The 44,211-nt window shown below is 42.5% G+C and carries 44 protein-coding genes and 1 tRNA gene; 31 read left to right on the top strand and 14 right to left on the bottom strand.

The window, feature by feature from the left end:
- The 7 genes from Q0218_RS07465 to Q0218_RS07435 form a co-directional block, all read left to right on the top strand.
- Positions 1–2,435, top strand: a 2,435-nt coding sequence (locus Q0218_RS07465; RefSeq protein WP_297968207.1) for a valine--tRNA ligase, incomplete at its 5' end; no start/stop codon positions are given.
- A 117-nt stretch (positions 2,436–2,552) separates the two neighbouring features.
- Positions 2,553–3,539 carry a diaminopimelate dehydrogenase gene (locus Q0218_RS07460; RefSeq protein WP_297968205.1) on the top strand — a complete coding sequence of 329 codons (987 nt, stop codon included), beginning with the start codon at positions 2,553–2,555 and terminating at the stop codon, positions 3,537–3,539.
- 43 nt (positions 3,540–3,582) lie between these two features.
- Positions 3,583–4,539 carry a methionine ABC transporter ATP-binding protein gene (locus tag Q0218_RS07455; RefSeq protein ID WP_297968203.1) on the top strand — a complete coding sequence of 319 codons (957 nt, stop codon included), beginning with the start codon at positions 3,583–3,585 and terminating at the stop codon, positions 4,537–4,539.
- Positions 4,539–5,213, top strand: a complete 675-nt coding sequence (locus tag Q0218_RS07450; RefSeq protein WP_297968201.1) for a methionine ABC transporter permease — start codon at positions 4,539–4,541, stop codon at positions 5,211–5,213. Before Q0218_RS07455 ends, Q0218_RS07450 begins: the two co-directional genes overlap by 1 nt.
- Before the next feature lie 257 nt (positions 5,214–5,470).
- Complete coding sequence (locus tag Q0218_RS07445; protein WP_122873973.1) at positions 5,471–6,244, top strand: MetQ/NlpA family ABC transporter substrate-binding protein; 774 nt, start codon at positions 5,471–5,473, stop codon at positions 6,242–6,244.
- 152 nt (positions 6,245–6,396) lie between these two features.
- Positions 6,397–7,170, top strand: coding sequence for a MetQ/NlpA family ABC transporter substrate-binding protein (locus tag Q0218_RS07440; RefSeq protein WP_297968198.1), 774 nt, complete (start codon positions 6,397–6,399; stop codon positions 7,168–7,170).
- Positions 7,171–7,359: 189 nt separating this feature from the next.
- On the top strand, positions 7,360–8,139 hold the full coding sequence (locus tag Q0218_RS07435; RefSeq protein WP_297968196.1) for a MetQ/NlpA family ABC transporter substrate-binding protein: 780 nt from the start codon (positions 7,360–7,362) through the stop codon (positions 8,137–8,139).
- Between the two features lie 1,135 nt (positions 8,140–9,274).
- Here the strand turns inward: Q0218_RS07435 and Q0218_RS07430 are convergent.
- The 7 genes from Q0218_RS07430 to Q0218_RS07400 all read right to left on the bottom strand — a co-directional run bounded on the left by Q0218_RS07430 (position 9,275) and on the right by Q0218_RS07400 (position 14,438).
- Positions 9,275–10,360 carry a hypothetical protein gene (locus tag Q0218_RS07430; RefSeq protein WP_297968193.1) on the bottom strand — a complete coding sequence of 362 codons (1,086 nt, stop codon included), beginning with the start codon at positions 10,358–10,360 and terminating at the stop codon, positions 9,275–9,277.
- Between the two features lie 53 nt (positions 10,361–10,413).
- Positions 10,414–10,638 carry a hypothetical protein gene (locus Q0218_RS07425; protein WP_297968191.1) on the bottom strand — a complete coding sequence of 75 codons (225 nt, stop codon included), beginning with the start codon at positions 10,636–10,638 and terminating at the stop codon, positions 10,414–10,416.
- Positions 10,639–10,943: 305 nt separating this feature from the next.
- Entirely contained in the window at positions 10,944–11,219 is a 276-nt protein-coding gene (locus tag Q0218_RS07420; protein WP_297968188.1) for a hypothetical protein, read from the bottom strand.
- Between the two features lie 53 nt (positions 11,220–11,272).
- Positions 11,273–12,784, bottom strand: coding sequence for a hypothetical protein (locus Q0218_RS07415; protein WP_297968186.1), 1,512 nt, complete (start codon positions 12,782–12,784; stop codon positions 11,273–11,275).
- Between the two features lie 148 nt (positions 12,785–12,932).
- Positions 12,933–13,712: a tyrosine-type recombinase/integrase gene (locus tag Q0218_RS07410; protein WP_297968183.1), complete on the bottom strand. Its 780-nt coding sequence runs from the start codon at positions 13,710–13,712 to the stop codon at positions 12,933–12,935.
- Positions 13,601–14,158 carry a hypothetical protein gene (locus Q0218_RS07405; protein ID WP_297968180.1) on the bottom strand — a complete coding sequence of 186 codons (558 nt, stop codon included), beginning with the start codon at positions 14,156–14,158 and terminating at the stop codon, positions 13,601–13,603. The genes Q0218_RS07410 and Q0218_RS07405 overlap by 112 nt, the downstream gene beginning before the upstream one ends.
- A 203-nt stretch (positions 14,159–14,361) precedes the next feature.
- Positions 14,362–14,438 (bottom strand) — tRNA-Arg (locus Q0218_RS07400).
- 405 nt (positions 14,439–14,843) lie between these two features.
- Between Q0218_RS07400 and Q0218_RS07395 the strand changes: the two genes are divergently transcribed.
- The 5 genes from Q0218_RS07395 to Q0218_RS07375 are packed head-to-tail and all read left to right on the top strand — an operon-like array spanning position 14,844 to position 18,807.
- Entirely contained in the window at positions 14,844–16,310 is a 1,467-nt protein-coding gene (locus tag Q0218_RS07395; protein ID WP_122863010.1) for an acetyl-CoA carboxylase subunit A, read from the top strand.
- Positions 16,303–16,524 (top strand): hypothetical protein, encoded by a 222-nt coding sequence (locus Q0218_RS07390; protein ID WP_297968176.1) that lies wholly within the window; start codon positions 16,303–16,305, stop codon positions 16,522–16,524. The genes Q0218_RS07395 and Q0218_RS07390 overlap by 8 nt, the downstream gene beginning before the upstream one ends.
- Positions 16,518–17,240 carry an arginyltransferase gene (locus Q0218_RS07385; protein ID WP_297968173.1) on the top strand — a complete coding sequence of 241 codons (723 nt, stop codon included), beginning with the start codon at positions 16,518–16,520 and terminating at the stop codon, positions 17,238–17,240. Before Q0218_RS07390 ends, Q0218_RS07385 begins: the two co-directional genes overlap by 7 nt.
- A gap of 35 nt (positions 17,241–17,275) precedes the next feature.
- Entirely contained in the window at positions 17,276–18,091 is an 816-nt protein-coding gene (locus tag Q0218_RS07380; RefSeq protein WP_297968169.1) for an adenylosuccinate lyase, read from the top strand.
- A gap of 26 nt (positions 18,092–18,117) precedes the next feature.
- The gene (locus Q0218_RS07375; RefSeq protein WP_297968166.1) at positions 18,118–18,807 is read left to right on the top strand and encodes a hypothetical protein; all 690 of its coding nucleotides are present in this window, start codon (positions 18,118–18,120) and stop codon (positions 18,805–18,807) included.
- Positions 18,808–18,907: 100 nt separating this feature from the next.
- On the opposite strand, the gene Q0218_RS07370 is transcribed toward Q0218_RS07375, so the two are convergent.
- Genes Q0218_RS07370 through Q0218_RS07355 form a run of 4 tightly spaced genes read right to left on the bottom strand, consistent with a single transcriptional unit; the run spans position 18,908 to position 21,534 of the window.
- Entirely contained in the window at positions 18,908–20,170 is a 1,263-nt protein-coding gene (locus Q0218_RS07370) for an RNA polymerase factor sigma-54 (protein WP_297968163.1), read from the bottom strand.
- Entirely contained in the window at positions 20,170–20,898 is a 729-nt protein-coding gene (gene lptB / locus Q0218_RS07365) for an LPS export ABC transporter ATP-binding protein (protein WP_297968160.1), read from the bottom strand. The genes Q0218_RS07370 and lptB overlap by 1 nt, the downstream gene beginning before the upstream one ends.
- Positions 20,891–21,292, bottom strand: coding sequence for a tRNA (adenosine(37)-N6)-threonylcarbamoyltransferase complex ATPase subunit type 1 TsaE (gene tsaE, locus Q0218_RS07360; protein WP_297968157.1), 402 nt, complete (start codon positions 21,290–21,292; stop codon positions 20,891–20,893). The genes lptB and tsaE overlap by 8 nt, the downstream gene beginning before the upstream one ends.
- Positions 21,289–21,534: a S4 domain-containing protein gene (locus Q0218_RS07355; protein WP_124851202.1), complete on the bottom strand. Its 246-nt coding sequence runs from the start codon at positions 21,532–21,534 to the stop codon at positions 21,289–21,291. Before Q0218_RS07355 ends, tsaE begins: the two co-directional genes overlap by 4 nt.
- A gap of 166 nt (positions 21,535–21,700) precedes the next feature.
- Here Q0218_RS07355 and Q0218_RS07350 point away from each other — a divergent pair, with 166 nt between their 5' ends.
- The 15 genes from Q0218_RS07350 (at position 21,701) to Q0218_RS11965 (ending at position 36,948) form a co-directional block, all read left to right on the top strand.
- Positions 21,701–22,924: an argininosuccinate synthase gene (locus Q0218_RS07350; protein WP_297968149.1), complete on the top strand. Its 1,224-nt coding sequence runs from the start codon at positions 21,701–21,703 to the stop codon at positions 22,922–22,924.
- A 13-nt stretch (positions 22,925–22,937) separates the two neighbouring features.
- Positions 22,938–23,384, top strand: a complete 447-nt coding sequence (rplI, locus tag Q0218_RS07345; protein ID WP_297968146.1) for a 50S ribosomal protein L9 — start codon at positions 22,938–22,940, stop codon at positions 23,382–23,384.
- On the top strand, positions 23,385–23,918 hold the full coding sequence (gene hslV, locus Q0218_RS07340) for an ATP-dependent protease subunit HslV (RefSeq protein ID WP_002947707.1): 534 nt from the start codon (positions 23,385–23,387) through the stop codon (positions 23,916–23,918).
- Between the two features lie 7 nt (positions 23,919–23,925).
- Complete coding sequence (hslU, locus tag Q0218_RS07335) at positions 23,926–25,248, top strand: HslU--HslV peptidase ATPase subunit (protein ID WP_297968143.1); 1,323 nt, start codon at positions 23,926–23,928, stop codon at positions 25,246–25,248.
- Positions 25,245–26,114, top strand: coding sequence for a GTPase Era (gene era / locus Q0218_RS07330; protein WP_297968140.1), 870 nt, complete (start codon positions 25,245–25,247; stop codon positions 26,112–26,114). Before hslU ends, era begins: the two co-directional genes overlap by 4 nt.
- A 107-nt stretch (positions 26,115–26,221) precedes the next feature.
- A complete protein-coding gene (locus tag Q0218_RS07325) occupies positions 26,222–27,733 on the top strand; it encodes a hypothetical protein (protein ID WP_297968137.1) in 1,512 nt (503 codons plus the stop codon).
- Positions 27,733–28,395, top strand: a complete 663-nt coding sequence (pilO, locus tag Q0218_RS07320; protein WP_297968134.1) for a type 4a pilus biogenesis protein PilO — start codon at positions 27,733–27,735, stop codon at positions 28,393–28,395. The genes Q0218_RS07325 and pilO overlap by 1 nt, the downstream gene beginning before the upstream one ends.
- Positions 28,374–28,799, top strand: a complete 426-nt coding sequence (locus Q0218_RS07315) for a hypothetical protein (protein WP_297968131.1) — start codon at positions 28,374–28,376, stop codon at positions 28,797–28,799. Before pilO ends, Q0218_RS07315 begins: the two co-directional genes overlap by 22 nt.
- Positions 28,777–30,378, top strand: a complete 1,602-nt coding sequence (gene mshL / locus Q0218_RS07310; protein ID WP_297968128.1) for a pilus (MSHA type) biogenesis protein MshL — start codon at positions 28,777–28,779, stop codon at positions 30,376–30,378. Before Q0218_RS07315 ends, mshL begins: the two co-directional genes overlap by 23 nt.
- Positions 30,368–31,192: an ATP-binding protein gene (locus Q0218_RS07305; RefSeq protein ID WP_295140168.1), complete on the top strand. Its 825-nt coding sequence runs from the start codon at positions 30,368–30,370 to the stop codon at positions 31,190–31,192. Before mshL ends, Q0218_RS07305 begins: the two co-directional genes overlap by 11 nt.
- Positions 31,185–32,078 carry a transformation system protein gene (locus tag Q0218_RS07300; RefSeq protein WP_297968125.1) on the top strand — a complete coding sequence of 298 codons (894 nt, stop codon included), beginning with the start codon at positions 31,185–31,187 and terminating at the stop codon, positions 32,076–32,078. The genes Q0218_RS07305 and Q0218_RS07300 overlap by 8 nt, the downstream gene beginning before the upstream one ends.
- Positions 32,079–32,138: 60 nt before the next feature.
- Positions 32,139–33,896 carry a GspE/PulE family protein gene (locus Q0218_RS07295; RefSeq protein WP_297968122.1) on the top strand — a complete coding sequence of 586 codons (1,758 nt, stop codon included), beginning with the start codon at positions 32,139–32,141 and terminating at the stop codon, positions 33,894–33,896.
- Positions 33,893–35,143, top strand: coding sequence for a type II secretion system F family protein (locus tag Q0218_RS07290; protein ID WP_297968119.1), 1,251 nt, complete (start codon positions 33,893–33,895; stop codon positions 35,141–35,143). Before Q0218_RS07295 ends, Q0218_RS07290 begins: the two co-directional genes overlap by 4 nt.
- 25 nt (positions 35,144–35,168) lie before the next feature.
- Entirely contained in the window at positions 35,169–35,672 is a 504-nt protein-coding gene (locus Q0218_RS07285) for a PAS domain-containing protein (RefSeq protein ID WP_297968117.1), read from the top strand.
- Between the two features lie 13 nt (positions 35,673–35,685).
- Positions 35,686–36,948, top strand: a complete 1,263-nt coding sequence (locus tag Q0218_RS11965; protein WP_366517428.1) for a methyl-accepting chemotaxis protein — start codon at positions 35,686–35,688, stop codon at positions 36,946–36,948.
- Between the two features lie 1,295 nt (positions 36,949–38,243).
- On the opposite strand, the gene Q0218_RS07275 is transcribed toward Q0218_RS11965, so the two are convergent.
- Positions 38,244–38,681, bottom strand: a complete 438-nt coding sequence (locus Q0218_RS07275; protein WP_297968115.1) for a GatB/YqeY domain-containing protein — start codon at positions 38,679–38,681, stop codon at positions 38,244–38,246.
- A 133-nt stretch (positions 38,682–38,814) separates the two neighbouring features.
- On the opposite strand from Q0218_RS07275, the gene Q0218_RS07270 reads away from it, so the two are divergent.
- The 4 genes from Q0218_RS07270 (at position 38,815) to Q0218_RS07255 (ending at position 42,704) form a co-directional block, all read left to right on the top strand.
- Complete coding sequence (locus Q0218_RS07270) at positions 38,815–40,359, top strand: inorganic phosphate transporter (RefSeq protein WP_297968112.1); 1,545 nt, start codon at positions 38,815–38,817, stop codon at positions 40,357–40,359.
- Between the two features lie 191 nt (positions 40,360–40,550).
- The gene (locus Q0218_RS07265) at positions 40,551–41,165 is read left to right on the top strand and encodes a cytochrome-c oxidase (protein WP_297968109.1); all 615 of its coding nucleotides are present in this window, start codon (positions 40,551–40,553) and stop codon (positions 41,163–41,165) included.
- Positions 41,129–41,335: a hypothetical protein gene (locus Q0218_RS07260; RefSeq protein ID WP_297968106.1), complete on the top strand. Its 207-nt coding sequence runs from the start codon at positions 41,129–41,131 to the stop codon at positions 41,333–41,335. The genes Q0218_RS07265 and Q0218_RS07260 overlap by 37 nt, the downstream gene beginning before the upstream one ends.
- Before the next feature lie 550 nt (positions 41,336–41,885).
- Positions 41,886–42,704, top strand: coding sequence for a DUF2314 domain-containing protein (locus tag Q0218_RS07255; RefSeq protein WP_297968104.1), 819 nt, complete (start codon positions 41,886–41,888; stop codon positions 42,702–42,704).
- A gap of 162 nt (positions 42,705–42,866) precedes the next feature.
- Here Q0218_RS07255 and Q0218_RS07250 read toward each other — a convergent pair whose 3' ends face one another.
- Both Q0218_RS07250 and Q0218_RS07245 read right to left on the bottom strand, forming a co-directional pair.
- Entirely contained in the window at positions 42,867–42,995 is a 129-nt protein-coding gene (locus tag Q0218_RS07250) for a hypothetical protein (protein ID WP_297968101.1), read from the bottom strand.
- Entirely contained in the window at positions 42,979–44,145 is a 1,167-nt protein-coding gene (locus Q0218_RS07245) for an ankyrin repeat domain-containing protein (protein WP_297968098.1), read from the bottom strand. Before Q0218_RS07245 ends, Q0218_RS07250 begins: the two co-directional genes overlap by 17 nt.
- Between the last annotated feature and the right edge of the window lie 66 nt (positions 44,146–44,211).

Here is a 44,211-nt window from a genome sequence, read left to right as displayed (position 1 = left end):
GAGCTTCACGAGCTTTGTCAGCCATCGGCAATTTAACGCTGTGGCAGCCGGGCCTTGATCATGCGGGTATCGCCACGCAAAACGTCGTTGAAAAGCAGCTCCTAACCCAAGGCATCAAAAAAGAAGAGCTCGGACGCGAAAAATTCGTAGAAAAAGTCTGGGAATGGAAAGAAAAAAGCGGCGGCATGATCGTACATCAGATGCGAAAACTAGGCATCTCTCCAGCATGGTCGCGCCAAAGATTTACTATGGATGAGGGGCTAAGAAAAGCGGTCAAAAAAGCCTTCGTAAATCTCTACGAAAAAGGTCTCATCGTACGCGAAAACTACATGATAAACTGGTGTACGCACGACGGCGCGCTCAGCGACATCGAGGTCGAGCATAAGGAAAATAAAGGCAAGCTTTATCATTTGAGATACTACCTTGCGGGAGAACAAGATAAATTTATCGTCGTGGCGACGACAAGGCCGGAGACCTACTTCGGCGACACTGCCGTCATGGTAAACCCAAACGACGAACGCTATAAAAATTTGATCGGCAAAAAAGTCATCCTGCCGATAATCGGTCGCGAGATAAAGATTATCGCCGACGAGCACGTCGATATGGAGTTTGGAACGGGTCTTGTGAAAGTCACCCCGGCGCACGACACTAACGATTACGAGGTCGGCAAGAGGCATGATCTAAAATTTATCACCGTTTTTGACGAAAAAGGCATCCTAAACGAGCAGTGTGCGCAGTTTAAGGGGCTAGAAAGACTTGAGGCTAGAGACGTCATCGTAGCAGAGCTAGAAAAGCTCGGAAACGTCGAGAAGATCGAAGACTACGAAAATCAAGTCGGCTACTGCTACCGCTGCAAAAACGTCGTCGAGCCATACATCTCAAAGCAGTGGTTTGTCAAAAAACAGATCGCGGACGATGCGATCGCAAAGGTCGGCGAAGGCTTAGCCAAATTTTACCCGGCTCACTGGATAAACAGCTTTAACGCCTGGATGCGCGAGCTTCGCGACTGGTGTATCTCGCGCCAGCTATGGTGGGGACATCAGATCCCGGTATTTTACTGTAATGAGTGCGGACACGAGTGGGCGGACGAAGGCGAACCGACGCAGTGCCCAAAGTGCAAAAGCGCAAATTTCCATCAAGACCCGGACGTCCTTGATACCTGGTTTAGCTCGGGACTTTGGCCGTTTAGCACGCTTGGCTGGGGTAACGGCGAGGAGCTAAAAAACGAGAAGTGGTTTGAGGGCGATTTGGCGGAATTTTACCCAAACAACCTGCTAATCACCGGCTTTGATATTTTATTTTTCTGGGTAGCTAGGATGATGTTTCAGGGCGAAAACGCGCTGGGCAAGCTGCCGTTTGACGATATCTACCTGCACGCTTTGGTTAAAGACGAGCAAGGCAGAAAGATGAGCAAGAGCCTAGGCAACGTCATCGATCCGCTCGTTAGCATCGAGGAGTACAGCGCCGATATACTGCGCTTTACGCTTGCGCTGCTAGCCGTGCAGGGGCGCGACATAAAGCTAAGCGACGAAAAGATGAAGCTCGTGCGAAATTTTACGAACAAGCTTTACAACGCGAGCAAATACCTGCTGCTAAACGAGTCCAAATTTGCAAATTTAAGCGACGCGAAAATCGAAACAAAGCTTGGCAAATACATACTAAGCCGCTTTAACGAGTGCGTGCGCGAAGTGCGAGAGAACATCGACGCCTACCGCTTTAACGACGCGGCAAACGCGATTTATAAATTTTTATGGGACGAGTTTTGCGACTGGGGCATCGAGCTTAGCAAAGCCGATAAAGGCAGCGTAAGGGAGCTTGGAGCGATATTTAAAGAGGCGATGAGGCTACTTAGCCCGTTCATGCCGTTTATCTCCGAGTACCTTTTCCACGAGCTTAGCGGTTCAAATTTAGAAAACGCAAGCTCGATCATGATAGAGGCGTATCCGCAGGCTAACGAGCGCGACTTGCAAATAGAAAAGACCTTTGAGCTGGTGATCGAAGCCATCGTCGCAATCCGCCGCGCAAAGGCGACCATCGAGCAAGGCAACTCAAAAATCCCAAAAGCTTTCATCAAGCTAAACGGAAATGAAAATTTGACCGAGGCGACAAACTACATCTTGCTGCTAGCTAAGTGCGAACAGATCGAGTTTTGCGACGCTAAAATAGAAAACGCCGCGCGCGACGTGAGCGAAAATTTAGAAGTCTTCGTACCTCTTGAAGGCGTGGACATGAGCGCTGTTATCATGCGACTGCGGTCACAAAAAACCAAACTAGAAAAAGAGATAGCAAAGCTATCAAGCATGCTAAACAACGAGAAATTCGTAGCCTCCGCCCCGCAAGCCGTAGTCGAAGCCAACCGCGAAGGGCTAGCTAGCGCTACGCAAAAGCTAGAAAAGGTAGATAGCGAGCTAGCGAATTTGGGAGCGGTCGATTGATATTTTTTGGTTTTTGCGTTAGGACTTGGCAGATCCAAACGGTGCCTTGAGCTGTTAAATTTAAACTACGGCACGCCGTTTAATGCGTAAAAATTTAAAAAAATAAAAGGATAAAAAATGAACGAAAAAATAAAAATAGCGGTTTTAGGATATGGAAATTTAGGTCGCGGCGTAGAGCTTGCCGCGCGCAATAGCAAGGATTTAGAGCTTTCGGCCGTTTTTAGCCGTAGAAACCCAAACGAAGTAAAAACATACGGAGCTCCGGTATTTAGCGTGGACGAAATTTTATCGCACAAGGGCAAATTTGACGTTTTGGTGCTTTGCGGCGGTAGCGCAACGGATCTACCGACGCAGACGCCTGAGTTTGCGCTAAATTTTAATGTCGTCGATAGCTTTGATACGCACGCAAAAATCCCTGAGCACTTCGCCGCTGTGGACGCCGCAGCCAAAAAGGGCGGAAACGTAGGCATTATAGCCGTAGGCTGGGATCCGGGTCTGTTTTCGCTAAATAGACTATTTGGCGAGAGCGTGCTGGAAAACGGCAGCAGTTATACGTTTTGGGGTAAAGGCGTGAGCCAAGGCCACTCAGACGCTATCCGCAGAATCGAGGGCGTCGTGGATGCACGCCAATATACCGTGCCGATAGAAAGCACCTTAGAGCGAGTTCGTGCCGGCGAAAATCCAAATTTGACTACGCGCGAAAAACACCTGCGCGAGTGCTACGTCGTGGCCGAGGACGGCGCCGATAAAGCGCGCATAGAAAAAGAGATAAAAACGATGCCAAACTACTTTGCCGACTACGACACGAGCGTGCATTTCATAGATCTTGCGACGCTTAAAAAAGAGCACGGCGGCATCCCTCACGGAGGATTTGTTTTGCGAAGCGGAACGACGGGCGAGCACGGCGAAAATAAACATCTGATCGAGTTTTCGCTAAAGCTTGACTCAAATCCGGAATTTACCGCAAGCGTGCTAGTAGCCTATGCCCGCGCGGCGTATCGTTTGGCGCAAAAAGGCGAGTGCGGCGCGTTTAGCGTGTTTGACATCGCTCCGGCGCTTCTTTCGCCAAAGAGCACAGACGAGCTAAGGCGCGAAATTTTATAAATTTTAGTAGCGCTTCGGTGGAATTACGAACGAGGAAATTTGAGTGATAAAGATAGAAAATTTAAAGAAATTTTACGGAGCGACGCAGATCATAGACGGCGTCAGCCTAACCGTAGAAAAAGGCGAAATTTTTGCCATCGTAGGCCACAGCGGCGCAGGTAAATCCACCCTGCTTCGCTGCATAAACGGCCTAGAGGACTATCAAGGCGGCAGCCTAAAGGTATTTGACAAAGAAATCTCGGCGCTAAAAGATAAAGAGCTAAGAGAACTTAGGCGAGATGTGGGGATGATATTTCAGCACTTCGCGCTGATGGCGAGGAAAACGGCGTTTGAAAACATCGCTACTCCGCTTAAATTTTGGGGTTACTCAGACGGCGAAATCAAAAAAAGAGTGAGCGAACTACTAGAGCTAGTCGGCCTTGCAAACAAAGCCGCAAGCTACCCCGGCGAGCTAAGCGGCGGACAAAAACAGCGCGTCGCCATCGCTCGCGCCCTTGCGCTAAGTCCAAAAATTTTACTCTCCGACGAGGCAACCTCGGCGCTTGATCCAAATACGACAAATTCGATACTAGAGCTTTTAAAACAGATCAATCAAACGCTAAACATCAGCGTCGTTTTAGTCACGCACGAGATGGAGGTCGTAAAAAGCATCGCGCGCCGCGCAGTGCTGCTAGAAAGCGGCAAGATAATCGGCAGCGGCACGATCGAGGAGCTATTTTTAAAGCCAGATGAAAAGATGAAGGAATTCCTCGGCGAGGATGAAATTTTGCCGAGCGAAGGCGTAAATATCAGGCTCTTTTTCCCAAAAGAAGTCGCTCAAAACAGCGTCATCACGCATATGGCGCGCACGCTAAACATCGACTTTAACATCGTCTGGGGCAAGCTTGAAAAGCTAAACGAAAACGTACTTGGCTCGCTCGTCATCAACGTCGATCCAAAAGACGAGCCGCGCGTAACCGAGTACATCAAGCAAAGCGGCGTATTATGGGAGGTGGCGTGATGTTTGACATAGATTTTTCTAAATTTCCCGACGTTTTCGAGCGTATTTTGCTCCCGGCCATCGGCGAGACGCTTTATATGAGCGTGGTTTCGACGCTTCTAGCGTTTCTTATAGGTCTAGTGCCGGCTATCTTGCTCGTCCTTTCGGCACAGGATGGCCTAAAGCCGAACAAACCGCTATTTATCGCGCTTGATATCACGGTAAATACGCTAAGAAGCTTTCCATTTATCATCCTCATCATCGTGCTTTTCCCGCTCACGCGCCTGATCGTGGGCACCAGTATCGGCACTACCGCGGCTATCGTTCCGCTTACTATCGGCGCGGCGCCGTTTATCGCTAGGCTCATAGAAAGCGCGCTAAAAGAGGTCGATAAAGGCATCGTCGAGGCTGCCAGAAGCTTTGGTAGCTCAAATTTTCAGATCATTTTTAAGGTGATGTTCGTAGAGGCGTTGCCCGGCATCGTAGCTTCTATCACGCTTACGCTTATCGTTATTATCGGCTTTTCGGCGATGGCTGGCGCAGTCGGCGGCGGCGGACTGGGATCCGTGGCGATAAACTACGGATATCAGAGATTTCGCCCGGATATCATGCTCTATACCGTCGTGATTTTAATCATAATGGTTCAAATTTTCCAATCATTAGGAAATTTTATTTATAAGATCACAAAGAAATGATTTTTTACATCTGATTTTATTTTCTTTTAAACTTTTTTTGCATAAAATCCCGAAATTAATTTTACAAAGAAAGGATAGAAAATGAAATCAGATATGTGCGAAATGCGTCGCTTCACTGAACTTAAGTCGTCGAAAGACTAACGCTAAGCGCAAAATTTCTTTTTAAGCGCTTAGTTTCGCTAAGCATTTAAAAAGAAATTTAAGCCTCCGCTCATATCCTTTTTTAAATGCTAGCCAAATTTTAAAAAGGATATAAAATGAAAAATCTACTCAAATACTCTCTAGTCGCTCTAAGCCTAACAGTCGCAGCAAATGCCGCCGAGAAAATCGTCGTAGGCGCTACGCCGGTTCCGCATGCTGAAATTTTAGAAGTCGTAAAACCTATCCTTGCAAAAGACGGCTTTACTCTTGAGATCAAAGAATTCAACGACTACTCTACTCCAAATTTAGCCACCGAGGACGGCGATCTAGACGCTAACTACTTCCAGCACCTACCGTATCTTGAGGAATTTAACAAAAACAAAGGCACTCATCTAGTTAAAACAGTTGGCGTTCACCTCGAGCCTATGGGCGTTTACTCTAAAAAGATAAAAGATATCAAAGAGCTAAAAGACGGCAGCACCGTAGCGATACCAAACGACCCGACAAACGAGAGCCGCGCGCTTGACGTGCTAGCTAGCGCAGGTCTAATAAAGCTAAACGACAATCCTCTAAAAACTCCGCTTGATATCACGGAAAACCCGAAAAAGCTAAAATTTGAAGAGATCGAGACCGCTCAAGTTCCTCGTACGCTAGATGACGTCGCCATCGCCGTTATCAACACGAACTACGCTCTAAACGCCAACCTAAACCCGACCAAAGACGCGCTCGTACTTGAGAGCAAAGATAGCCCGTACACCAACTACGTCGTGGTCAAAGTCGGCAATGAAAATAGCCCGAAAATCAAAGCTCTAGACAAAGCCGTCACGAGCCCGGAGGTAAAGAAATTTATCGAGGAAAAATATAAAGGCGCGATAATCCCGACGTTTTAATCAAATTTAGCCCCGCCCGCTCAAATTTAGCGGCGCGGGTAAATTTAACGAAACGACGAATCCAAATTTAGTTTAGAGACCGCTCTTAAAACAAAACGGCGTAAAAGCTTTTACCTTTTTAGTGCCGTTTTTTATCAAAAAAAGGAATAATAATGCAATTTTCAAAAATACTTCTTGGCGCGCTTTTAGCTAGCGGCCTGTATGCTAACGACAAAACCATCACCGTAGGCGCATCTCCTGTACCTCACGCCGAGATTTTAGAAGAGGTCGTAAAGCCGATCTTAGAAAAAGAGGGCTACAAGCTCGACGTCAAAATCTTTAACGACTACGTGATACCAAACCTCGCCGTCGAAAACGGCGAACTCGACGCCAACTACTTCCAAGGCCTGCCGTATATGAAGTCGTTTAACAAAGACAAAGGCACTCACATAGTGCCGACCGTGGGCGTACACGTCGAGCCTATGGGCGCGTATTCTAAAAAGATAAAAAGCCTAGACGAGCTAAAAAACGGCGATATCATCGCTATCTCAAACAACGCCGCAGACTCGACGCGCTCGATAAATTTGCTCGAAAAAGCGGGTATAATCAAAGCCAAAGAGGGCGAATACAAATCCCCGCTAGATATCATAGAAAATCCGAAAAATCTCAAATTTAAAGAGATGGAATCCGCGCAGACGCCCCGCTCTCTCGACGACGTCGCGCTAGCATTTATCAACGTAAACTACGCCCTGGACGTAGGCCTCAAACCGACCAAAGACGCGCTAATCCTCGAGGATAAAGATAGCCCGTACACCAACTACGTAGCAACCAAGGCCGGCAACGAAAACAGTCCGAAAATCAAGGCTCTAGATAAAGCGATACTAACTCCCGAAGTTAAAGACTTTATCGTAAAGCGCTACCAAGGCGCGGTGATACCGAGCTTCTGATCGCGTCAAATTTGACTGATTTGCCTTCGTAAAATTTAGCTTTAAAAATCGCAAAAGGAATATTTTGCGTAAATTTTACGGCTCAAATTTGAAAAACCGAAAATAGTCGAGAAAAGTCTCCAAAAACAAAACGGCGTAAAAGCTTTTACCTTTTTAGCGCCGTTTTAAAAAATAAAAAAGGAAAATATAATGAAAATTTTTAAAATTTTAGCAAGTTTGGCGCTAGCTTTTAATCTCTATGCAGCAGACAAAGATCACACTATCGTAGTGGCCGTCTCGCCCGTACCTCACGCAGAGATCATGGAGTTTATCAAGCCTGCTCTAGCAAAAGAGGGCTACGATCTAGTCATCAAAGAGATAAACGACTACTCGATCCCAAATTTAGCGACGCAAGACGGCGATTTGGACGCAAATTTCTTTCAACACTGGCCGTATCTAAAAAACCACAATGAAACAAAAGGCACGACCCTGATAACCGCCGCGGCAATACATCTTGAACCGCTGGGCTTTTACTCAAAAAAGATAAAGAGCCTAAGCGAGCTAAAAGACGGCGCTAAAGTCGCGATCGCCTACGATCCTACTAACGGCAACAGAGCGCTGAATATCCTGCAAAAAGCGGGTCTAATAGAGCTAGATAAGAGCGCTGAGCTAGCCACGCCAAAAGACATCGTGAAAAATCCAAAACATCTAAATTTCGTCGAGCTTGAGGGCGCGCAGATACCTCGCACGCTAGATGAAGTCGATCTTGCCGCTATAAGCACGAATTTCGTCCTTGATATCGGCATGAATCCTAAAAAAGACGCGCTAGCTATCGAAGGCACCGAAAGCCCGTACGCCAACATCATCGCGGTCAAAGCAGGCAACGAAAATAGCCCGAAAATCAAAGCTCTCGTTAAAGCCGCAACCAGCCCAGAGACGAAAGAGTTTATCTTAAAAAGATACGACGGAGCGATCCTGCCCGTATTTTGATTTAGCCGGCTCAAGGCCGGCTTTTATAGGATTAATCATGCACGATATCCAGTAAGCCCTAAAAGCGAAAAATTTTTCTTATTCATAATCCATGCGTATAGCAGGCTTTTTAAAAACTTAAGCAAAATGTCTATGCTTTATTAGATATTAAAATACTATCCAAAACTGTAATAATTTTAGATTTTTCCATCGCACTTTCCTCTAATAGAATGTAAAATATGGTTGCGCGCAAAATTAGAATTATTTAAAGCTAAGTTAAATGTAAATACTTGCAATATAGAGAATTTATTGTTTTTAGAGATGTAGTGGTGCGCTCGAAGGGAAACGAGCACGATACTTAAAACCCCAAAACACAGGCGTTTTAAGATAACTAAGGAAGTTTTTTAAGTATCTTCCTAACTCTTTTAAGAAAAAGCCGAAAAGTAGGATAAAATAGTAGAAAACTTAAGCTTTTTAAGTCATTGTCGTAGATTTTAAGGCTAAGATAATTAACCCTTTTTAAACGGCTTAAGGTTTGAAAGCTTAAAGTTTGTTACTAATTCATTCCCCGCTTTTGGTAATGAGGATCATATCACAAAATTTTATTTTTTGCAAATCGTATCCCTACTTCGGTCAAGCGTAGCCGTATTTTTGAGATAGGCGAGAAATCGGCGGAGCGTAAAAAAATACAACTTTTGTTATACGGAAGCAATAAAAGACGGCACGGGCGGGCGCTTTGATACTCGCTGAGGCTCGTATCGAAAAAATAAGCTAATGCACGCCGCGAACAGCTAACGGCGCGCATAGAGCCTATTTTTTCTCGCTCTGCATTTTCGCTTTTATGCGGTAATTTTAGCGAGCCTGCGTCTAGGCGTCAAGGGTCAAGACTAGCTATTTTTGCGGGCTCCACACTCGCCTCGCAAAAATTAGCCCTTGACATCCTAGCCGACAGTTCGCAAAATACCGCAAGCTCGGAAAAACAAAAAACAGCCGCCACCGTGCCTTAATATGCATTGCTCTTTTGCTTTGAAGTTGTTTTTTGATTAACGCTTTGTAGATTTTTTGGTTTTGCCATATATCTTATTTTAATATATTAAGAAAACGGAAAAAACTCGCGCAAACGCCGTATTTCCAGACGCGCGCGAGGGGTTAGAGGCTAAAGGCTTAACCCGTTTTCAGGCTGACTTATTCGCGGAACATAGCTAAGAAGGCCGCTTTTTATGCCATCGAAGTTAGAAACGGCGATTTTGCCGTTTGATATGTCGTATAAGCTCTCGATAAGATACCTACCCTTCGGCTCGACATATAGCTTTCCAGAGCCCACAAGCTCGGAGAGCATAGAAGCTTGACCGAGAAAAAAGCTATCGTTAGCAGGTTTTAAACCCTCTTGATTCTTTTGCAGCTCGGCAATCTGAACGTCCTTTGCTTTAAGAGAGTGCTCGGTAGTTTTCAAAAGCCCTTGTAGTCGCTCGTTTTGCTTTTGCAACTTATCAAAATTTTGACGCATTTGCAAATTTTCAGCTTGCAAAGCCTCGACATCAACAGCAGGCTTTGAGCTAGTAGCCCCGAGGAATGAGCCCAGAATACGGTTTTCCTGTAAAGCCCGTAGCTGTGCGCGCACGTTTATTTCTTTCTTAGCAACGACCTCTTTTAAAGTCGCTTGAGCCTCTTTTATCGTGCTTTGCGCAGCGTATTTAATAGCCACAGAATCAGCAACATAAGCCATTATACCGTCTTTATCAAAACCACCCAAAATACCGCTTCTTAAATTGTTCGCATTAATAGCCTTTTCGACTTCGACGTCAATCTTAGGGTGATTACGTAGCTTTGCGATTTTCTCTTTAAAAGTTTTTTCAAAGTCCTCAAGGTTGCCAAGATCGGGTGCTTTTTTAAGTTCGGCGAGCTCGTCCTTGAGCTTACGGTTTTCGGCTTCTAAGGTCGCATAATCCTCGCGTTTGCCCCCTTGTTCTTTGAGTTCGCTTCTAGCCTCAAGGTTTGCGGCCTTCAAAGCCGCCTCTAATTCCTTGATTTTTTGCTTAGCATCCTTAAGCTCGTTTTTTGTAAACTTCAGTTCTTGCTTAATCGGTTCGGCGATTTTTACAGCTTGCTTATACTGGCGCGGCGTGAGATGTTCCCGCCCGCTTATCCTTTTGTCAATCCCGCGCTCCATATTTAATACGTGGGCGACTTCGGTCTGAATATCGCGCATAAGCTGACGCTTTCCGCGCGTAATTCGGTGCATACTATTTCCGTCCTCATCGAGCGAAATAAAAAGCACTTGAAAGTGAACGTTTTTTACAAAACCCCCTCGTCGTTGAGATGCCCTTCGTCACGATGAATTGCCCCGTAAACCATACGATAACCGGTCTTTTGTTCAATTATCCCGGCGGCGCGCTTTAAATCCGCCAATGTATGGTATTCTCGCGCATTGATCGACGCTTCCCAGAATATTTTTTCCTCGTCAAATTGCGGCTTTTGATTATATTTTATCTGATAGGCGGCTACGGCGTCGTCTCGCATCCGTTTGGCAAAACGGCGAGCCTCCTCGAAGCTACACGTATATTAGTTTTCGTGAACTAGCTCTTTGTGACAATCGTTAGGCAAAAATCCACGCCTAAAATTGTGCCAAAAGTTGCCAGGTTTAGCTAGCAAAATACTAACGCATGCTTTAGCATTATTATCCATATAATACCTCTTTTTATTTTTTCTAGCATTTAGGCACTGTAACCCCCTTGCGGGGTTATCGGTGCACGTAATGCGCATTACGTGCACCTACCCACAAGGGGGTAAGTGCAGAAACGCGCCCGCAAGGGGAAAGGCAGAGGTCAGAAGGTCGCAAGATCGAACTTTTTAAGAAGCTCTGCGTATTTGACCTTTTCAGCGCCGATTTCGTCGAGCTCTTTTTTCGTTTTGTCGAAAGCGGTCTTCGCGCTCTTTTCTCGCTTCTCTAAAGTCGCTATTTTTCGGAGAAGCTTTTTTAATTCCTGCACGAGCTTAGCGTTTTCGCTTTGCGGTTTTTGCTCTTGCGGTTGAGCAGGTTTTTGACTCTGCGTTTGCGCTAGAGCGACGTTTTGGTTTGATTTTTGAATGTTTGATTCCATAATGGACTCCTTTTTTTATTTTTTACGATATAAAGATCATGCCGGAAAAGAAATTAAAAATTGCTACCTTTTTTGATGACTGTAGGGACCAATTCCTCGGGCGAAAATAAGCAAGGCTCGGGCTCATTTTGCAGCTCGCTTTCATTTATTTTTAACGGCGATTTTTCTAAAATCGGCGTGCGTTCTCGCTTCGGGAAAAGCTCGGCTAACTTTTGTTTTTTCTCGGCAATCGATAAATCGAAGAAATCTTCGGTGTCAAGTAACTCATCTACGAAACTATCAAAGGCCTTACTAGAAGCGTCGCTCATTAGCCCCTGTTGCCACAGTTTCGTATGCCAAACCTCGCGAACTTCGACTTTTATTTCGCCCCAAAGTTCACGGTGTAAATGATAGTCGTACAGCCATTGGATATCGTCTGCGCCGTATTCGCGAGCAAGTTTGCGGTTTGCGCGAGCCTCTTTTTCTTGCGCCCGCTTTTGTTCAAGGACAAAATTTAAATACGATGCCGCACGCGACGGCGACAACGCAGGGGTTAGACCGTTTTGATAGTTTGAAAAAAGAGTACGGACTAGGCAGATCAACCCGCTTTTGTTACGCTGTTTTTTAGCCGCAATTTTTAAGGCTTTAATTTGTTTATTATCCAAGAAAACGCGGCAGTTAGAAGCGTGATATCTATCGCCGTTTGCCGCGCGCAAATCTAAATCAAGAGGTTTTGTGTTTTTTCTCTTGTTTTTTTGGGGCTTTCGATTTTTTTTGATCGACTGTGGGAATATTACGGTTTTGTCAAGAAAATACGGGGCTTTTGCTTCTTCCTTTAATGCGGATGATGCCTTTGCGCGGTCTTTTTTAGCTCCAAAAGTAGCGTTCCATTGTTCTAAAAGCGCATTCATAAACACGTCTATTTCGACGTATGCGCTCGGATACTTACGAGCCATTTTAAAATTTTGCATGCTGTGTAAAATTTTGCAATCCTGCAAGCCCTTAATTTTATCACATTTATAGGTTTTCTTTTTTCCGCCCTCATATTCGCTTGCGGTCTTTCTAAGCAGCTTTGAGACATCATAACCTAGGATTTGTGCCGTAGCTTGCTCTAAATGCCACTCGCCCGTTCCTTCCTTAAAAAGATACGAAGGCGATAAAACATCCACGGTTACGGCTTTGCGATCTAGATGCGATTCGAGAAATGAGGCTATTTTTTGAAAATGCAAAGGTAAGCAAAAGACCAGAGCATGAATGTGCGGCATACCTCTGCGGTGGGCTTCGAATACATAACTGACAAAGATCGGATATTGCTTTAGCTCTTTTTCGATAAGCGTTTTTAGATATCGCTTTAAGGCTTTAGCGGCTTCGACGGCAGTCATACGGCCACAAGTGCCGCGTTTTTTAATGCCCGAATTATCAAGAGTAACGGCTATACCAAGGGCGGTAAAGCCGATTTTTTCGAGGGTTTTTGAGATATCTACGGTTCGTAGGCGGACTTCTCGGTCTATTGACGAGCGGGCGAGCAGATAGTCATGGACGACTTCGCCGTCATCTATGCTTAAAAATTTTCTATTTTCTAGCATACTAACCACCCACAAAAAATAGGATTTTTTAGCAAAACTTCCCGAGAGATTTTATGCACAGATAAGCTTAAATTAGCTAATATTTCAGAGGTCGAAAGGTGAATGCTTTTACGAGTTTCAACTAATTCGGCCCCGCTTCTTTTTTTATTCATAATGCCAATCCCAAAGATTTTAAGTAGTTAAACCACCACGTTATAACTTTTCTAGTCATAGCGATATTCGTAGATTTATTATAAACGCCGGCTACGCCGCGGATAGCGTGAAAAAGCGTGCGCTCAACCTCATAAGGTATAAGCCCGTTTTGCGGCATATTTTCGTGGCAAAACGTAGAGGCTATCTTCCTAAAGCTATGGAATACAAGACATACGCCGCTCCCTAAATTTTCAGAGTAATAGTCGCCTAGCGCATTTGACAAGGTTCCGTCGCTTAACGGCTTGCCCTTTGTATTTCCAAAAAAGAGCTGCTCGTCTTTTAAATTAAAGCCCGATAACCATTCGCCCACCTCGCGTGGAAGTCCTAAGTATTCATCGCCGTTTGCTTTGGTTTTGTTTTCATTTTTTGAAAAATGCAGATAAAATTCGCCGTTTTCATCAATTTTTAAATGATTTGCAGACATCTTTCGGACATTTCCAGCGCGAAGCCCGGTAGCCAAGCCCATTATTAGAGCTTTTTTGATAGAGGGTATAGGACTGCGATAATTTAGAATATACGAGATTAAGCTCTTAAGATCGGCTTGCTCGCTAATCAAAGCATAACCTTCGCTAGGCGGGCAGTCGTAGCTTTCTTTTAAGAGAATGCCGTCAAAAATATCTTTTTTTAAAATGCCTCGCTTTCTAGCAAAACTCCAAAGTTGATGAACAAACTCGCAATAATCGTCAAGACTAGCGTATAGTTTTTCGCGAAAGATTTCATCGGCGATGTCTTGCAAATGTTTTCTTTCAATTTTTGAAATATCCCTATCGGCAAGCACTCCAAGCCTTTTGCTAAAAATAGTTTTCTTTTTTTAACGGTTGTTGCAGCAAGCGAGGGGCGAAAGGTTAGATATAACTCGAATACGCTTCGTAAAGTATTTTTGGAAGTTTTAGCAGCGCTAGGAACGGCTAGTAAAAACTCATCAAGAGCTTTTAGAGCTTCTTTGTAGGTCATATCGCCAAAACTTCCCAAAAATTTTACTAATTTTCCGTTTGTTGAATAATAGAAATCTTTTCGGTATTTTACATGCGTAGTGTTTTTCTTGTGAAGCTTTTTAATTTTCAAACACAAACCCGTATCGGTAAGCATTTGGCGACTTTCTTTTTTATCGCTCGGGAGCTTGTAATCGCGAATAGCGTCATCAGGCGCAACTTTAAAGTTTAGCTGTTGAGTGAGTTTCATTTTTTGACCCCGCTTTTAATTTAATTATAAAAGCTTTGAGGCCTACTCGCCGGGTTTTGCTCAAAAAAACTTCCCAAAAACGCTTGGGAAGTAAAGTTAGGAAGTTTTAGGGCGTTAAATTTGATAAATTTCGCGTTTAACGGTTTTCGTTAGTTAAATAAAAGCGTGAATTTTGGGGATTTTTATCGGTTTTGTAAGTATCGTGGTGCGCTCGAAGGAATTCGAATCCCTGACCTTTTGAACCGCAATCAAATGCTCTATCCAGCTGAGCTACGAGCGCACTTTAAAAGAAATGTGAAGTATAGCCAAAGGTTTCTTAAATCTTTCATAAATTTTGATATATTTGTAAAAATTTCATTTTTTACCCACCCTACTACATCAAAATTCAAATTTATGTACTAAATTTGCCACATTTAATCGTCTATAAAAAATCTTTATGTTATCTTATACGGCAAATACGGCAAATTTAATTAAAAACAAGTGTGCCTGGTAAAGCAGTCGCAATCACTAGAATATAGAAACAAATTAAGGAAAAAGCCAAAAAATTAATAGTAAAACAGCAAAGATAACAAAAAGAGCAAATTTAAAGACAGCGTGCAAAGATCGAGCTCTAAAAAAGCAAATTTCAAGCATCAGCAAGCAAAAAAGAGTAAAATTTGAAAAACAATAAAGAAAGGAAAGCCAAGTGATACATAAAATTTTGATCGCAAACCGCGGAGAGATCGCCGTTCGCGTGATCCGTGCCTGCAAAGATCTGCACATCAAAAACGTTGCCATTTACACCAAGCCCGACCAAGACTGCCTGCACGTCAAAATAGCCGACGAGGCCTACCAGATCGGCATCGACCCGATCAAGGGCTACCTAGACGCCAAACGCATAGTCGAGGTCGCAAAAGCATGCGGCGCAGACGCGATACACCCGGGATATGGATTTTTGAGCGAAAATTACGAATTTGCCAAAGAGGTCGAGGATGCGGGGCTGGTTTTCATAGGACCTACCGCCGACGTCATCCGAAAAATGGGCAATAAAAATATCGCTCGCTATCTGATGAATAAAAACGGCATCCCTATCGTGCCCGGCACCGAAAAGCTAAACAACGAAACGATAGAAAACATCAAACTATACGCCGAGCGCATCGGCTATCCGGTCATCCTAAAAGCTAGCGGCGGCGGCGGCGGACGCGGCATCCGCGTAGTGTGGAAAGAAGAAGAGCTAGAGTCTAGCTTTGAAAGCTGTAAGCGCGAGGCTAAGGCGTTTTTTAACAACGACGAAGTTTTTATGGAAAAATACGTCGTAAATCCGCGCCACATCGAGTTTCAAATTTTAGGAGACAAATACGGCAACATTATCCACCTAGCCGAACGCGACTGCTCGATCCAGCGCCGCCACCAAAAGATCCTCGAGATAGCGCCGAGTCCGACGATGAGCGAAAGCCTTCGAAAAAGCATGGGCGTGACCGCAGTCGCAGCCGCAAAGGCCGTAAACTACACCAACGCCGGCACGATCGAGTTTTTGCTCGATGATTACAACAACTTTTATTTTATGGAGATGAACACCCGTATCCAGGTCGAGCACGGCGTGACCGAGGAGATCACGGGCGTGGATCTCATCGTGCGCCAGATCCGTATCGCGGCGGGTGAAATCCTAGACATGGAGCAAAGCGACGTTATCACGCAAGGTTTTGCGATCGAGGCGCGCATCACCGCCGAGGACGCATGGCAAAATTTTATCCCGAGCCCGGGCGAGATCAGCGGCTACTACCCTGCTCTAGGCCCTTCCGTTCGCGTGGATAGCCATCTATATAAAGACTATCAGATACCGCCGTTTTACGATAGCTTGCTAGCTAAGCTCATCGTACGTGCGCCTAGCTACGATCTAGCCGTAAATAAACTAAAACGCGCGCTGGATGAGTTTACGATCGAAGGCAGCGTCAAAACCACGATCCCGTTTTTGCTCAGCATCAGCAAGGAACGCGACTTTAGGCGAGGATTTTTCGACACGTCCTACGTCGAAAACAAGATGCCTACCCTGCTAGAAAAGATGAAAACCAAGGACAATGAGGACAACGAAGAGGTGATCGCCGCCATCGCCGCCGCGATACAAAGAGTAAAAGACGCTAGGAAATTTAAAGAGGAGCACGCGGATGAATGATTTTTTCGATAGCTTAAAGGATATAAAAAAAGAGCTTCAAAAGGAGCAAAATGCAAATTTGAGCTCAAATTTAGCCGCCAAAAATGCCGCAAAGCAAAATTTAAAGCCTGAGCCAAAAACCTTCAGCAAAGAAGAAGCCATCGCACACAAAGAGCAAATTTTACGCGATGAGTTTCTAGCCTACGTCAAGGACGCGGATATCAAAAAGTGCTAGTCGTGCCGTTTTCCACCCTGCCTAGCCCCTGCCCCTACCTCAAGGACAGGGACTCGCGCATGGAGTATCGCTACATAGACGGCTGCGACTTTGCCGTAAACGACGCTCTAGCTAGGCGTGGTTTTAGGCGCTTTGGCAAATATTTCTCCAAGCCAAACTGCGCGGGTTGCCGCGAGTGCGTAAATATAAGGGTCGATGCGCTAAATTTTAAATTTAGCAAATCCGCCCGCCGCACTATACGCAAAAACGAAAACACCAAAATCATCCTCACAAAGCCGCTCATAGACGACGCGCACATGGCGTTATACAAAAAATATCATAAATTTATGCAGCAAAAGCGCGAGTGGAAGTACTACGAGCTGGACTTCCGCCGCTACTACGAGCTCTACGTCGCGGGGCACGCGGAGTTTGGCAAGGAGATTGCGTATTTTGCAGACGGCAGGCTCATCGGCGTAGATCTCGTGGATATCCTTAGCGACGGTATCTCGGCGGTTTATTGCTACTATGATCCTGATTTTGCGGACCTTAGCATCGGCAGATACTCGCTCTATCAGCAAATTTTACTGGCTAGGCAGCTAAATTTGCGCTGGATATACCTAGGCTACTACGTCAAAGACTGCCCTAGCCTAGCTTATAAGGCCGACTACAAGCCCTACGAGCGCCTGTGCGAATACGTCGCGCTAGATGAAACGCCCGTATGGGAAAAAGCGGAATAAAAAATGCTTTCAAATGCGTTTTATAAAGGTAAAATTTGATAAAAGTAAGTCAAAATCTAGAATCTCTAAGCATAGAAACATCAGACGTGGATCTGTTTTTCGAGCTGCAAGCACTCATAAAGCGAAACTTCGCCAAGACGCTGGGGCAAAAAGGCAAAGTGATGTCGTTTTACGACGAAAACGAGAAGGTTCAGCGCAAATATTTCGTCAAATTTCTAAAAAAACTCTGCCAAAGATACGAGCTAAAAAACGTAAATTTAAACTTCGCCGAGTATAAAACGATCAAACTCCACTACATCCAACCAAACTCGCTCAAAGCCATGGTTTTCGTCGATGTCGCCTTCGTGCGGGGCGGCGCGATATTTAGCTTCGATCGCTCAAATGAATCTTTTATCTCGCACATAATTAGGGGCTTTGAGTCAAAGCAAATTTTATCCGCCGAGGGTCAAATCGCGCTAAATATCGCAAATTTGGGCGAGTGCGCGCGCCTAGAGGAGCTGTTTAACAAAAGCGAATATATGAAATTTTCGATCATCTTTAACTATAATGAAGAGGAATTTGAAAAATTTAAAAAACGCATCAAAATCTGCGCCAAGAAAAATGAAGCCAAATTTGCTGCTCTTGCTAGCCTTTTTGAGGATCATTTTGCAGTGCTTGGATGCGATAAAAACGATAGCTTCGAGGATGTGCGAAACCGCTACCTGGAGCTTGTTAAAGCCTATCATCCCGACTTTCACGCCGCGCTTAGCCCCGAGCTTTTGGACGAGTGCAAAATGCAGTTTCAGCGTATCCAAAACGCATACGAGAGCTTAAAGCCGTATTTTAAGGAGCTTGAAGCGGAAGCGGAGTAAATTTGCTTTTTTAAATTTGAGCAAATTTGACGCTAAATCAAATTTGCGTTTTGGGGCGCAAACCCTGCCTCGGCTGGCTAAATTTAAACGATATGGAGACAACTTTGCAAGAAAATTTTTTATATAAATATTGTAAAACCCACGATAAAATCGCTATGAATGTTGCTTTGGCAATTTATCTTATATTTGCCCTCGGCATTTTTATCATTCCGGGCGATATCCTCTCTCGCTGCGAAATTTGCCGCGAGTTCGTAAATTTTATGAAGCAATACTTTCCAAATATCCAAATTTTTAGCGATGTCAGTCCGTTGAAACAAGAGATAGAATTTTACACGAGCTATATGTGGGTAGTTGGGCTACTTTGGGCGGCGGAGATGGTATTTTACGTTACCTGCATGTACACCGTATTTATGGACACGGATATAGGCGAGCGCGAGGGTATAGAAAAACTAAACTGGAAAATGCTCGTATTGAGCTTTATATTCGGTTTTTTTGCGATATACGTGTATTACACGGGCTACATCGTCACCGGCGGCGTTACTTTTATGGGATGGCCGCGTTTTTATATAGATTTTGCGACCAAATTTGAGATATTTCAGTATATACCGCTTTTTCAGGGTATTTTCTCTGCCGTGGGAATATATTTACTGACATCGCTAATCTATATGCTTTATTACAAATTTTTTAGCCGCAAAAGCCGAAACGACCAAATTTAAAATTTAAAAGCAAAAAGCCCCTCGCCAAACCCCCGGCTTAAATTTAAAATTTATGCTCAAATTTGACGTTACGCGTAAATTTATGATCACGCGGTTAAATTTACTTACCAGATTGCAGCAGATAGGTCTTTTTACGCTCGCTGGAGCTGCCGATATTTAGCGCAAGGCGGTATTTGGTTATCGTGCGGCGGACGACCTCGACGTTAAATTCCTTCTTTATAAACTCCAAAATTTTTAGATCGCTAAGCGGCTTGGCGGGGTTTTCGTTTCGGACGAGATTTGCCACGAAGTCCTTGATGGCCTTGTTTGAGACGTCCTCGTCGATCGCAGCGGAGAAAAAGCTCTTTATAGGCACGAGCCCGCGCGAGCACTCTAGGTATTTGTTTGAGATGCCGCGCGAGATGGTCGACGGGTTTCGCCCCAAATCCTCGGCGATGTCTTTTAGGCGCATGGGCTTGATGTCGCCGCCAAAAAAATAATCGTACTGATACTCCACTAGCATGAGGGCGATCTTTCTAAGCGTGGCTTTTCGCATATCAAGCGCGTCTATGAGGTCTTTTGCCTCTTTTACGCGCGAGGCGACGAAGCTCTCTTTTTCGTCCAGCCCTTCGACGTCTATGACGATCTCGGGATAAAAGTCGTCGTTAATGCGCACCTCGATACCGCCCGAGCTCGTGTCTATGACGATGTCGGGGATGATCGCCGCAGCCTCGCTCATATACTCGATCGCGGGCGGATTTTTTAGCCTCTTGATGACGGCGAGAGCTTCGTTGTAGAGCGGAATTTTGCGCATTTGGGAGAGGTTTTCGAAATTTAACGCAAGCTTTTTAGCGCTTTCAAAGAGCTTCTCGTCCAAATTTAGCTCCTCAAGCTGAAACAAAAAGCTCTCTTTGTAGTCCTTTGCGCCGATGCCGGCGGGCTCTAGGTAGGCAAACCGCTTTCGCACCGACTCGATCTCCGCCTCGCTAAATTCGTCAAACGTTTCAGGCTCGTAGTAGCCCTCCTCGTTTATGCATTCGATGATTTTCATCGCGATTTTTTGGGACTTTTCGGTCGGAAAAAGGGGCTTATCTATCTGCCCCATTAGCTTGTCGTAAAGCCCCGTTTTAGCCACGCTAAAGCTTTCGATACTATCAGTTACGCTGTTTTTTGATATTTCTTTGAAGAAATTTTTATCTTTTTTAGATGGTGCGGCGCTTGGCGACTCGGTTAAATTTCGCTGCTGCACGCTTGCAAACGGATTATCCGCTAAAAACGGCTCAAGCGTCTCCTTTAGCTCCTCGACGCTGCTGCTAAGTATCGGCAGCCACGAGCGCAACGTGTGCGAGAGCTTATTTTTGGGAGCTTGAGTTTGCTTTAGCATTATTCTACAAATTTAAACTCTTCGCCCAGATAATGGGTGCGCACGAGCTTGTTGTTCGCGACTTCGTTCGCGCTGCCGCTAGCTAGCAGGCTACCGTCCTTGATCACGTAGGCGCGGTCGCAGATGGCTAGCGTCTCGCGGACGTTGTGGTCGGTGATGAGTACGCCGATACCGAGTTTTTTTAGATCGCGAACGATGCTTTGTATATCGCTAACGGCGATCGGATCGACGCCGGCAAAAGGCTCATCCAGCAGCAAAAATTTAGGCGTGATGATGAGGCTTCTAGCGATCTCGCAGCGCCTGCGCTCGCCGCCGCTTAGGCTCACGCCCTTTCGCAAGCGTATAGGCTCGATATTTAGCAAATTTAGCATCTCGTTTACTTTTTTCTCGCGGACGGCTTCGTCTTTATACAAGATCTCGGCGCCGAGCAGTAAATTTTCCTCGACGGAGAGGTCTTTAAATATACTTGATTCTTGCGGCAGATAGCCAATCCCCATGTGTGCGCGCTTGTGTAGCGGCACCTTCGTAACGTCCGCGCCGTCTAAAAACACGCTGCCGTTAGATGGCGAGATAAGCCCGCAGATCATATAAAACGTCGTCGTTTTCCCCGCGCCGTTTGGGCCCAGCAGCCCTACTACCTCGCCGCTTTTGACCTCTAGCGAGATGCCTTTTATGATGTTTGTTTTTTTGATCGTTTTTTGTAAATCTTTAACTTCTAATTTATGCACCGTAAACCTCGTATTTTCGCCCTTTTTGGCTAGGCGAGATAACTACCTTGACGCATTTTTCGCCCAAATTTTCTAGCGCCTTTTCCAGTCGCTCGTCGCCCCACTCTACTAGATGAAGCCCCTCTTCTAGCAAATTTTCAAAAAGCCCGTTTTGTAAAATCGCGTCAAGTCCGTTTTGATAGATATCGTAGTGATAAATTTTATCTCCGTAGCTTTGCATGACCGAAAACGTCGGCGAAGTAACCTCCGTATCGATGCCGCGAGCCTTTACGATAGCTTTAACCAGCGTCGTTTTACCGCTGGCTAAATTTCCTTGCAATATGACGACGCCGCTTTGGGGTAAAATTTTTACCACCTCCTCAAGCTCGCCTAACTCCAAATTTAACTCTATCATAGCTCTTTTACGTATAGCGCTTGGGCTGATTTTGGGATACTTTTGGTCTCCGGGATCGCTAGCACTTCGTAGCGCGCCTCTCTCGTTAAAAATTTGATCGTAATCACGTCGCCGATCTTGACCTCTTTGGCCGGTTTGGCGACGACGCCGTTTACGCTCACGACGCCGCTTTTACACATATCTTCGCTGACCGCGCGCCTTTTTGTGATATTTACGGTATTTAAAAACTTATCTACTCTCATAGCGGCGATTTTAGCCAAATTTGGCTTAAATTTTTAATTCCTCGCCGCTACATATTAAATTTAATGTAAATTTGACGTTTAGCGTACGCGATTTTAGCGGAAATATTTATTCCAAATTAATCAAATTTGGCTAAAATACGCGTCATCTCAATATAAAGGATAGAGAATGAAAAAAGACGTGAAAAAAGTCGTTCTCGCCTATTCGGGCGGACTTGATACGAGCATTATTTTAAAATGGCTGCAAGACGAGTATAAATGCGAAGTGGTGACCTTTACCGCCGATATCGGCCAGGGCGAGGAGCTAGAACCCGCACGCCAAAAAGCGCTGGAGCTCGGCATAAAACCCGAAAATATATTTATAGAGGATTTAAAAGAAGAATTTGCGCGGGATTTCGTATTTCCTATGTTTAGAGCAAACGCCGTTTACGAGGGCGAGTATCTGCTAGGCACCTCGATAGCTCGCCCGCTGATAGCTAAAAAACAAGCCCAAATCGCCGCCAAAGTAGGCGCCGACGGCGTGAGCCACGGAGCAACCGGCAAAGGCAACGACCAAGTGCGCTTTGAGCTAGGCTACTACGCGCTGGGGGATAACCTAACCATCATCGCTCCTTGGCGCGAGTGGGATCTAAACAGCCGCGAAAAGCTACTAAAATACGCCGAAAAAAACGGTATAAAAATAGAAAAGAAACCGGGCAAAAGCCCCTACTCTATGGACGCAAATTTGCTCCATATCAGCTACGAGGGCTTAGTGCTTGAAAACCCTGCTCACGCTCCGGAAGCCGATATGTGGCGCTGGACGGTAAACCCAAAAGACGCTCCAAACGAAAGCGAAATAATAGAAATCGGCTACGAAAAAGGTGATCCCGTTAGCATAAACGGCAAAAAAATGAGCCCTGCCGCACTGCTAGCCGAGCTAAACCGCCTAGGCGCAAAACACGGTATCGGTAGGCTAGACCTCGTCGAAAACCGCTCGGTCGGCATGAAAAGCCGCGGCTGCTACGAAACTCCTGGCGGCACGATAATGCTAAAAGCTCACCGCGCGATCGAGAGCATCACGCTAGACCGCGGCGCGGCGCACCTAAAAGACGAGCTGATGCCTCGCTACGCAGAGCTCATCTATAACGGCTACTGGTGGTCGCCTGAGCGTATCATGCTGCAAGCGCTCATCGACAAGAGCCAAGAAAACGTAAACGGCACGGTCAAAGTCGAGCTCTACAAAGGCAACGTAATCGTGCTAGGACGCGACAGCAAAACAGATAATCTCTTTAGCGAGGCATTTTGCACGTTTGAAGAAGACAGCGTGTTTGATCAAAAAGACGCGAACGGATTTATCAAGCTAAACGCGCTAAGATTTATCATCGGACGCAAAAACGGACGCAAATTTAACTAAATAAAGGATAAAAATGAAAGTACTACTAATAAAAGACGTAAAATCGCTCGGAAAAGCCGGCGAAATCAAAGAGGTAAAAGAAGGCTACGGAAATAACTTCCTAATCGGCAAAGGCTTTGCTAAGGCCGCGACTCCCGATGTTTTGCGCCAGTACGAAGCCGAGCAAAAACGCAAGGCCGAAGAGCTAAAATACGAGATCGCGAACATAGAAAAGCTAAAATCTGAGATCGAAAAAATCACGCTCAAGGTTAAAAAGCCGCTCGGAGCAAACGGTGCGCTATTTGGGGCGGTGACGAAGGATGAAATTTCGGAAGCTTTAGAAAAAACCCATCATCTAGTCGTAGATAAAAAGGCGTTTGACTTTGCTCACACTATAAAAGCGACCGGTATCTACGAAGTAGACGTCAAGCTCGGCCACGCCGTGCGCGCCACGCTAAAACTAGACGTCGAGGGAGAATAAGTGTTTCATGCGACTACCATTTTAGCCTACAAAGGTAAGAATAAATCAGTTATCGGCGGCGACGGACAAGTAAGCTTTGGCAACACGGTACTAAAAGGCAATGCGGTAAAAATCCGCAAAATCCACGGCGGCAAGGTTCTAGCGGGATTTGCCGGCAGCACCGCCGATGCGTTTAATCTCTTTGACATGTTTGAAAACAATCTCGAGCACGCCAAAGGCGACCTGCTAAAAGCTGTGATCGAGTTTAGCAAAGAGTGGCGCAAGGATAAATATCTGCGCAAGCTAGAAGCCATGATGTTGGTGCTTGACCGCGAGAAAATTTTCCTTTTAAGCGGAACTGGCGACGTCGTAGAGCCGGAGGACGGCAAGATAGCCGCTATCGGAAGCGGCGGCAACTACGCCCTCTCTGCCGCCCGCGCGCTGGATAAATTTGCCCAGATAGACGAAGAGGAGCTCGTAAAAGAGAGTCTAAAGATCGCGGGCGAAATTTGCATTTACACGAACACGAATATAAAAACCTACGTTTTAGAATAGAGAAAAGATGAATTTAACCCCAAAAGAGATAGTGAAATTTTTAGACGATTACGTCATCGGGCAAAAGGACGCCAAAAAGATCATCGCCATCGCGCTACGAAACCGCTACCGCAGGATGAAACTAGATAAAACGATGCAAGACGACATAATGCCAAAAAACATCCTGATGATAGGCTCGACGGGCGTGGGCAAAACCGAGATCGCAAGACGCTTGTCAAAGATGATGGGCTTGCCGTTTATAAAAGTAGAAGCTAGCAAATACACCGAAGTGGGCTTCGTCGGACGCGACGTAGAAAGCATGGTGCGCGACCTGGCGGCTGCATCGGTAAATTTGGTCAAAGCCGAACAGCGCGAAAAAAACCGCGAGAAAATCGACGAATACGTAAAAGATAAGATAATAAAAAAACTCCTGCCGCCTCTGCCCACAGGCGCGAGCGAAGAGAAAAAAGCCGACTACGAAAAAAGCTACGAAAAGATGATGAACAGGCTAGAAAACGGCGATCTAGATGATCTTAGCATCGAGATAGAAGTCGTGCAAAATAGCTTTGACGCGGGAGCCAACGTGCCGCCCGATATGGCGCAAATGCAAGAAAGCTTCGTCAAAATCATCGGACTAAGCAACAAAACCGTCAAAAAAGAGATGAAGGTAAAAGACGCTAAAGAGGCGCTCAAAAACGAAGCTAGCGATAAAATTTTAGACATGGAGAGCATCAAAACCGAGGCCGTGCGAAGAGCCGAGAACGAAGGCATAATCTTTATCGACGAGATCGATAAAGTCGCGGTGAGCTCCGGAAACTCGGGCAGGCAAGACCCGAGCAAAGAAGGCGTACAGCGCGACTTGCTACCTATCGTGGAGGGCTCGACGGTGACGACCAAATTTGGCGCCATAAAGACAGATCACATCCTTTTTATCGCCGCGGGCGCCTTTCACATCAGCAAGCCAAGCGATCTAATCCCGGAGCTTCAGGGGCGTTTTCCGCTGCGAGTAGAGCTTGATAGCCTGGATGAAAATGCGCTGTATCAAATTTTAACTCAGCCTAAAAATTCGCTACTCAAGCAGTACCAAGCGCTTTTAAAAACCGAAAACGTGGAGCTTAAATTTAACGATGAAGCCATCAGGGCTATCGCTAAAATAGCTCAAAACGCTAACGAAAAAATGGAAGATATCGGCGCCAGGCGCCTGCACACCGTGATCGAACGCGTGATCGAGGATATCAGCTTTGAGGCTAACGAGCACGGCGGCGAAACCGTAGAGGTGGACAAAGCCCTCGTAGAAAAGCGCCTCTCGGACGTCGTCGAGGATCAAGATCTAGCGAGATACATCTTATGAAATCAGGCTTTGTCAGCATCATAGGCCGTACGAATGCGGGCAAAAGCTCGCTTTTAAATTTTTTGCTTGATGCGAAGATCACCATCGTCTCGCACAAGCAAAACGCCACGAGGCGCAAGATCAGCGGTATCGTGATGAACGGCGAAGACCAGATCGTTTTTACCGATACGCCGGGACTTCACGAGAGCAACAAAACGCTAAACAAACTCATGATAAACGAAGCGATAAAATCGATGGGCGACTGCGATGCGATCGTGTTTTTGGCGCCTATTCACGACGACATAGACGATTACGTCAAATTTTTAAATCTAAATCCGCAAAAACCCCATATCTTGGTGCTCGCCAAGGTTGACGAAGTCTCAAACGCCAAGGTGCTTGAAAAAATCGCGCAGTATCAAAAATTTCAAGACAAATTTACCGCGCTTTTGCCTTTTAGCGTCAAAAAGCAAACCTACAAAAAGCCGCTTTTGGATGAAATTTGCAAACTTTTGCCTGAGCACGAGTATTTTTACGATCCGGAATTTTTAACGCCGACAAATGAAAAGGAACTTTTTCGTGAATTTATCCTTGAGGCGCTCTACGACAATCTAAGCGACGAGATCCCCTACTCTACCGACGTGCTCATAGATAAGGTCAAAGAAAAACCGGAAATAACCGAAATTTATGCCACCATAATCACCGAGCGTGAGATACACAAATCTATGATTATCGGAAAAAACGGACAAACCATCAAAAGAATCGGGATAAATTCAAGAAAGTTAATATCAAATTTTACAGGACAAAAAATCCTCGTAAAGCTCGTTGTAGTCGTTAAAAAAGACTGGCGAAAAGACGAAAAAACTATAAAAAGCTTGAATATTTTATAAACGTTTGTTAAGTTGCGTCACTTTTTATGATATAATACATATGTGATTTGTCTATGATTTAGCAGTGGCTAAATTTGAAGCAAGTCGCAGATAAAGGAAGGATAAAAATGGCAAAAAGTAAAAACGCTACTCCGGCAATAGTCGCGTATGATCCATACTTGCAAACATCTTTTGCTTTTTCCGACAACAAAATTCAACCCGTGGAATTAAGCAAAGCTAATAAAAATAGCTATTTTGTGTCATACATAAAATATAAAGATCTTATTGTAGGAAATGTAGAGATACCGTCCTCAACCGAAGAAGACGATGTATCTAATTTAATAACGATTAAAGCCTATGAATTATTTAATTTGGATCCGGCAGCCGAGTATAAAATAGTATATAACGAATTTAACGGGGTTTCGTCCGAAAATAAAATTTTCAATGTCTTTATATCAGATGTATTGTCAAGCAATAAGTTATTTTCGCTATTTGTCAAAAAAATACCGTATATTGACTATGTAGTAGCCGCTCCTTTGGCTTTTGAGGCGCTGTATAAGAAAAATATACTATCGGCTCAAAACGTAGATGCATTTATAGTAATGCAAGAAGATGATGCATTTATAGCCGTATATCAAAACGGAGAATATGCACAATCAAGGCCGTTTAGATACTCATCAAGAACTATCAGCGAAAAATTTTCCACCTTAAGCGGCGATAAGTTAAACGATAGTTCTTTTTTTAATATCATAAAAGACGGCACAAATACGCCAAACGAAAGAAATAAGTCCTTTATAGTAGAAATTTTTGATGAGATAATTTATTATACTAGCGATGTAATTGATAGTTTAAATAGATTCGGCGGAGCCAATGTATCAAATTTATATATAGTCTCAGATGTCCCGATGGGAGATTTTTGCGAGTGCATTAAAGAAAAAATTGGCTTAACGGCAAGCAACCTTAATGTTTCAGTAGCCATAAACTCAAAAGAAGTTCAAGCCAGTACCCTAAATGAAATCTTAGTAGTTAATGCGCAGTACTATCAAGAGACACGCGACAATAGCTTCAACTTTTCAAATTTTTTAAGGCCGCTTCCGTTATTTCAGCGCAGTAGCGGTAAGCTAATAATGTATTCTCTGCTGGGTATTTTAGGCGGTATAGCTTGGCCGATATATCTTTACGTTTTTGCTACGATAACAGATATAGATACGGCTGACAAGAGAAGCGAGCTTGAAGTAAACCAGAGAGACTTACAGAGAATAGAAGCGGAGCTAGCAAGGCTACAACAAGAAAAAAACAATATAACCGCAAATATCGGGCTAGAAGAAGAAAAGATGAATTTTAGAAAAAATACGATCTCTGAAATTTATAATAAAAAAGTAAAATATCCTATGAAAAGTATAGTTTTGTTTGAACTTAGTAATCTAATAAACAACAAAGATATACAAACAGCCAAGATAGTAAATTCAAATAGAGATATGAAGATTATGCTAGTTAGTAAGGATGAGAAAAAACTGACTGAACTTATACAAAATATTAGTAATTCAGATAAATACTCTATAACGACAAAAGAGATATCTCTAGATAAAAAATACGGCGTTCCTTCATATGAAACAAATGTTACTATAAAGATAAAATAATGAGAAATGATAATATTTTTACGAAAATCGATAACTATTTCGATAATAAGAAACCGAGCGAAGTTTCCGTAATGCTTCTTGCAAGTCTAATACTTAGCGGAGTCGTTATATACTATGCAATCATGCCGTATGCACAAGAGTACCATGACAGCTCAATGTCTGAAAATAGCTCTGTGACAACCAATCTAAACGAAGTTAATAATAAGCTTGATAGTCTAAGTTTAAATAACGATAGAAATAACGATAGAAATTTCAAAATAAATCAAGAAAAAAATGATATTGGACAATTACAGATAAAACTTGCAGATACGCAAAAAATGAACCAGTACTTTGATGATAAGCTAAAAGAGTTATCTTACTTGATATTTAGCGAACAAAGCTGGGCCGACTTTTTAGATAACTTAGCTTTACTAGCAAATAAAAATAATGTAAAAATAACAAAAATATCAAACACCTTTAAGGAACCTAGTGCCGAAAAGATAGAGCAAATGCTAGATATAAACATATCGGTGGACGGTGGCTTTAAAGATATAGTAGGATATATTAATGCCATTGAAGAATCAAAATTGGTTGTTGATGTGAGCAATATCGACATCAATTCCACAAACGGAAAACTTAATGGTAATCTAGGAGTGTATGTATGGGGAATGAAATATCAATGAAAACATACGGTATTGCTTTACTATTGTTAGCAAATTTGGCATCTTTTGCCAGCGATACCCAAAGCGAAATTGAGGGGTATGAGGATAAATTTGCGGCTATAAACAAAGAGAGAAAGGGACTTGATGCTTCTGATTTAAATAAACTGTCGGATCCTTTTCTTAAAACAAAAGCTACCGTCTATAACACTGAAAGTAACTCTACGGCTAGTATATTTGAATTACAAGCTTTATTTAATAATAAAGCAAAAATTAATGGAAAATGGTATCAAATAAGAGATAAAATAGGTGAATATGAACTATCGGCAATCAGAGGATCAAGTGCTATCCTAGCAAATAAAGAACAAAAAATAGATTTAAATTTAAAAAAGGGGGAAAATAAAAATGTTATCATTAAAATTAAATAAAATCATACCTATTTCTATATTTACTGCATTATCACTATCTTCTCTTAGTGCTGGTAGTTGTGACAATAGGGTATTTAATCTTAAAATAAACGAGCAAGTTACAGTACAAGAAGTATTAACTCAGCTCTCAGATATGTGTCATTTTAGTATCGTATCAAAAGATCAGTTTGCAAAAGATGCAATAGGCGAGCAAATATTTGGTGTAAATATAAAAGACAAAACGCTAAATGAAATTTTTACTTTATTGTTATCCGAAAAAGATATGAGCTATACGTTTTCTCAGGATGTGTTAAAAATTTCTTCTCTCCAAACAAAAACTTTTAAGATTGATTACATAACTTCTATTAGAGAGGGTACCGCAATAACAAAAGCATCTGTTGATTCAGCCCCGGCGGAAGTTGGGCAGGATAAAGATGATCAAGCCGCTGGGGAAATAGGTGCCGGCGGGGGTAAGCTTGATAATATTATAAAAACTACGGAAAAATTTGATTTTTGGGAAAAGCTTGATACTGAGATAAAAGCCATCCTAAACAATACCACAGAAAGTATAGTTGCACCAGATCCTGTAATTAATGCAAATGCCGGACTAGTAACGGTTACAGGTACTGCGGCTCAGCTAAAGAGGGTTTCCGAATACATTAAAGATATACAAGAAAGGCTAAAAAAACAGGTGGTTATTGACGTATCAATAATATCTGTCGAACTTGCAAATAGCTACACAAAAGGCGTAGATTGGAGTAAATTTAATATAGGATTTAAAACTGGACTATACAATCGTCCGGTTACAACCGGGGTAACAGAAACAGTAGGACAAGATGCCAACGGTAATCCTACAACTACATTGAGTAGAACTTATGGATTAATACCGGCAAATGATCTGTTTTGGTCAAATAGAGGAAATGGTCTTGGGGGCGGTTTTTCTCAAAGTATGAATTTGATTGCCGGATTTAACTTTAACCTAGATGGCGTACTCAATTTTCTTGAAACTAATGGGCGTACAAAGATAGTATCAAGCCCTAAAATTACAACACTAAACAATCAACAAGCCTTAATATCCGTAGGTGATAATGTAAACTATCGCGTTCAAGAAGAAAGTCAAAACAATAACTCTCTAAACGGTAAAACTACTATTACATATAAGCAGTATTCTGTATTCATAGGCATACTACTAAATATTCTACCGGAAGTTTCAGACGACAATAAAATTATGCTTAGAATAAACCCGTCATTAAGTAGCTTTAAGTATACGGAAGACGATACAAGACAAAGCACTGCCATACGAGAAATAGCTCCAGATACTATACAAAAGAAACTTTCGACGGTAGTACAGGTTAATAGCGGCGATACTATTGTTTTAGGGGGTCTTATAGCTCAATCCAAAGGTAAAGACAATACCAAAGTTCCTTTTTTAGGAGATATTCCAGTTCTCGGGAATGCTTTCAAGAGCACAAAAGATAGTCTAAGAACTACTGAACTTGTTTTTATAATAACCCCAAGAATAGTTGATATATCAAATCCAACACCGATAAATCAATCACTAAAAGATTTGGGATTTTCAAGGTCGATATATGAGCGGTAACAAATATACTACTATAAAAAATATTTTTGCCGATATAGGGCAAGAATCAGACTATATCAATTTGGATAAGTCTATAGTAGCATATAAGAAAATTTTGGATTTATTGCAAAAACCAGTAAAGCTTATCGTATTTTACGGTAAGCCTGGGTGTGGCAAAACCTTTTTATTAAAAAAGATAGTCTCAGACCTAAAAGAGCAAGGTGATATAGTTTTTTTCCCTTATCCTTTTTTCAATGAAGCGGAATTCGTAACGTCATTATATGAAGGAATTTTTAAAAAGGAACCTCAAGAAAAGATAGGGAGTTACGAGCAATTTATTAAAATATACAAAGCAAAAACAGATGACGTGCAAGATAGAAAACCGGTAGTAGTCATATTAGATGAATCTCAGTTGTATCCAGAAATTTTACTGGAGAAGATTCGCATAATGTCAGATAGCGGATTATTTAAATTTTTATTTGCTACGCATGAGTATATAGACAAAGATATACTTTCAAGAGATTATTTTAAGACTAGAGTATGGGAAAATATCGAAATGGGATCTGTTGATGTCGGCGAGATGAAGGTTTATTTGGAGAATAAATTTCAGAACAATCAGTTTTATTATATTTTTTCAAAATTTACAGAAAGTCAGTTTGAAATTTTAAATAGTTTAAGCAAGGGTAATTTAAGGATGTTAAATAAGCTTATGTTTAATATTTTTGAACTTTACGAGTATTTTGACGCAAATCAACCTACTATAATAGGAGGCAATACGATGGTAACTAAAATAATAGAAATGGCAGCCATTAAATCGGAGCTTATAGATGCTTGAGACATACGAGGTATTGGAATTAGAAAGGCGATGGAGAGCCTATGACAAAAAAAGAAAAGAGTTTAAGTTTAAAGATAAAAAAACTTATATTTATGCAGTATCTGCCGTACTTGCTATATCCGTATCGGTATCATCGCTTACATTTTATCTACTAAAAGATTCACTGGTTAGCGGTGTTGCCAGTAGTACTATAAGTAACGATATTAAAGAGCCAAGCAAAGACTCTAAACATTCTGAGATTAACGAACAAAAGAAAAATCTAGACCCATCAGATAATACTCTTTTAAATTCGGATAATTTTGGGATAAATGAAAACCTATCCGAAAAGCAAAACAACAATGTCAGTATAGCTGGAGATATCGATCCGCAAGAAGAACAACATGGCTGGGTAAATGTCAATGATTTGCCAAATAATGCAGATACTGTCAGTAATTTTTCAGCGGCTAGAAATATAGGCGGTAAACAAGTTGCCGTAAAAACACCTAAGGAAGAAAAGATAAATTTTGATTCTGATGGCTCCTTTTCATCAAAAAATACATCAAGCGGACAAGACATTAATAAATTTCAAATACAGTCATCTGCCTCAGAGGTTTCAGTCGATGAATTAAAGGCAAAATTTGATAAAGCCAACAGCTCAGACATAGCCGTCTTGATAGCAAAAAGATACTACAGTACAAAAGATTATCAAAATAGCGAAAAATGGGCTCTAATCGCTAATGAATTAGATAGCAATAATGAAGAAAGCTGGATTATATTTGCTAAATCTAAATATAATCTTAAGCAAAAAAACGATGCCATAAGCGTTTTAAAAATTTACAACGATAAGGCAAATTCTGCCAATATCGAAGATTTAATGAAAAAGATAGAGGACGATACTGCACTGTAAAATTTGTGCAATATCTTGCTTAACGTATTTTTATTTTAGAAAATAAAAGGATATTTTTTAGTGAAGAAAGTTTATGAACTATTTTTAGCTACTGCGCAAAAAAATGAATTAATATCGAATACTCAGTATCAAAATATTACAGCACAGTTAAGAGAAAAAGATGATTTTGAGACAATAATCCATCAGGAAATACCAGACTTAAAAGACGAACTCGTCTACGATATCTTAGGTGAATTGTATAAAAAACAAAGATTAAATATCAACGAAATAACAGAAAATTTTGCAATAAATTTAAAAGATTTTCTAAAATATATAGCTTCTAAATTTAAACTAGAGTATATTGAACTAGATAATGTGGACATAGATTATAGGCTTTGCGAAAAAGCACCATTGACGCAACTTAAAACGCACGAAGCCCTTCCTGTCAAAGAAGATGAAATTGCGGTATATGTCGCCTTTAAAAATCCATTTGATATGTCAGCCCAAGATAGGCTTCAGTCTATATTTAGTAGAAAGCTACTAAAAACCGTTATTGCAGATCCTGCCAAAATAGACAAATATCTTAGCAAAGTCGAGCTAAACGATAGCGTCAAAGGCATCGTAGCAGAAATTAGAAAAGAGCTCTCGTCTACAACGGTTATTGGCGGTAATGCCGACGAAAATAGTTCTGGTATTTTAAAACTTATTGAAGTTATCTTAAGAACATCTATCGTTAGTAGGGCAAGCGATATACATATAGAAGCTACTACGACAAACTGCGTCGTCAGAGGTCGTATAGACGGCATGCTAGCCGAGCTTTTTATATTTGACAAAGACTTATTTCCCCCTTTAGTATCGCGTATGAAGCTACTTTCTAATATGGATATAGCAGAGCGCAGAAAACCGCAAGACGGTCGATTTTCAGCTCAAGTAGCAGGCAAAGAATACGATTTTCGTATCTCTACATTGCCTATTTTACATGGCGAAAGTATAGTTTTACGTATCCTAGATAAGTCAAAAGTTCTAATAAGTCTTGAGAATTTAGGTATGCATCCGGCTACTTTTGAGAAATTTAACAAAGCAATGAAGGCGCCTTACGGTATTATATTGGTTACCGGCCCGACCGGCTCCGGTAAAACAACTACGCTATATGCGGCTCTAAACGATATAAAAAGCGTAGAGACTAAGATCATTACCGTTGAAGATCCGGTGGAATATCAACTAAATATGATTCAACAAGTCCACGTCAATGAAAAAGTCGGTCTTTCGTTTGCCGCCGCTCTTCGCTCTATTTTAAGACAAGATCCCGACATTATAATGATAGGCGAGATCAGAGATCAGGAAACTCTTCGCATTGCTATTCAAGCAGCCTTAACCGGTCACTTAGTATTTTCAACGCTGCATACGAACGATGCGATAAGCGCGGTCACTAGAATAGCAGATATGGGCATAGAACCTTATCTTATTAGTGGAGCGTTGGTAGCCATAGAGGCTCAAAGACTTGTAAGAAAATTATGTCCAAACTGCAAACAAAAGACGATTTTACCTTCAAATTTACAAGAGCAGTTTAAAGACTTTTTACCGCAAGAATATCAGTTTTACAAACATGTCGGTTGCGATCAATGCTCTCAAACGGGATATATGGGCCGAGAAATGATAAGCGAGGTTTTACCGATAAGCGATACTATTTCAGCCATGATAGCAAACGGTACAACAAAAGAAGCCATTAAAGAAGTTGCATACAGAGAACACTTTATAGATATGTTTAAAGATGGAATCATAAGAGCAGCTAGAGGCGTTACAACGATAGATGAAGTATTTAGGGTGGCTAAAATATGAAATTTTTTGAAGTGGAATATATGGCTAACGGTCGTAGGCAAAAGATGACCCTAAAGGCCAATAATAAAAGCGAGGCGCAAGCCATAGCAAAAACTAGGAATGCCGGCGTAGTCGTAAAAGTCGGAGAAACAAAAAATGTCCCCATTCAAGAACAGTTTGGAGGTTTGGTAGAAAAGATGTCCGTCTTTTTAGGCGGCTCAAAGATAAAGATAAATAATCTAATTGCTTCTTTTAGACAATTAAGCGTTATGACAAATGCCGGAATTTCAATCCACGACAGCATAAAAGAGGTAGCAAAGTCCACCGAGGATAAAAAACTAAAGGCGATATTTACTACGCTAAACGACGATCTTAACCAAGGTCAAAGTCTTACCGACGCTATTATGAAATTTAAAAATCAATTAGGCGACGTAGTTATAGCCATGATAAAACTAGGTGAAAATACAGGTAATATGTCGGAGTCTTTACAAAAACTATCTGATATATTGCAAGAAATTTGGGAAAATCAGAGAAAATTTAAAAAAGCCATGAGATACCCTATAACCGTAATGTCGGCTATGGCTATTGCTTTTATAGTGCTTATGATGTATGTCGTACCTAAATTTAGAGAGATTTTTGAGCAACTTGGGGCAGATTTACCAACCCCGACTATTATCCTACTCGGCATAGAAAGCGCTCTTAGTAATTACGGTCTTTATATGTTAATTGGTTTTATAGCTACTATTTTTATTATGAAGCATCTATATAAAACCAATCAAGATTTTAAGTATGGCTTTGATAAATTTTTATTAAAGGTGTACTTAATAAATAAAATCATATTTTATTCTACCATGAATAGATTTAACCTAATTTTTACAGAACTAGTTAGAGCCGGTATCCCGATAGCAGAGGCTTTAGAAACAGCGACATTGACGGTTGACAACCAAGAAATACACGATAAGCTAGCAACCATAAAAATAGCCGTCCAAAGAGGTATATCGCTAACGGAAGCTATGAGAGATACCGAACTTTACGAGAGTATGCTTATTCAGATGCTAAGCGCAGGAGAAAGAGGCGGCGCGATAGACGCAATGCTTGAAAAAGTAACGGATTATTATAAAGCCAAATTTAGCGACCTAGTAGATAATATATCAGGCTATATAGAGCCTATTATGCTTTTATTTATGGCGGCCATGGTTATACTCTTGGCTCTTGGTATATTTATGCCTATGTGGGATCTTGGAAATGCGGTTCAGGGTCGCAAATAAGAAACAGGAAAAAGGAAGAAAGCTAATGCAACAAAACTTTCAGGAAAGACAGGTTAATAGCGATGCTTTTTTGGTCTCTAAAACAGATACCAAGGGCAGGATAATATACTGCAACGTACCTTTTGCTCAAATAGTAGGAGCAAAAGGTAATGAGCTTATCGGTAAGCCTCACAACATCGTAAGGCATCCTGATATGCCTCGCATAGTGTTTAAAATTTTATGGGAGTATGTAAAAAATAAAAAAGAAGTTTTTGCTTATGTTAAAAACAAAAGCTTTGACGGTTCTTTTTACTGGGTATTTGCCAACGTAACCGCATCCTTGGATCAAAAAGGCGAAATTATCGGTTATTATTCTGTTCGCCGTAAGCCAAATCCAAAAGCGCTAGATGTTATTATACCGCTCTACAAGCAACTTTTAGAAGCCGAAAAAAACGGCGGAATGGACGCTTCATCAAAACTTCTTGATAGCATATTGCAAGAAAAAAATAAAAGTTACGATGAGCTAATGAATAACTTGCAAAGACTATAAACCAAGGAAGAAAATGTTTTTTAAGAAAGAAAAAGTAAATTACGATGAAATTTTAAACGTAGTAGAGCAGGCTAGAAACGGCTTTTTAGAACCTAGAATTTTACAAATCGATCCAAATTCGCAGATCGGTAAAATCGCCCTTGGAATAAACGATTTACTTGATCAAATCGAAGCTTTACAGCGAGAAATGGGGACTTGCGTAAAATCTGCAGAAAACGGAATAACATATAGGAATATCTTTACGGAAGGTTTTCGCGGCCTTTTTAAAAGTAACGCCGTTTCGATGAGCGAGGGCGTAGAGGGCATAAAAGCCGGGCAAAAAGGCAAGGTAAGAGGTCTGCTTTCGGAGAAATTTAGCGAACTAGGAAACGGTAACGACGGTATTTTGGAAGTACAAAACGACCTAAATCAAAGCATTAAAAATCTAACTCAAATAGCTACTATGGCGCAAGATACTTCGTCTAAGGCAAACGAAAGTATGTCCGCGGTAAGCGAGCTAAGCGTTAATATGGGCGACCTTGAACTCCTGATAACCCAGTCTACGGAAGCTATTAGAAATTTAACGCATAGAACCGAAGAGATTTCTTCAGTTGTAAATTTAATCAAAGATATCGCCGAGCAAACGAATTTACTTGCTCTTAACGCCGCTATAGAAGCCGCAAGAGCCGGCGAACACGGTAGAGGATTTGCCGTCGTTGCCGACGAGGTACGCAAACTAGCCGAAAATACGCAAAAAGCCACGAGCGAAATAGGCATAAATATCCAAACCCTTCAGCAACAAACAAACGATTTAAACGAAAATTCCAACAAAATCACGCAAATAGCGCAAGTAGCCAATGTAAGCGTAGCTAAATTTAAAGATGCCGTAAACGTCTTTAGTCAGGGCGCGACGCAGAGCGCAAAAATTTCAAAATACGTCGAAAATAAAACCATCGGCATCATCGGCAAGATCAACCGCGTAACGTATTTACAAACGGCTTACTCTAACGTTATAAACGAAAGAGGATATGATGAAAATATGGAGCGCCAGGCTCAAAATTTAAGCGCATGGTATGAGAGCGCCGCGCCGTATTTCGTAAACTCAAAAAGCTTTGAAAAAGCTAGCGTACCGGCAGCGCAAATCAGCGACCTAGTAATGGCAAATCTAGAAGAGTCAAAGAACGGATACGACGTAAAAGATATCCAAAAATTCGTCGATAGATTTACCAAAGTCAAACAAGCAAGCGGCGAGATATTTAAAATCATAGACTTGGCCATAGAAGAAAGCGCCAAATAAAAAACCTTAGAATTTAAGTCATTTGGCTTAAATTCTAAGCCTATATATACAGCAAATATCGCCGTACATCAAATTTGCGCTAAATAATCTTAAGCGGATTCTTCCGCTACTTCATATTGCTACATATAACTCTTACAGATTTTAAAATAACGCTATACGGCCCTTTTATCAAAACTTCATCGCGAGCGCTTTGCTTATTTCGTATCTTTAGTGTTGCTATATGCATAAAACCCAGCCTCTCTGCATCCATAGCTAAGAGCCACACAAAACTATTTCTATAAGTGAAGTGAAGTGCGAAATTTACTTTTGCTTAGCGTTATCATTGCTCCATATTTGAGAAGTTTCTTTTAAATTTAGTTAATCTATATTTAGCATACCTTTGTCTGCTTGTAGCGATAAAGCAAGTCACGGCTCTCGTGCTAGCTTTACTTTTTTTGCCACTAATAGAACGCGCTATATTGAGAAACTCTCATAATATAGGCAATTAACTCGTTAGCATAGCAGAAATATAAACTCTTTGCCGTCATGCTTTAGCATATCTACTTCGCTACATTTGCACTCTTTAAAAATATAGTTTTGGTCATAACTACTATTTATTTGCTTAAGCTTAAATTAAAAAAACTTTTAAGAAATATCACTGTTCTCTCCAAATTTTAAAGCGTAAGGTTACTGATCTAACCAAAAATCAAATGCAAGTCCGCAAATTTTAAATACAAAACTCAAAAACGGCTGGAAATTTTTACCTACTTGAAATTTAACCGGATTTCAAATCCAAAACCCACTAGCCTCGGCTGATTTAAAGACGGCACGCATTAAATATACCGATCAAAATATAAAGACAAAAACTAATTTCCCTTCACCAAGGCTTGAAGTTAAACTCGGTCAAATAGCCCTGACAATCGGGGTTTTAGTTTATTTTATACCTAAAATTTGAAAGCTTTTTATAAAAATTAGCATAAGCACAGCTACTAAATTTAACAAACGCAAGCAAAAGCCCAAGTATGGCTAGCGGCTACGCGCTAAATCGCTAGCAACATCATATCAAAACTACCTGCGTAAAATCTCAAATTTATTAAAGGCAAAAACCCGTAATTTGCTAAATTTACCTTAGAAACGGCGTACAAAATGTGCAACTCAAAACCGTAAGTCGTGAAAAATAGTAGGTTTGTGCCCGCCGTTTAAGCATTTAAAATTTTAGCCAACTTAACAAAAACAAAAGCAAGCAAAGTTCACCTGCACTCGTTTTAAATTTGACCGAATTTCAAAGCAAATTCGGTCAAATTTAAATGCAAAATTTAGCCCAGCAACCTCTTTGCGCACTCGCTTATGCTCTTGCCGTCGCTTCTAGCGCCGATTTTTTCTTTAGCCGCTTTCATTACCGCGCCGATATTTGCGTCCTCGCCTAGCCCCGCGATGATTGCTTTTATCTCGGCCTCTAGTTCGTCCGCGCTTAGTTGCTTCGGTAGATAGCCGTTTATGATGTCGATCTCTTTTTGCTCGTTTTGCGCCAGATCGTCCCTGCCGCCGTTTTTATACTGCTCGATAGAGTCCATGCGGCGTTTGATCTGAGTTTGTAGGATCGGTAGTACCTTTTCGTCGGTCATTTCGGCGCGCTCATCGACTTCGACTTGCTTGATGACCGAGTTTACGAGCCTTAGCGTGTCGCGGCGAAAGTTGTCTTTTTCTTTCATCGCAGTCTTGATGTCCTCTAAAATTTGCTCTCTAATCGTCATTTTTTCTCCTTTAAATTTAAGTAGGCAAATTATTATAACGAAGCTAAAATTTAAAGCTAATAAAACCGCTTAAATTTGGCTTGCTTAAGAAAAATATAGTTATAATTAGCCATTCATTTTTAAAAGGACTTGCTTGAGAAGCGACAATCTCTTTGCATTTGCGATCTTTATAATCACCGCATTCGGATTTTTCGTTTGGGGTTACCAATATATCCCGACTCATCACTTTTTACTTTTTAGCATCGCTAGTATTTTCGGTATCTTTATGGCGTTTAACATCGGCGGTAACGACGTCGCAAACTCCTTTGGCACGAGCGTAGGCGCCAAGACCGTCACGATAAAGCAAGCCCTAGTTATCGCCGCTATTTTCGAGCTTAGCGGCGCGATATTTGCCGGCGGCGAGGTGACTAAAACCATCCGAGAAGGCATCGTGAGCTTCCCGCAGGAGGGCACGGAGCCGATGCTTTTCGTGCTGATTATGATGTCGGCGCTTTTAAGCTCGGGCATTTGGCTTTTTATCGCGTCTAAAAAGGGTCTACCCATCTCCACGACGCACTCGATCGTTGGCGGTATCGTTGGCGCCGGGCTTACGATGGGCTTTACGACGATGGGCGGGGATAAAGCGCTAGCTATGGTTTCTTGGGGCGAGATAGGCAGGATCGCCGTTAGCTGGGTTATCTCGCCGCTGCTAGGAGGCATCCTTTCTTATTTTATCTACGGCTACATAAAATCTAAAATTTTGATCCCGACTCGTAAATTTACCCTAGAGCTAAAGGTACTAAAACGCGAGCGTAAAGCCTATAAAGAGCGCTATCTACAAGAGCTAAAAACAAAACCCGAAAGCGAACAGATAAGGATACTAAGTAAGATCGCGGTCCTTGACGACGACGACGTCGAAAGCGGCGAACGCAGCGAATACAAGCTCGCTATAAAAGCCATGAAAGAGCGAGAAAAAGAGATCGATACGTCAAAGGCCATGCGTAAACACATCCCGATGGTGGCTGGCATCGGCGCGATCATCATCTCGTCGATGATGCTTTTTAAAGGGCTTGAGCATCTAAATTTAGACCTAGGTTTTATCGGTACGATCTGGATCATCTGCGTCATCGGTATCGTCACCTATCTCGCCACGCTTGCGATGATAAACGTGATGAAAAAAGACAACGCCGAAAAGAGCACGAACCGCATTTTCTCATGGTTTCAGATATTTACAGCCTCCTCGTTTGCATTTTCTCACGGCGCTAACGACATCGCAAACGCCGTGGGACCGTTTGCCGCGATCCTAGACGTGCTAAAAACAGGCTCGATAAACGCTACCGCACCGGTGCCGGGCATCGCGATGGTGACTTTTGGCATCTCGCTCGTGGTCGGGCTTTGGTTTTTAGGCAAAGAGGTTATCGCTACCATCGGTAGCAAGCTAGCAGAGATCCTGCCTACGACGGGCTTTAGCGCCGAGCTAGCAGCCAGTACCGTCATCCTGCTAGCCACAAAGCTCGGCATCCCGGTCTCCTCGACGCACATCCTTATCGGCGCGGTGCTTGGCATCGGTATCCTAAACCGCGACGCCAACTGGAAAATGGTCAAACCTATCGTGCTTGCGTGGGTTATCACCCTACCGATCGCAGGCGGCTCGGCGGCGCTCATTTATATGCTGTTAAAAACGGTGCTAGGACTATAAATTTAACCCGTAGTTTGGGCGCAGATTTATCGTTTGCTTACGTAAATTTAATCTAAAGCTCGTAAAATCGGCGATGATTTTATAAATTTGGGCTAAATTTAGCACGCTCTTTGTCTTGCAAATTTGTGTTTAAAATTTATCGCTTGCGTTCGGCATTTGCGCTAGGTCGGTAATTTTTAAAAAGGAGAAATATGAGTAAAATTTTATCCGCCGCACTTGCGGCCTCGCTTGCTTTTACGCTCATAAACGCGCAAGGATACGCAGCAATGCCGATGCCTAGAGCAGATACGTCAAATTTTATGCCGAGCAAAAATGCTAAATTCGTATCGCAAACGGCCGACGATGCGCCCCAAAAAGTAAATTCCGTCGATATCTACGTCTCAAATCTCTACTCGGCAAGCGGCGGCGTGCCTAATTACGTACGCGTTTACGATGCGATAGACGGCCTACTCATGGAAAATAACGTAGAAAGTCTGCAAAAAGCGATAAAAATTATCGAGGACGCGCCGGGACTAGTCGCGCCTAGCACGTTAATGACGGTTGCCGCGCGCGCCTTTGATCTGGGGCTAAAGGACGAGGCGGCATTTTGGTTTTATGTCGGCAAAAATAGATTCATCGTTTTTACCGAGGTCTTAGACGTAAAAGACCCAGTATTTGCCTCCACTATGGACGTAAATTTAGCCTTCGTTAAGCTTGTAGGCGACGTAATAAATCCCTACGCCTTTTGCGATCTAAAAAAGCAACGAGCCGCCATTTTACGGGCAAACGAATGGACGAAAGCCCACCCTACGAGGCGGTGTTTTTAGAGCGATTCCCGTCTAAATTTAAAGATCGCAAAGCCGCACTCAAAAATGCCGAAGGCTTATTAGAAAAAAGTCTGCAAAAGCAAGACGAATATTTTGCGGATCCTAAAAATAAAGAAGAATTTTTAAAAAAACGCAAGCAAAATCGCGCCGACGAGAGATTTTGCGACTAAATTTCGCGGCTAATCACAAACTAAATTTAAACGCGTCGGCTAAATTTGCAGATAATTTTTGCACTCTAGGCAAAACGGGCGAGCGAGCTTAAATTTAGCCTAAATTTGCGGTTAAATCTAGCAAGCGCGTAAAATCATGCTAAATCAGCTAGAATGCAAAGCGGCAAAAATCTAACGCCTAAATTTAAATGAAGCGGTTTTATAAATTTAGCTTCAAATTTCGGCTAAAATTATATCAATCGCCGCAGATAAAGCGATAAAAGCTCAAAAATGCGGCTCTAAATTTAAGATAAAAAGCAAGCAGCCGCCACAAGCCAAACGCGCTAAAAAGCTGAAAAACAAACGAAAGGAGCAGACGATGGATACAAACGAAAAATCCGAAAACGGCTTTAGCATTCGCGACTCGTTTTTTAAATCAAGACGCGACGATTTGCGTTACCTTCGCACCCCCCCCCATAGCCTTGAACGAGCGGGCTACCGAAATAGGCGAATTTACGCGAGTGTCTTGCGGTAAATTTAAACAAATACAAACTAAAATTAAAGGAAAAATATGGGACTATTTAAAAAGATATTAGGCGACGAGTCGGACGCAAAAAGCGGCGAAAATACAAACGATAAAGAAAATGATCCGGTATTTTACGCAGACGGCGAAGACGCGGCGATGCTAGAGGCTTTTAGGCGGGCTAGAGAGAGCTTTGGGTACTTTTGGCGCGAGCTATACTGGGAAAATCACCGCATTATCCCGGGGCTTAACTTCGCTTGCGTCAAGGTTGCCTTTTCGCAAGATATCGGCGGCCGTACGGAAGTCGAGCATATGTGGATAAACGACGTGTATTTTGATGGCGAGCGCGTTTACGGCGTGCTGGCCAACGACCCAGGTATACTAACTAATGTCTCAAGCGGCGACGAGGTCGCTGTACCGCTAGAGCAAATCAGCGACTGGATGTTTGCGGTAGATGATAGAGCATACGGCGGCTTTAGCGTGCAAGCCATGCGTAAAGCTATGAGTAAGGACGAGCGCGCCGAACACGACGAGGCATGGGGGCTGGACTTCGGCGATCCGGACGTAGTTTTGCTAGCCTACGAGCAAGAAGAGCATCCGCAAAATCTCGCCGAGCATCCGATGAGCGTAAACATGAAAGAAGAGTTGAAAAAGTTTTTAAGCCAAAATCCAAAAGAGATAACGCAGGCCGACGATGAGGGCTATACGATGCTCCACCGCGAAGCGATAGCCGGCAACCGTACGGCGGTCGAGATTTTGCTCGCTAAGGGCGCTGATAAAAACGCTAAAAATATCCACGGCAAAACCGCGCTAGACTACGCTAGGGCGCTTGGTTGGGATCACGTAGTACAGGCGCTTAGCCAGTAGTTTATACTAGCAATCAAGCTTAAATTTACGGCTCAAATTTTACTTTGCGAGCTTACGACGCCACGCACGAGGCCCTTTGCCGTCGGTAAATTTAACTAGATCGACTAAACGCAAAATCGCGGTTACGGGCTTGCAAACAAGCCTTTTGCCGCGGTTGCGTATCTAAATCCCTTCTGCAAAATCAAGCCCGAAGAATTTAACGTATAAGTCCGCTATCTCTTTAGATGCTTCTTCTACGACTAGGTTTAGCTCATCGTTATTTATCGTTGCATTGTTATCGCTCTGCGGCATTTTTGCTCCTTCGTTTTTGGATTAGTTTATTTGATATTAGTTTTTCTTTATCTTGACCACTTATGTTGGCGTCGATATAGATTACTTTGGATGGATTATTTTTTAAGCCATCCCAAAAGTTTATCATATTTTTAAGTTTATTTTTTTCGTTTGCCCAGTACATAAATGTGCGAGTGTCGCCAAATGTCCCATCTTTATCTGGACAATACCGCTCTCCATTTTCTATAGACATACGTATCAATAAAGGTATGGTCTGATTTTTGTCTATTTCTTTTTTCCACGTATCAACGTGCCATCTATAACTTTTATAACACTTTTCATACGCCTCTTTTAGCTCCTCTTTAGTAGGTTGCCCAGAAACGTTGTTGTCTAGTAGCAAATTTAGCATAGGTTCGTAGTTTGGCATATATTCCATATCTTTAAAATAGTTGCCGTTCTCGTCAAAATACCCCATACTAAATAGTATTTGTAGCATCTCGGTAAAGTTGCCAAAGGTAATATAATCAAAAGGTAATATCCAGCCTTTTGAGCCTTCATTTTTTTGGCCGTATTTTACTTCGTACTCTACAAATATATTATCTCCGTCGATAGTCAAGCTCTTTATCCTATCGTTTTGGGGCGCTTTTAAGTACCTTTGAATTTTTTCTTTATTGCTAAATTTAACCCCGCTATTAAGCAAGAGCTTGGCGGTCTTTGTAGAGTTGTTCTCTATGGCGTAGGCTAGAGGCGAGAGTTTGTAGTTATCTTTCGCATGAGCGTTTGCGCCCATATCTATCAGCCTTTTTGCCGTGATTTCGTCGTCATAAAAGCTAGCATACATCAGCGGGGTAGTGCCTGCCTTCATCTTTACGTCGGCGCTAAGCCCGTTTCTTGTCATAAAATTTAAAATTTTATCCGTATCTTTTAGCCTTAGCAAATTTCTTAAAGCGTTAAGGGTGGCGTTATTTTCCTCGTATTCGTCTATATCCCAATATCTAAAACCAAAGTCGTCCACTTCCTCTTGCGTTACGTATTTGGCTAGCTCTGAGCCTGGTATTATCTTAGTATCGGCGGTGACGGTAAAATGCGTAGGGCGAGATAGCTTTTCGTAGAGGAAATTTATAAAAACGACGAAGAAAATGGCGGCGAAGGCTACTGCGGTCTTTTTCAATCCAAATTCCTTTAAGTTAAGATTACATTTTGTATTTTACTACTAGCATCTTAAACAATTCTTTTA

Origin of the sequence: uncultured Campylobacter sp., assembly GCF_938039245.1 — a bacterium.
GTDB lineage: Bacteria > Campylobacterota > Campylobacteria > Campylobacterales > Campylobacteraceae > Campylobacter_A.
The sequence above is the reverse complement of the archived record's forward strand: the minus strand, read 5'-3'. Positions and strand labels throughout refer to the sequence as shown.

Excerpts from the sequence above, each read along its gene's own strand:
- Q0218_RS07460 (WP_297968205.1), top strand. The coding sequence starts at position 2,553 with ATGAACGAAAAAATAAAAATAGCGGTTTTAGGATATGGAAATTTAGGT.
- Q0218_RS07450 (WP_297968201.1), top strand. The coding sequence starts at position 4,539 with ATGTTTGACATAGATTTTTCTAAATTTCCCGACGTTTTCGAGCGTATT.
- Q0218_RS07445 (WP_122873973.1), top strand. The coding sequence starts at position 5,471 with ATGAAAAATCTACTCAAATACTCTCTAGTCGCTCTAAGCCTAACAGTC.
- Q0218_RS07440 (WP_297968198.1), top strand. The coding sequence starts at position 6,397 with ATGCAATTTTCAAAAATACTTCTTGGCGCGCTTTTAGCTAGCGGCCTG.
- Q0218_RS07435 (WP_297968196.1), top strand. The coding sequence starts at position 7,360 with ATGAAAATTTTTAAAATTTTAGCAAGTTTGGCGCTAGCTTTTAATCTC.
- Q0218_RS07430 (WP_297968193.1), bottom strand. The coding sequence starts at position 10,360 with ATGCACCGAATTACGCGCGGAAAGCGTCAGCTTATGCGCGATATTCAG.
- Q0218_RS07425 (WP_297968191.1), bottom strand. The coding sequence starts at position 10,638 with ATGCGAGACGACGCCGTAGCCGCCTATCAGATAAAATATAATCAAAAG.
- Q0218_RS07420 (WP_297968188.1), bottom strand. The coding sequence starts at position 11,219 with ATGGAATCAAACATTCAAAAATCAAACCAAAACGTCGCTCTAGCGCAA.
- Q0218_RS07415 (WP_297968186.1), bottom strand. The coding sequence starts at position 12,784 with ATGCTAGAAAATAGAAAATTTTTAAGCATAGATGACGGCGAAGTCGTC.
- Q0218_RS07405 (WP_297968180.1), bottom strand. The coding sequence starts at position 14,158 with ATGAAACTCACTCAACAGCTAAACTTTAAAGTTGCGCCTGATGACGCT.
- Q0218_RS07390 (WP_297968176.1), top strand. The coding sequence starts at position 16,303 with ATGAATGATTTTTTCGATAGCTTAAAGGATATAAAAAAAGAGCTTCAA.
- Q0218_RS07370 (WP_297968163.1), bottom strand. The coding sequence starts at position 20,170 with ATGCTAAAGCAAACTCAAGCTCCCAAAAATAAGCTCTCGCACACGTTG.
- tsaE (WP_297968157.1), bottom strand. The coding sequence starts at position 21,292 with ATGATAGAGTTAAATTTGGAGTTAGGCGAGCTTGAGGAGGTGGTAAAA.
- Q0218_RS07355 (WP_124851202.1), bottom strand. The coding sequence starts at position 21,534 with ATGAGAGTAGATAAGTTTTTAAATACCGTAAATATCACAAAAAGGCGC.
- Q0218_RS07350 (WP_297968149.1), top strand. The coding sequence starts at position 21,701 with ATGAAAAAAGACGTGAAAAAAGTCGTTCTCGCCTATTCGGGCGGACTT.
- rplI (WP_297968146.1), top strand. The coding sequence starts at position 22,938 with ATGAAAGTACTACTAATAAAAGACGTAAAATCGCTCGGAAAAGCCGGC.
- hslU (WP_297968143.1), top strand. The coding sequence starts at position 23,926 with ATGAATTTAACCCCAAAAGAGATAGTGAAATTTTTAGACGATTACGTC.
- era (WP_297968140.1), top strand. The coding sequence starts at position 25,245 with ATGAAATCAGGCTTTGTCAGCATCATAGGCCGTACGAATGCGGGCAAA.
- Q0218_RS07325 (WP_297968137.1), top strand. The coding sequence starts at position 26,222 with ATGGCAAAAAGTAAAAACGCTACTCCGGCAATAGTCGCGTATGATCCA.
- pilO (WP_297968134.1), top strand. The coding sequence starts at position 27,733 with ATGAGAAATGATAATATTTTTACGAAAATCGATAACTATTTCGATAAT.
- Q0218_RS07315 (WP_297968131.1), top strand. The coding sequence starts at position 28,374 with ATGGGGAATGAAATATCAATGAAAACATACGGTATTGCTTTACTATTG.
- mshL (WP_297968128.1), top strand. The coding sequence starts at position 28,777 with ATGTTATCATTAAAATTAAATAAAATCATACCTATTTCTATATTTACT.
- Q0218_RS07305 (WP_295140168.1), top strand. The coding sequence starts at position 30,368 with ATGAGCGGTAACAAATATACTACTATAAAAAATATTTTTGCCGATATA.
- Q0218_RS07300 (WP_297968125.1), top strand. The coding sequence starts at position 31,185 with ATGCTTGAGACATACGAGGTATTGGAATTAGAAAGGCGATGGAGAGCC.
- Q0218_RS07290 (WP_297968119.1), top strand. The coding sequence starts at position 33,893 with ATGAAATTTTTTGAAGTGGAATATATGGCTAACGGTCGTAGGCAAAAG.
- Q0218_RS07285 (WP_297968117.1), top strand. The coding sequence starts at position 35,169 with ATGCAACAAAACTTTCAGGAAAGACAGGTTAATAGCGATGCTTTTTTG.
- Q0218_RS11965 (WP_366517428.1), top strand. The coding sequence starts at position 35,686 with ATGTTTTTTAAGAAAGAAAAAGTAAATTACGATGAAATTTTAAACGTA.
- Q0218_RS07275 (WP_297968115.1), bottom strand. The coding sequence starts at position 38,681 with ATGACGATTAGAGAGCAAATTTTAGAGGACATCAAGACTGCGATGAAA.
- Q0218_RS07265 (WP_297968109.1), top strand. The coding sequence starts at position 40,551 with ATGAGTAAAATTTTATCCGCCGCACTTGCGGCCTCGCTTGCTTTTACG.
- Q0218_RS07260 (WP_297968106.1), top strand. The coding sequence starts at position 41,129 with ATGGACGAAAGCCCACCCTACGAGGCGGTGTTTTTAGAGCGATTCCCG.
- Q0218_RS07255 (WP_297968104.1), top strand. The coding sequence starts at position 41,886 with ATGGGACTATTTAAAAAGATATTAGGCGACGAGTCGGACGCAAAAAGC.
- Q0218_RS07250 (WP_297968101.1), bottom strand. The coding sequence starts at position 42,995 with ATGCCGCAGAGCGATAACAATGCAACGATAAATAACGATGAGCTAAAC.